The organism is Noviherbaspirillum aerium (assembly GCF_008929045.1).
Classification (GTDB): domain Bacteria; phylum Pseudomonadota; class Gammaproteobacteria; order Burkholderiales; family Burkholderiaceae_D; genus Noviherbaspirillum; species Noviherbaspirillum aerium.
The window spans coordinates 169,148-225,584 of the sequence record NZ_VFAH01000005.1 but is presented as its reverse complement, the minus strand read 5'-3'; the positions used below and the strand labels follow the sequence as shown (position 1 = coordinate 225,584).

Annotated in this window: 55 protein-coding genes and 1 other RNA gene (2 of these 56 cut by a window edge); 9 read left to right on the top strand and 47 right to left on the bottom strand. The window is 63.2% G+C overall.

The genetic code is table 11. From position 1 onward, the window contains the following. The 7 genes from FH061_RS10395 to glpD form a co-directional block, all read right to left on the bottom strand. Nucleotides 1–1,671, bottom strand: partial view of an ABC transporter substrate-binding protein gene (locus tag FH061_RS10395; RefSeq protein WP_151635640.1) — the 5' portion only. 54 nt of this gene lie to the left of the window's left edge; the window shows 1,671 of its 1,725 coding nt (coding positions 1–1,671); its start codon is at nt 1,669–1,671; its stop codon lies off the left edge, out of view. An 81-nt stretch (nt 1,672–1,752) separates the two neighbouring features. Next, a complete protein-coding gene (locus FH061_RS10390) occupies nt 1,753–2,037 on the bottom strand; it encodes a DUF2160 domain-containing protein (protein WP_192804994.1) in 285 nt (94 codons plus the stop codon). 1 nt (nt 2,038) lies between these two features. Beyond that, entirely contained in the window at nt 2,039–2,842 is an 804-nt protein-coding gene (locus FH061_RS10385) for a carbohydrate ABC transporter permease (protein WP_151635837.1), read from the bottom strand. Then, on the bottom strand, nt 2,842–3,711 hold the full coding sequence (locus FH061_RS10380) for a carbohydrate ABC transporter permease (RefSeq protein ID WP_151635638.1): 870 nt from the start codon (nt 3,709–3,711) through the stop codon (nt 2,842–2,844). The genes FH061_RS10385 and FH061_RS10380 overlap by 1 nt, the downstream gene beginning before the upstream one ends. 1 nt (nt 3,712) lies before the next feature. Then, on the bottom strand, nt 3,713–4,828 hold the full coding sequence (locus tag FH061_RS10375; protein ID WP_151635636.1) for an ABC transporter ATP-binding protein: 1,116 nt from the start codon (nt 4,826–4,828) through the stop codon (nt 3,713–3,715). 2 nt (nt 4,829–4,830) lie between these two features. Beyond that, on the bottom strand, nt 4,831–5,937 hold the full coding sequence (locus FH061_RS10370; protein WP_151635634.1) for an ABC transporter ATP-binding protein: 1,107 nt from the start codon (nt 5,935–5,937) through the stop codon (nt 4,831–4,833). Between the two features lie 91 nt (nt 5,938–6,028). Beyond that, nucleotides 6,029–7,573: a glycerol-3-phosphate dehydrogenase gene (gene glpD, locus FH061_RS10365; protein WP_151635632.1), complete on the bottom strand. Its 1,545-nt coding sequence runs from the start codon at nt 7,571–7,573 to the stop codon at nt 6,029–6,031. A 155-nt stretch (nt 7,574–7,728) separates the two neighbouring features. On the opposite strand from glpD, the gene FH061_RS10360 reads away from it, so the two are divergent. After that, nucleotides 7,729–8,490, top strand: a complete 762-nt coding sequence (locus FH061_RS10360; protein ID WP_151635630.1) for a DeoR/GlpR family DNA-binding transcription regulator — start codon at nt 7,729–7,731, stop codon at nt 8,488–8,490. Between the two features lie 110 nt (nt 8,491–8,600). Here FH061_RS10360 and FH061_RS10355 read toward each other — a convergent pair whose 3' ends face one another. The 17 genes from FH061_RS10355 to rnpB form a co-directional block, all read right to left on the bottom strand. Continuing rightward, a complete protein-coding gene (locus FH061_RS10355; protein WP_151635628.1) occupies nt 8,601–9,107 on the bottom strand; it encodes a peroxiredoxin in 507 nt (168 codons plus the stop codon). 221 nt (nt 9,108–9,328) lie between these two features. Then, the gene (gene ftsZ, locus FH061_RS10350) at nt 9,329–10,513 is read right to left on the bottom strand and encodes a cell division protein FtsZ (protein WP_151635626.1); all 1,185 of its coding nucleotides are present in this window, start codon (nt 10,511–10,513) and stop codon (nt 9,329–9,331) included. Between the two features lie 101 nt (nt 10,514–10,614). Next, a complete protein-coding gene (gene ftsA, locus FH061_RS10345; protein ID WP_151635624.1) occupies nt 10,615–11,847 on the bottom strand; it encodes a cell division protein FtsA in 1,233 nt (410 codons plus the stop codon). Between the two features lie 2 nt (nt 11,848–11,849). Further along, nucleotides 11,850–12,623 (bottom strand): cell division protein FtsQ/DivIB, encoded by a 774-nt coding sequence (locus FH061_RS10340; protein ID WP_151635622.1) that lies wholly within the window; start codon nt 12,621–12,623, stop codon nt 11,850–11,852. Nucleotides 12,624–12,640: 17 nt separating this feature from the next. Beyond that, complete coding sequence (locus FH061_RS10335) at nt 12,641–13,612, bottom strand: D-alanine--D-alanine ligase (protein ID WP_151635620.1); 972 nt, start codon at nt 13,610–13,612, stop codon at nt 12,641–12,643. A gap of 82 nt (nt 13,613–13,694) precedes the next feature. Further along, the gene (gene murC, locus FH061_RS10330; protein ID WP_151635618.1) at nt 13,695–15,077 is read right to left on the bottom strand and encodes a UDP-N-acetylmuramate--L-alanine ligase; all 1,383 of its coding nucleotides are present in this window, start codon (nt 15,075–15,077) and stop codon (nt 13,695–13,697) included. Beyond that, entirely contained in the window at nt 15,074–16,168 is a 1,095-nt protein-coding gene (gene murG / locus FH061_RS10325) for an undecaprenyldiphospho-muramoylpentapeptide beta-N-acetylglucosaminyltransferase (protein WP_151635616.1), read from the bottom strand. The genes murC and murG overlap by 4 nt, the downstream gene beginning before the upstream one ends. Further along, entirely contained in the window at nt 16,165–17,373 is a 1,209-nt protein-coding gene (ftsW, locus tag FH061_RS10320; protein ID WP_151635614.1) for a putative lipid II flippase FtsW, read from the bottom strand. Before ftsW ends, murG begins: the two co-directional genes overlap by 4 nt. Next, nucleotides 17,370–18,860: a UDP-N-acetylmuramoyl-L-alanine--D-glutamate ligase gene (murD, locus tag FH061_RS10315; RefSeq protein WP_151635836.1), complete on the bottom strand. Its 1,491-nt coding sequence runs from the start codon at nt 18,858–18,860 to the stop codon at nt 17,370–17,372. Before murD ends, ftsW begins: the two co-directional genes overlap by 4 nt. 23 nt (nt 18,861–18,883) lie before the next feature. After that, complete coding sequence (mraY, locus tag FH061_RS10310; protein WP_151635612.1) at nt 18,884–20,053, bottom strand: phospho-N-acetylmuramoyl-pentapeptide-transferase; 1,170 nt, start codon at nt 20,051–20,053, stop codon at nt 18,884–18,886. A 1-nt stretch (nt 20,054) separates the two neighbouring features. Then, entirely contained in the window at nt 20,055–21,470 is a 1,416-nt protein-coding gene (locus tag FH061_RS10305; RefSeq protein ID WP_151635610.1) for a UDP-N-acetylmuramoyl-tripeptide--D-alanyl-D-alanine ligase, read from the bottom strand. Then, the gene (locus FH061_RS10300; RefSeq protein WP_151635608.1) at nt 21,470–23,020 is read right to left on the bottom strand and encodes a UDP-N-acetylmuramoyl-L-alanyl-D-glutamate--2,6-diaminopimelate ligase; all 1,551 of its coding nucleotides are present in this window, start codon (nt 23,018–23,020) and stop codon (nt 21,470–21,472) included. Before FH061_RS10300 ends, FH061_RS10305 begins: the two co-directional genes overlap by 1 nt. Then, on the bottom strand, nt 23,017–24,774 hold the full coding sequence (locus FH061_RS10295) for a peptidoglycan D,D-transpeptidase FtsI family protein (RefSeq protein WP_151635606.1): 1,758 nt from the start codon (nt 24,772–24,774) through the stop codon (nt 23,017–23,019). The genes FH061_RS10300 and FH061_RS10295 overlap by 4 nt, the downstream gene beginning before the upstream one ends. After that, nucleotides 24,774–25,046, bottom strand: a complete 273-nt coding sequence (gene ftsL, locus FH061_RS10290; protein ID WP_225984587.1) for a cell division protein FtsL — start codon at nt 25,044–25,046, stop codon at nt 24,774–24,776. Before ftsL ends, FH061_RS10295 begins: the two co-directional genes overlap by 1 nt. Next, the gene (gene rsmH / locus FH061_RS10285) at nt 25,043–26,026 is read right to left on the bottom strand and encodes a 16S rRNA (cytosine(1402)-N(4))-methyltransferase RsmH (RefSeq protein WP_151635602.1); all 984 of its coding nucleotides are present in this window, start codon (nt 26,024–26,026) and stop codon (nt 25,043–25,045) included. Before rsmH ends, ftsL begins: the two co-directional genes overlap by 4 nt. Before the next feature lie 8 nt (nt 26,027–26,034). After that, the gene (mraZ, locus tag FH061_RS10280; protein WP_151635600.1) at nt 26,035–26,463 is read right to left on the bottom strand and encodes a division/cell wall cluster transcriptional repressor MraZ; all 429 of its coding nucleotides are present in this window, start codon (nt 26,461–26,463) and stop codon (nt 26,035–26,037) included. A 971-nt stretch (nt 26,464–27,434) separates the two neighbouring features. Further along, an RNA gene (gene rnpB, locus FH061_RS10275) (RNase P RNA component class A) lies at nt 27,435–27,754 on the bottom strand. 203 nt (nt 27,755–27,957) lie between these two features. Here rnpB and FH061_RS10270 point away from each other — a divergent pair. Continuing rightward, entirely contained in the window at nt 27,958–28,764 is an 807-nt protein-coding gene (locus FH061_RS10270) for a hypothetical protein (protein WP_192804993.1), read from the top strand. Between the two features lie 73 nt (nt 28,765–28,837). On the opposite strand, the gene FH061_RS10265 is transcribed toward FH061_RS10270, so the two are convergent. The 10 genes from FH061_RS10265 to FH061_RS10220 all read right to left on the bottom strand — a co-directional run bounded on the left by FH061_RS10265 (nt 28,838) and on the right by FH061_RS10220 (nt 39,759). Beyond that, entirely contained in the window at nt 28,838–29,521 is a 684-nt protein-coding gene (locus FH061_RS10265) for a Crp/Fnr family transcriptional regulator (protein ID WP_192804992.1), read from the bottom strand. 435 nt (nt 29,522–29,956) lie between these two features. Beyond that, complete coding sequence (locus FH061_RS10260; RefSeq protein ID WP_225984586.1) at nt 29,957–30,724, bottom strand: SGNH/GDSL hydrolase family protein; 768 nt, start codon at nt 30,722–30,724, stop codon at nt 29,957–29,959. 82 nt (nt 30,725–30,806) lie between these two features. Continuing rightward, nucleotides 30,807–31,010, bottom strand: a complete 204-nt coding sequence (locus FH061_RS10255) for a hypothetical protein (protein ID WP_151635594.1) — start codon at nt 31,008–31,010, stop codon at nt 30,807–30,809. A gap of 431 nt (nt 31,011–31,441) precedes the next feature. Further along, nucleotides 31,442–32,209 (bottom strand): enoyl-CoA hydratase, encoded by a 768-nt coding sequence (locus FH061_RS10250; RefSeq protein WP_151635592.1) that lies wholly within the window; start codon nt 32,207–32,209, stop codon nt 31,442–31,444. A 175-nt stretch (nt 32,210–32,384) separates the two neighbouring features. After that, nucleotides 32,385–33,581 (bottom strand): acetyl-CoA C-acyltransferase, encoded by a 1,197-nt coding sequence (locus tag FH061_RS10245; protein ID WP_151635590.1) that lies wholly within the window; start codon nt 33,579–33,581, stop codon nt 32,385–32,387. A 16-nt stretch (nt 33,582–33,597) separates the two neighbouring features. Beyond that, entirely contained in the window at nt 33,598–34,014 is a 417-nt protein-coding gene (locus FH061_RS10240) for a PaaI family thioesterase (RefSeq protein ID WP_151635834.1), read from the bottom strand. Between the two features lie 30 nt (nt 34,015–34,044). Continuing rightward, on the bottom strand, nt 34,045–36,432 hold the full coding sequence (locus FH061_RS10235; protein WP_151635588.1) for a 3-hydroxyacyl-CoA dehydrogenase/enoyl-CoA hydratase family protein: 2,388 nt from the start codon (nt 36,430–36,432) through the stop codon (nt 34,045–34,047). A gap of 253 nt (nt 36,433–36,685) precedes the next feature. After that, nucleotides 36,686–38,476: an acyl-CoA dehydrogenase C-terminal domain-containing protein gene (locus FH061_RS10230; RefSeq protein ID WP_151635587.1), complete on the bottom strand. Its 1,791-nt coding sequence runs from the start codon at nt 38,474–38,476 to the stop codon at nt 36,686–36,688. Between the two features lie 36 nt (nt 38,477–38,512). Further along, nucleotides 38,513–39,160, bottom strand: a complete 648-nt coding sequence (locus FH061_RS10225) for a TetR/AcrR family transcriptional regulator (RefSeq protein ID WP_151635833.1) — start codon at nt 39,158–39,160, stop codon at nt 38,513–38,515. A 227-nt stretch (nt 39,161–39,387) separates the two neighbouring features. Further along, nucleotides 39,388–39,759: an RNA-binding S4 domain-containing protein gene (locus tag FH061_RS10220; protein ID WP_151635585.1), complete on the bottom strand. Its 372-nt coding sequence runs from the start codon at nt 39,757–39,759 to the stop codon at nt 39,388–39,390. A gap of 229 nt (nt 39,760–39,988) precedes the next feature. Between FH061_RS10220 and FH061_RS10215 the strand changes: the two genes are divergently transcribed. Both FH061_RS10215 and FH061_RS10210 read left to right on the top strand, forming a co-directional pair. After that, complete coding sequence (locus FH061_RS10215; RefSeq protein ID WP_225984585.1) at nt 39,989–40,570, top strand: sigma-70 family RNA polymerase sigma factor; 582 nt, start codon at nt 39,989–39,991, stop codon at nt 40,568–40,570. Next, entirely contained in the window at nt 40,567–41,298 is a 732-nt protein-coding gene (locus FH061_RS10210) for an anti-sigma factor (protein ID WP_151635582.1), read from the top strand. The genes FH061_RS10215 and FH061_RS10210 overlap by 4 nt, the downstream gene beginning before the upstream one ends. 18 nt (nt 41,299–41,316) lie before the next feature. Here FH061_RS10210 and FH061_RS10205 read toward each other — a convergent pair whose 3' ends face one another. Further along, nucleotides 41,317–42,036 (bottom strand): sulfite exporter TauE/SafE family protein, encoded by a 720-nt coding sequence (locus FH061_RS10205; RefSeq protein WP_151635579.1) that lies wholly within the window; start codon nt 42,034–42,036, stop codon nt 41,317–41,319. Nucleotides 42,037–42,052: 16 nt separating this feature from the next. After that, nucleotides 42,053–43,069 carry a DMT family transporter gene (locus FH061_RS10200; RefSeq protein ID WP_225984584.1) on the bottom strand — a complete coding sequence of 339 codons (1,017 nt, stop codon included), beginning with the start codon at nt 43,067–43,069 and terminating at the stop codon, nt 42,053–42,055. A gap of 94 nt (nt 43,070–43,163) precedes the next feature. Between FH061_RS10200 and FH061_RS10195 the strand changes: the two genes are divergently transcribed. After that, nucleotides 43,164–44,066: a LysR substrate-binding domain-containing protein gene (locus FH061_RS10195; protein ID WP_151635577.1), complete on the top strand. Its 903-nt coding sequence runs from the start codon at nt 43,164–43,166 to the stop codon at nt 44,064–44,066. A 47-nt stretch (nt 44,067–44,113) separates the two neighbouring features. Here FH061_RS10195 and FH061_RS10190 read toward each other — a convergent pair whose 3' ends face one another. The 5 genes from FH061_RS10190 to FH061_RS10170 form a co-directional block, all read right to left on the bottom strand. Then, on the bottom strand, nt 44,114–44,719 hold the full coding sequence (locus FH061_RS10190) for a ferritin family protein (RefSeq protein WP_151635575.1): 606 nt from the start codon (nt 44,717–44,719) through the stop codon (nt 44,114–44,116). A gap of 38 nt (nt 44,720–44,757) precedes the next feature. Further along, complete coding sequence (locus FH061_RS10185; protein WP_151635573.1) at nt 44,758–45,258, bottom strand: pyridoxamine 5'-phosphate oxidase family protein; 501 nt, start codon at nt 45,256–45,258, stop codon at nt 44,758–44,760. An 83-nt stretch (nt 45,259–45,341) separates the two neighbouring features. Next, on the bottom strand, nt 45,342–45,743 hold the full coding sequence (locus FH061_RS10180; RefSeq protein WP_151635571.1) for a YybH family protein: 402 nt from the start codon (nt 45,741–45,743) through the stop codon (nt 45,342–45,344). 37 nt (nt 45,744–45,780) lie between these two features. Beyond that, entirely contained in the window at nt 45,781–46,539 is a 759-nt protein-coding gene (locus tag FH061_RS10175) for an SIR2 family NAD-dependent protein deacylase (protein WP_151635569.1), read from the bottom strand. 86 nt (nt 46,540–46,625) lie between these two features. After that, entirely contained in the window at nt 46,626–47,501 is an 876-nt protein-coding gene (locus tag FH061_RS10170; protein WP_151635567.1) for a DMT family transporter, read from the bottom strand. A 127-nt stretch (nt 47,502–47,628) separates the two neighbouring features. Between FH061_RS10170 and gcvA the strand changes: the two genes are divergently transcribed. The 3 genes from gcvA to FH061_RS10155 all read left to right on the top strand — a co-directional run bounded on the left by gcvA (nt 47,629) and on the right by FH061_RS10155 (nt 49,533). Continuing rightward, nucleotides 47,629–48,552 (top strand): transcriptional regulator GcvA, encoded by a 924-nt coding sequence (gene gcvA, locus FH061_RS10165; RefSeq protein WP_151635565.1) that lies wholly within the window; start codon nt 47,629–47,631, stop codon nt 48,550–48,552. Between the two features lie 271 nt (nt 48,553–48,823). Then, entirely contained in the window at nt 48,824–49,282 is a 459-nt protein-coding gene (locus FH061_RS10160; RefSeq protein WP_151635831.1) for a DUF2778 domain-containing protein, read from the top strand. Then, nucleotides 49,279–49,533 (top strand): hypothetical protein, encoded by a 255-nt coding sequence (locus FH061_RS10155; RefSeq protein ID WP_151635563.1) that lies wholly within the window; start codon nt 49,279–49,281, stop codon nt 49,531–49,533. Before FH061_RS10160 ends, FH061_RS10155 begins: the two co-directional genes overlap by 4 nt. Nucleotides 49,534–49,607: 74 nt before the next feature. Here FH061_RS10155 and FH061_RS10150 read toward each other — a convergent pair whose 3' ends face one another. Further along, nucleotides 49,608–50,003: a rhodanese-like domain-containing protein gene (locus FH061_RS10150; RefSeq protein WP_151635561.1), complete on the bottom strand. Its 396-nt coding sequence runs from the start codon at nt 50,001–50,003 to the stop codon at nt 49,608–49,610. Between the two features lie 111 nt (nt 50,004–50,114). Between FH061_RS10150 and pdxR the strand changes: the two genes are divergently transcribed. Continuing rightward, a complete protein-coding gene (pdxR, locus tag FH061_RS10145; RefSeq protein ID WP_225984583.1) occupies nt 50,115–51,620 on the top strand; it encodes a MocR-like pyridoxine biosynthesis transcription factor PdxR in 1,506 nt (501 codons plus the stop codon). Between the two features lie 9 nt (nt 51,621–51,629). Here the strand turns inward: pdxR and FH061_RS10140 are convergent, their stop codons facing one another. The 5 genes from FH061_RS10140 to FH061_RS10120 form a co-directional block, all read right to left on the bottom strand. Continuing rightward, a complete protein-coding gene (locus FH061_RS10140; protein WP_151635559.1) occupies nt 51,630–52,796 on the bottom strand; it encodes a phospholipase D-like domain-containing protein in 1,167 nt (388 codons plus the stop codon). Between the two features lie 63 nt (nt 52,797–52,859). Beyond that, nucleotides 52,860–53,654: an endonuclease/exonuclease/phosphatase family protein gene (locus tag FH061_RS10135; RefSeq protein WP_151635557.1), complete on the bottom strand. Its 795-nt coding sequence runs from the start codon at nt 53,652–53,654 to the stop codon at nt 52,860–52,862. Between the two features lie 102 nt (nt 53,655–53,756). Beyond that, a complete protein-coding gene (gene nudB, locus FH061_RS10130) occupies nt 53,757–54,263 on the bottom strand; it encodes a dihydroneopterin triphosphate diphosphatase (protein ID WP_151635555.1) in 507 nt (168 codons plus the stop codon). A 162-nt stretch (nt 54,264–54,425) separates the two neighbouring features. Then, nucleotides 54,426–56,231: an aspartate--tRNA ligase gene (gene aspS / locus FH061_RS10125; protein ID WP_151635553.1), complete on the bottom strand. Its 1,806-nt coding sequence runs from the start codon at nt 56,229–56,231 to the stop codon at nt 54,426–54,428. Nucleotides 56,232–56,326: 95 nt separating this feature from the next. Beyond that, nucleotides 56,327–56,437 carry the final stretch of a DUF502 domain-containing protein gene (locus FH061_RS10120; RefSeq protein WP_151635551.1) on the bottom strand. Its footprint extends 525 nt past the window's final position, so the window shows 111 of its 636 coding nt (coding positions 526–636); the start codon falls outside the window, past its right edge — the gene reads right to left on this strand; the stop codon is at nt 56,327–56,329.

Here is a 56,437-nt window from a genome sequence, read left to right as displayed (position 1 = left end):
TTCGCCTTTCGGCTTTTCATTGGCCAGCTTCTTCCACGGCGCGCCGGTGTCGGACAGGTACTTGTTCGGATCGCCTTTCGGATTGAGCTTCGGCGCGCAGTTCTTCATGCCCGCGCGTTCCAGGCGCGACATCACCTGGTCCATTTCATCGGCCAGGGTATCCATCGCGGCCTGCGGCGTCCTCTCGCCGGTGACCGCGGTGGCGACATTCTTCCACCACAGCTGCGCCAGCTTCGGATAATCGGGCACGTTGGTGCCGGTCGGTGTCCATGCTACCCGCGCCGGGCTGCGGTAGAACTCGATCAGGCCGCCGTACTTCGCCGCATTCTTGGTGAAGTATTCATGGCGGATATCGGAGTCGCGCACGAAGGTGACGCCGACGATGGACTTCTTCAGCGACGTGGTCTTGGCATTGACGAACTGCGCATACAGCCATGCGGCCGCCTTGCGGTCGTCCGGCGTCGACTTGAAGAAGGTCCAGGAACCGACGTCCTGGTAGCCGTTCTGCATGCCTTCCTTCCAGTACGGGCCGTGCGGGCCGGGCGCCATGCGCCATTTCGGCGTGCCGTCCTGGTTGATGACGGCGGCGGCCTTGGTCATCGGCGCGGTGAAGGCGGTGTACCAGAAGATCTGCTGCGCGATCTCGCCCTGCCCCGGCACCGGGCCGGCTTCGGAGAAGGTCATGCCGTTGGCCTGCGGCGGCGCGTACTTCTTCATCCAGTCGACATACTTGGTCAGCGCATACACGGCCGCCGGAGAATTGGTGGCGCCGCCGCGCGCGACCGAGGCGCCGACCGGCGTGCACTTGTCGTTGGCGACGCGGATGCCCCATTCGTCGACCGGCTGGCCGTTGGGAATGCCCTTGTCGGCGGTGCCGGCCATCGACAGCCAGGCATCGGTGAAGCGCCAGCCGAGCGACGGATCCTTCTTGCCGTAGTCCATGTGGCCGTAGACCTTCTTGCCGTCGATTTCCTTGACGTCGTTGGTAAAGAAATTGGCAATGTCCTCATAGGCCGACCAGTTGACCGGCACGCCGAGGTCGTAGCCGTACTTGGCCTTGAACTTGTCCTTCAGGTCCTGGCGCTCGAACCAGTCGGCGCGGAACCAGTAGAGATTGGCGAACTGCTGGTCGGGCAGCTGGTAGAGCTTGCCGTCGGGCGCGGTGGTGAAGCTGGTGCCGATGAAATCCTTGAGGTCGAGATTGGGATTGGTGAAGTCCTTGCCCTTGCCGCTCATGTAGTCGGACAGGGGCTCGATCGCGCCATAGCGGTAATGGGTGCCGATCAGGTCGGAATCGGAAATCCAGCCGTCGTAGATGCTCTTGCCCGACTGCATCGAGGTCTGCAGCTTTTCCACGACGTCGCCTTCCTGGATCAGGTCGTGCTTGACGGTGATGCCGGTGATCTCGGTGAAGGCCTTGGCCAGCGTCTTGGATTCGTAGACGTGGGTATCGATGGTTTCCGACACCACGTTGATTTCCTTGACGCCCTTGGCCTTGAGCTTCTCGGCGGCGGCAATGAACCACTTCATCTCTTCGAGCTGCTGCTGCTTGCTCAGCGTGGATGGCTGGAATTCCTGGTCCACCCATTTTTCGGCCGCCTTCATGTCGGCCCAGGATGCGCCCGATGCCAGCATCGCCGCAGCCGCTATTGCTGTCAGTTTCACTCTCATATCTCCACCTCTTTTTATCACCTTCCCGTAGACAGAAAGCACGGAACGGCGGGAAGATTTCCGCCCGTGCCGCGGCGCGAGTCAGCCCCAGCGCATCACAATCAACAACACCATGAATCCGACCGCGGCGCCGATCGCCTGATGCAGCTCGGTCATGCCGGCCCAGATCAGGTTGACGTAGGCCGCGGTCAGCAGGCCGATGAACAGACGGTCGCCGCGCGTCGTGCTGATCGGCAGAAAACCCTTGCGCTCCACCGTCGGCGCGCGCATTTCCCAGATCGTCATGCCGATCAGCATCAGCACGATGAGACTGAAGAAGATGGCCACCGGCGGCGTCCACGCCATCCAGGCAAGCATGTTTTCCATGTCACACCCTCCCCATGGCAAAGCCCTTGGCAATGTAATGCCGCACGAACCAGATCACCAGCGCGCCGGGCACGATGGTCAGCACGCCGGCGGCGGCCAGCACGCCCCAGTCCATGCCGGCGGCCGATACCGTGCGCGTCATGGTGGCGGCGATCGGCTTGGCGTTGACCGAGGTCAGCGTGCGCGCCAGCAGCAGTTCCACCCAGCTGAACATGAAGCAGAAGAAGGCGGTGACGCCGACACCGGACTTGATCATCGGCAGGAAGATGCGGATGAAGAATTTCGGGAAACTGTAGCCGTCGATGTAGGCAGTCTCGTCGATCTCCTTGGGAATGCCCGACATGAAGCCTTCCAGGATCCATACCGCCAGCGGCACGTTGAACACCATGTGCGCCAGCGCCACCGCCAGGTGGGTATCCATCAGGCCGACCGTCGAGTACAGCTGGAAGAACGGCAGCAGGAACACCGCCGGCGGCGTCATGCGGTTGGTCAGCAGCCAGAAGAACAGGTGCTTGTCGCCGAGGAAGGTATAGCGCGAGAACGCATACGCGGCCGGCAGGGCCACCGCCACCGACAGCACCATGTTGATGGCCACATAGATGATGGAATTGATGTAGCCGTCATACCAGGACGGATCGGTGAAGATGGTCTTGAAGTTGTCGAAGGTCAGGTTGCTCGGCCACATCGTCAAGGCGCCGGTGATTTCCTCATTGGTCTTGAGCGACATGTTGAGCATCCAGTAGATCGGCAGCAGCGACAGCAGCAGGTAGACGATCAGGATAGGCGAGGTCAGGCGTTTGCTCATCATTTCTGGTCTCCCGTGCCGACGCGCTGCATCCAGTTGTAGAGCACGAAGCAGAACAGCAGGATGATCAGGAAATAGATCAGCGAAAAGGCCGCGGCCGGTCCGAGGTCGAACTGGCCGACCGCCTTCTGCGTCAGGTATTGCGACAGGAAGGTGGTGGCGTTGCCGGGTCCGCCGCCGGTCAGCACGAAGGGTTCGGTATAGATCATGAAACTGTCCATGAAGCGCAGCAGCACCGCGATCATCAATACGTTGCGCAGCTTGGGCAGCTGGATGAAGCGGAACACCGCCCAGCGCGAGGCGCCGTCGATGCGCGCCGCCTGGTAATAGGCGTCGGGAATCGCGCGCAGGCCCGCATAGCAGAGCAGCACCACCAGCGGCGTCCAGTGCCAGACATCCATCACCAGCACGGTGATCCAGGCATCCAGCGAATCGCCGGTGTAGTTGTAATCCATGCCGAGGCTGTTCAAGCCATAGCCGAGCAGGCCGATGTCACCGCGGCCGAAGATCTGCCAGATGGTGCCGACCACGTTCCAGGGAATGAGCAGCGGCAAGGCGATCAGCACCAGCGACAGCGAAGCCTTCCAGCCCTGCGCCGGCATGGTCAGCGCGATCAGAATGCCGAGCGGGATCTGGATGGCCAGCACCGACAGCGAGAACAGCATCTGCCGGTACAGCGCACCGTGCAGCTCGCTGTCGCGCATCACCATCTTGAACCACTCGGTGCCGACGAACACATGCTGGGTCGGACTGAGGATGTCCTGCACCGAGTAATTGACGATGGTCATCAGCGGCACGATGGCCGAGAAGGCGACGCAGAGAATCACCGGCAGGATCAGGAACCAGGCGCGATTGTTATGGGTTTTCATGTCAGGCCACCCGCTTGTCGTTGACGTAATAGAGTGTGCGCTCCGGCGGCAGGCGCAGGTGCACGGTATCTCCCGCGCGGGCATCGATCTGCCTGAGCTTGGCGGCCAGCACATGGCTGCCGAGCCGGAACTCGGCGAGGTAATGCGTACCGAGGTTGCGCACCGCGGTGGCGGTCGCTGCCACCGTGCCCGTCTGCGGCAGTGCTTCGCACTCGACGAATTCGGGTCGGATGCCAAGCGTGATGCCGCCCTGCGCGCCCTGCAGTGCCGCAGCGGCTGCCGGCGCCAGCGGGATGCCGCCCAGCGGAATGCCGCCCAGCGGAATGCCGCCGCCGTCGAGCTGCGCCATGCCGTCGCGCACCGTGCACGGCAGCAGGTTCATGCCGGGATTGCCGATGAAGTAGCCGACGAAGGTGTGCGCCGGCTGCTCGAACAATTCCTGCGCGCTGCCGGCCTGCACCACTTCCCCCTGGGTCATCACCACCACCTTGTCGGCGAAGGTCAGCGCCTCGACCTGGTCATGGGTGACATAGATCAGCGAGAGCCGGAGTTCATGATGGATTTCCTTGAGCTTGCGGCGCAGCAGCCATTTCAGGTGCGGGTCGATCACGGTCAGCGGTTCGTCGAACAGCACCGCCGCCACGTCAGGCCGCACCAGTCCGCGGCCGAGGGAAATCTTTTGCTTGGCATCGACCGACAGGCCGCTGGCGCGGTGCTTCAGGTCCGGCGTCAGTTCCAGCATCTCGGCCACCTGCTGCACGCGGCGGTTGATGTCGGCGGTTTTCCAGCCGCGGTTGCGCAGCGGAAAAGCGAGATTGTCGAACACCGTCATGGTGTCGTAAATGACCGGAAACTGGAACACCTGGGCGATATTGCGCGCTTCCGGCGGCAGGTCGGTCACATCCTTGCCGTCGAACAGCACCCGTCCGTGCGAGGGCCGCACCAGGCCGGAGATGATGTTGAGCAGCGTGGTCTTGCCGCAGCCCGAGGGGCCGAGCAGCGCATAGGCGCCGCCGTCGTCCCATTGCATGTTCATCGGGCGCAGCGCGTAGTCGGCCGGCCCGGCGGGATTGGGCTTGTAGGCATGGGCCAGGTCCTTGAGTTCGATGCGGGCCATGCCTATGCTCCTGCCGGTGTGGTTGCCTGCCCGGGCGCAAACAGCAGCGTGCCGTCGGAGGCGAACAGGAACAGGTCGCCCGGCCGGCAATACAGGCTGCAGCGCGAACCGAGTTCCAGGTCATGCACGCCGGGCAACTGCGCGACCAGCGCAATGGAGCCGCGATGCACGTGGATATAGGTTTCCGAGCCGCTGATTTCCGACAGCTCGACCTCGGCGTCGATCGCCACATCGTCGGCATGGCGGGCGCGCAGGTGCAGGCTGTGCGCGCGGATGCCGGCGACCAGATGCGGATGCCGGGCCGCCGCCTGCAGTTGCGCGGCGTTCAGGGGTATCGTCACTTCATTGGCGAGCCGCGCCCGGCCATCGGCATCGATGCTTGCCGGTATCAGGTTGATCGGCGGATCGCTGAAGGTGCGCGCCGCCTGGATAGAATTCGGTGCATTGAAGACATCGACCGTCGGGCCGCTCTGCAGCAGCCGGCCTTCATGCAGGACACAGACGTGGCCGCCCAGCTGCAGCGCTTCCAGCGGCTCGGTGGTCGCATAGACGACGGTGGTCCTGCCCTCGGAAAAGAGTTCGCTCAGTTCGCTGCGCAGTTCCTCGCGCAGCTTGTAATCGAGATTGACCAGCGGCTCGTCGAGCAGCAGCAGGCCGGCGTCCTTGATCAGCGCGCGCGCCAGCGCGGTGCGCTGCTGCTGTCCGCCGGAAAGCTCCGCCGGCGAGCGCTGCAGGTAGGGCGTGATGTGCAGGCGTTCGGCCATGGCGGTCACGCGCTTTTTCACCTCGGCTTCGGGCACGCGCTTGATGCGCAGCGGCGAGGCGATGTTGTCGAAGACGGTGAATGACGGATAGTTGACGAACTGCTGGTACACCATGGCCAGGTCGCGGTCGCGCACCGACACGCCGGTGACATCCTTGCCATCGGCCAGCACGCGGCCGCCGCTCGGCCGGTCGAGCCCGGCCATGAGCCGCATTAGCGACGTCTTGCCGGCGCGCGTCGTTCCCAGCAGGACATTGATGGTGCCCGGTACCAGCGCAAGCGACAGCGGATAGATGTGATCTTCCGCGCCCTGCTTCCTGCTGACGTTTTCCAATGCCAAATGCACGCTGTCTGTCTCCTTGAAATTTCCTGCCGCCTGTTATTCCGCATGTACCTGTGCCGGTGCGATCTGTGTTTTCTTCAAGCCGGGTTTCACCTCATGCCGCGGCTCTCCTCGCCTGCATCCATTCATCCAGCCGGGCTTCGGTCCCGGGCGGTACGTGCAGCCCGAGCTTGGATCGGCGCCAGAGGATGTCGCCGGCCGTCGTCGCCCATTCCCTGTGCATCAGGTAATTCACCTCGGCCACGAACAGGCCGGGCGCGATTTCTTCGCCCATGTCGGCCATGCGGGTGCGTCCGCTCAGCAGCGCATCGATGCGCGTGCCGTAGGCGCGGGCATAGCGCGCCACCAGCGACGGCGGCAGCCAGGGATATTTGCGCTGCATGTCCTGCACGAAGCTGTCGAATTCGCTGACCGCGCGGTTGCTCGGCTCGGGGCCGAACAGGTCGCCGCCGGGCAGGCAGGCATGCTCGGTCCAGGCGCCGTTGCGTACCGACGGCGCCGGCATGTTTGCGGCCAGCATGTCGACCGCTTCCTCGGCCAGCTTGCGGAAGGTGGTGATCTTGCCGCCGAAGACGGAAAGCAGGGGCGCGCCGTCGCCATCGAGCTCGAGCCGGTAGTCGCGCGTCACGGCGGAGGCGCTGGCGGCTTCGTCCTCGACCAGCGGACGCACGCCGGAATAGCTCCAGACCACATCGCCCGGCGTGATGGCCTTGCGGAAATAGCGGTTGGCCAGTTCGCACAGGTAGCCGATTTCCTGCTGGTCGATCGCCACCTTGCCGGCATCGCCCTGGTAGTCGATGTCGGTGGTGCCGACCAGCGTGAATTCCTGCTCGTAGGGAATGGTGAAGACGATGCGGCCGTCCGGATGCTGGAAGATGTAGGCATAGGGATGGTCGAACAGGCGGCGCACCACGATATGGCTGCCCTTGATCAGCCGCAGCGACTTGGCCGACGGGCGCTGCGCCGCGTTCTGCAGGAAATGCGCGGTCCAGGGGCCGGCGGCATTGACCAGGCTGCGCGCCCTGACATTGACGGCCGTTCCGTCCGCCCTGCGCAGCCGCGCTACCCAGTGCCGGCCTTCGCGCGCCGCCGATTCGCAGGCGGTGCGGGTAAATATCCTGGCGCCCTTTTCGGCCGCATCGATGGCATTCAATACGACCAGGCGGGCATCGTCGACCCAACCGTCGGAATAGATGAAGCCGCGGGTGAATTCCGGCTTGAGCGGCGTACCCGCGGGATGGTTGCGCAGATCGACGCCCTGCGAGCCGGGAAGCAGTTCGCGCCGGGCCAGGCGGTCGTACAGGAACAGGCCGGCGCGGATCATCCAGCCCGGGCGCTGCCCCTTGTCATGCGGCATCACGAAACGCAGCGGCCACATGATATGCGGCGCCGCGCGCAGCAGCACTTCACGCTCGATCAGCGCCTTGCGCACCAGGTTGAACTCATAGTGTTCCAGGTAGCGCAGGCCGCCGTGGATGAGCTTGGTCGAGGCGGAGGAAGTATGCGCGGCGAGGTCGTCCTTTTCGCAAAGGATGACGGACAGGCCGCGGCCGGCGGCATCGCGCGCGATGCCGGCACCGTTGATGCCGCCGCCGACCACCAGCAGGTCGCACTCCAGAATGTGCTGACTGTTTTCCATCCGTTCTCGCCCTTGAAGTGTATTCTCGGTAAGATGATGCGCGTAAGATACGACATCATCCGAACCAAAATCAACATATTTATTGTTTTTATTTGTTCGTTTCTGTTCGTTTTTGGTATTTTAGAGTGCAACACACGAGAAGTTGGAGAGAAGGAATGACTCTTAATCCACGTCAAAGGCGCTTGCTGGAAGTCGTGCGGCAGCGCGTGACGATGTCAGTGGAGGAACTGGCGCAGGAGCTGGATGTGACGCCGCAGACGGTGCGCCGCGACGTCAAGCAGATGGAGGAAGCCAAGCTGCTGGCGAGGTATCACGGCGGCGTGGGCCTGCCGTCGTCGGTGGAAAACATCGACTACAGCCAGCGCCAGGTGATGAACATCGACGCCAAGCGGCGCATCGCCGAGGCGGTGGCGAAGCAGGTGCCGCCCGGCTGCTCGCTGCTGATCAATATCGGCACCACCACCGAGGAAGTTGCCCGGGCGCTGTCGCACCACCATGGCCTGCACGTGGTGACCAACAACCTGAATGTGGCGGCCATCCTGGCCGACAATCCCGGATGCGAAGTGATCATCGCCGGCGGCGTGGTGCGGGGGCGCGACCGCGGCATCGTCGGCGAAGTCACCATCGACTTCATCCGGCAGTTCAAGGTCGATATCGGCATCATCGGTATTTCCAGCATCGAGACCGATGGCACGCTGCGCGATTTCGACGCCCGCGAAGTCAAGGTGGCGCAGACCATCATCGAGCAGTCGCGCGAGGTGTGGCTGGTCGCCGACCGCGACAAGTTCGGACGGCAGGCGCTGGTGCGGATGGCGCACCTGTCGCAGGTGGACATGCTGTTTACGGATGCCAAGCCGCCGGAAGCGCTGATGAAGGTGCTGAAGGAGGCGCAGGTGAAGGTAGTGGTGGCGCCGTAGTGGTGGCGCCGTAGTTGCAGCACGAACAAATGGAGGGATTGGAAACAATAAGGGCCGGGAATTCCCGGCCCTTATTGTTTCAATGCGGATTTCGCCGCGGCTGATCGGAGTTAGGCAATCTGTCCCAGCAAGGTTTCCGCGTTCGAGACTTCGAACTTGCCCGGCTGCTCCACGTTCAGCTGCTTGACGACGCCGTCCTCGACCAGCATCGAATAGCGCTGCGAGCGCGTGCCCATGCCGAACCTCGGCACATCGGCAACCAGGCCCATCGCCTTGCTGAACGACGCATCGCCGTCGGCCATCATGCGCACGATGCCGGTGGACTTCTGTTCGCGTCCCCATGCGCCCATCACGAAGGGATCGTTGACCGAGATGCACCAGATCTCGTCCACGCCCTTGGCCTTGAGCTGGTCGGCATTGGCGACATAGCCCGGCACATGCTTGGCCGAGCAGGTCGGGGTGAAGGCGCCCGGCAGGCCGAAGATCGCGATCTTCTTGCCTTTTGCGATGTCGCCGACATTGAAGCTGTTCGGTCCGAGCGAGCAGCCTTCCGATTCCACTTCGATGAATTCCGAGAGAGTGCCTTCGGGCAGGCGGTCGCCAACTTTGATAGTCATGATGTGTCCTCTTGTAATGTGTATCGGGTGTTGCGTGCTGTATAGCGTCGCATGGTGATGCGCAGGCGCCGCGCCGGCAAGTCGGTCCGGCAGCGCCAATGAAAACGCCGCGCCGCCCGTTTTCACGAGGGGCGCGGCGTACCAACCGCAGTATGCCCTTTTATTGCCTGTCTTGCATGGCGCGGGACTGGCGAGGCGGGCCGCTTGGGGCCGGGGACGTCTTAGTCGGCCTGCTTGCGCAGGAAGGCCGGGATGTCGTAGGTTTCCATGCCGTTCTTTTCCAGTGCGCGCACGGTGTCGGAAGCCGACTCGCGGCGCCAGACAGCCGGCTTGCTCAGGCCCTGGAAGGAGCCTGCGCCCTGTGCCGCGCCCTGGCCCATCAGGCCGCCCTGCATGATCGGCTCGTTGTGGGTGCCGGTGCGCAGTACCGGTGTCTGCACCAGCTGCACGTTCTTGCGCGCGCGGCCGAGGCCGGTGGCGACCACGGTAACGCGGATGTCGTCGCCCATGGCGTCGTCATAGGCGATACCCTGGGCGATCGATGCGTCGGGAGCGGCGAAGGCGCGCACCGTTGCCATGACTTCCTTGATTTCCTTGCCCTTGAGGCTGCGGCTGGCGGTGACGTTGACCAGCACGCCGCGCGCGCCGGACAGGTCGATGCCGTCGAGCAGCGGCGATGCGACTGCCTGTTCGGCAGCGATGCGCGCGCGGTCGACGCCGGAAGCGGTGGCGGTGCCCATCATCGCCTTGCCCTGCTCGCCCATGATGGTCTTGACGTCGTTGAAGTCGACGTTGATGTGGCCGGGCACGTTGATGATCTCGGCGATACCGGCAACGGCGTTGTTGAGCACGTCGTCGGCATGCTGCAGCCATTCGATCATGCTGTCGTCTTCGTAGATCTCTTCCAGCTTTTCGTTGAGGATGACGATCAGCGAATCGACATGCTGGGTCAGCGCGTCCAGGCCTTCGTCAGCGATTTCCATGCACTTCGCGCCTTCATACGAGAAGGGCTTGGAGACCACGGCGACGGTCAGCGCGCCGAGTTCCTTGGCGACTTCGGCCACGATCGGTGCGGCGCCGGTGCCGGTGCCGCCGCCCATGCCGGCGGCGATGAAGACCATGTGCGCGCCGCGCAGCGCGTCCTGAATGCGCGCGCGGGATTCTTCCGCCAGCTTGCGGCCGACTTCCGGCTTCATGCCTGCGCCCAGGCCGCTTTCGCCGATCTGGATGACGTTGTGTGCCTTCGATTCCGCCAATGCCTGCGCATCGGTGTTGGCCGCAATGAATTCAACGCCGGACACGCCCTTGTTGATCATGTGCTGGACTGCATTGCCGCCTGCGCCACCGACACCGACGACCTTGATCACCGTGCCCAGGTTTGCGTTATCGATCATATCGATTTCCATGATGACTCCCTTAGATGATGATGCAGTTTTCAGTCGTTAGTCACCACGCGGTGTGGCGACTAGCAACTGCAAACTGCAGTTGATGCCGAAAATAATTAACGTTAGAAATTGCCCAAAAACCATTCTTTCATGCGCTGCCATACCGCCTTCACCGAACCGTCCTGGCTGGTGACGATGTGGCCGCGCAGGTACTGCTTCTTCGCTTCCAGCAACAAACCGAGCACGGTCGAATAGCGGGGGCTTCGCACCACGTCCGCCAGTTGACCGCTGTACTCGGGCACTCCAAGCCGCGCCGGCTTGAGGAAAATATCCTCTGCCAGTTCGACCATGCCCGGCATCATCGCCGAGCCGCCGGTCAGGACCAGGCCTGACGACAGAACTTCTTCGTAACCGGACTCGCGCACCACCTGATGCACGAGGGCAAACAATTCTTCGACGCGTGGCTCGATCACGGCGGCGAGCGCCTGGCGCGACAGGCTGCGCGGACCGCGGTCGCCCAGGCCCGGCACTTCCAGCGTCTCGCCCGGATCGGCCAGCACCTGCTTGGCAACGCCGAAACGCAGCTTGATTTCTTCCGCCTCGGCGGTCGGCGTACGCAGCGCCATCGCGATGTCGTTGGTGATCTGGTCGCCGGCGATCGGGATCACGGCGGTGTGGCGGATCGCGCCTTCGGTGAAGATGGCGACGTCGGTGGTGCCGCCGCCGATGTCGATCAGCACCACGCCGAGTTCCTTCTCGTCGGGGGTGAGCACCGCGTCGGCGGACGCCATCGGCTGCAGGATCAGGTCCGACACTTCGAGGCCGCAGCGGCGCACGCACTTGACGATGTTCTGCACCGCCGACACCGCGCCGGTGACGATATGCACCTTCACTTCGAGGCGGATGCCGCTCATGCCGATCGGCTCGCGCACGTCGTCCTGGCTGTCGACGATGAATTCCTGCGGCACGGTGTGCAGCAATTGCTGGTCGGTCGGGATGTTGACCGCCTTCGCGGTCTCGATCACGCGCGCCACGTCGGTGGCGGTCACTTCCTTGTCCTTGATGGCGACCATGCCGCTGGAATTGAAGCTGCGGATATGGCTGCCGGCGATGCCGGTATAGACGTTCTTGATCTTGCAGTCGGCCATCAGCTCGGCTTCTTCCAGCGCGCGCTGGATCGATTCGACCGTCGCCTCGATGTTGACCACCACTCCCTTTTTCAGCCCCTTGGACTCGTGCTGCCCGAGCCCGATGACCTCATGCCTCCCGTTAGGCATTACCTCGGCCACCACCGCCACCACTTTCGAGGTGCCGATATCGAGGCCGACGATCAGGTTTTTTGCGTCTTTTGTCATGTTTATCGCTTTGCTTTTTTACTGTCCGGCGCGAACTTGATCCCCGGCGCCTTCAGCGCCATTCCGTTCGGGTACCGCATATCCACACTTTCAATCTTGTCCTGCAGGCGGCTGACAAGCTGCGGATAAATCCCGATCAGCCGGTCGACCCGATCCTTCAAGGTCGTCTTGCTTTGCTCCCGGCCGAGTTCGACCGTAATGCCGTTGTTCAGCTTCACCGTCCAGGCATAGCGGGTCGACAGCTGCACGCTCTCGGGCACCAGGCTGACCGGCTTGAACCATTCGATCAGCTCGCGGTAGCGCGCAACGATCTCCTTCTCGCTGCCGTCCGGTCCGGCGAACTCCGGCAGCGCGCCGTCTTCTTCCGCCTCGTCCAGGTTGGCGGTGAAGATGTCGCCCTTGACCGATACCAGCTTGCCTTCGTCGCCCCAGGTGGCGAGCGGCAGATGCTCCTCCACCTGCACGATCAGCTTGTTCGGCCATTCGCGGCGGATCGCCGCCTTGCGCACCCACGGCACCGCTTCGAAAGCCTGCCGCACCGCATCGAGATCGGCGGTGAAGAAGTTGCCCTTGATGCGCGGCACGGCGGTGGTGCGCACCGTGGACGCATTAACGTGCCGCAGCTGTGTTTCGCCGACACCTTCCACCTGAATAGTTTTCAGCGTGAACATCGGCCGATGCGCAACCCACCACAAGCCCGAGCCGAGCAGGCTCAGCACCAGCAGCCCGAGCAGGGTGTTGGTGGTTGCATTGAGCATTCGGACGTCGTGCCACATGATTTACGCTCTTTTCCTTATGCCGGTTTCCAGTCTTGCGACGGCTTCAGATCGAGGTCCGCGGAACGCAGGATCTCGACGCACAGATCTTCATAGCTCACGCCCGCCGCCTTGGCCGCCATCGGCACGAGAGAATGGCCGGTCATGCCGGGAGAAGTATTGATCTCCAGCAGGAAGGGTTCGTTGTCGGCGGCGCGCAACATGAAGTCGACGCGCGCCCATCCCGAACTGCCCACCGCATTGAAGGCGCGCACCGCCAGCGACTGGATGCGCTTGGTCAGTTCCTCGTCGAGCGGCGCCGGGCACAGGTACTGCGTGTCGTCGCTGAAGTACTTGTGCTCATAGTCGTAGTTGCCCTGCGGCGCGCGGATCTCGACGATCGGCAGCGCGCGCGCATTGCGGCCCGTGCCGAGCACCGGCACCGTCAGTTCGCGGCCGGTGATGAATTCTTCGGCCAGCACCACTTCGTCATACTTCGCGCACAGGTCGAAACCGCTCTGCATTTCGGAATAGCCGATCACCTTGCTGATGCCGATGGTCGAACCTTCGTGCGGCGCCTTGAGCATCAACGGCAGGCCGAGCTCGTCCGGCACCTTGCGCAGATCTTCATGGGTCGCCTCCTTGGAATCGAGCACGATGAAGCGCGGCGTCGGCAGTCCGTGGCTGAGCCAGATGCGCTTGGTCATCACCTTGTCCATGCCGATGGAAGACGCCATCACGCCCGAGCCGGTGTACGGCAGGCCCAGCTGCTCGAGCACGCCCTGCAGCGTGCCGTCTTCGCCGTAGCGGCCGTGCAGCGCGATGAATACGCGGTCGAACTTTTCCGCCGCCAGTTCCGCGATGCTGCGTTCCGCCGGATCAAAGCCGTGCGCGTCGACGCCCTTGCTGCGCAGGGCTTCCAGGACGCCCCTGCCGGACATCAGCGAAACCTCCCGCTCTGCGGAGCGACCGCCGAACAGAACGCCGACTTTTCCAAATTCACTTGCCATTACCAACTCGCTTAAAAAGATTGTGCTGCCTGTTCCCTTGCCGCCTGTAAGGAAAGCGGCAAGGGACGCCTTCCCTGATCACTCAAACCTGCGCCAGCTTGCCCGGCACGCCGCTGATCGAACCGGCGCCCATCGTGATCACCACATCGCCGTCCCTGGCCATGTTCATGATGGTGGCCGGCATGTCGGCGATGTCTTCCACGAAAATCGGCTCGACCTTGCCGAGCACGCGCAGCGCATGCGCCAGCGCCCGGCCGTCGGCGGCGACGATGGGCTGTTCGCCGGCCGCGTATACTTCGCCCAGCACCAGCGCGTCGGCGCTCGACAGCACCTTCACGAAATCCTCGAACAGGTCGCGCGTGCGGGTATAGCGGTGCGGCTGGAAGGCCAGCACCAGCCGGCGTCCCGGATAGGCGCCGCGCGCCGCCGCCAGCGTGGCCGCGGTTTCCACCGGATGGTGGCCGTAGTCGTCGACCAGCGCGAAGGAGCCGCCGTCGGGCAGCTGGATGTCGCCATAGCGGGTGAAGCGGCGCCCGACGCCGTTGAATTCGCGCAGCGCCTTCTGGGTCGCGGTGTCGGCCACGCCGAGTTCGCGGGCGATCGCGATCGCCGCGCAGGCATTCTGCACGTTGTGCATGCCGGGCTGGTTCAGCTGCACCGCCAGCGGCGCATAGCCTTCCTGCAGCACGGTGAATTCCATCTTGCCGTCGACCGCCCTGGCATCCACCGCGCGCACCTGCGCATCCTGGTGGAAGCCGTAGGTGAGAATCGGCTTGGAGATGAACGGCATGATCTCGCGCACGCTGGCATCGTCGAGGCACAGCATGGCCACGCCGTAGAACGGCAGGCGCTGGGTGAATTCGACGAAAGCCTGCTTGAGCTTGGCGAAGCTGTGATCGTAGGTCTCCATGTGGTCGGCATCGATGTTGGTGATGACTTCGATGCACGGCGACAGGTTGAGGAAGGAGGCATCCGATTCATCGGCTTCGGCGACGATGAAGTCGCCCGCGCCCAGCTTGGCATTGGCGCCGGCGCTGTTGAGGCGGCCGCCGATGACGAAGGTCGGATCGAGCCCGCCTTCGGCCAGCACGCTGGCGACCAGGCTGGTGGTGGTGGTCTTGCCGTGGGTGCCGGCGATCGCGATGCCCTGCTTCAGGCGCATCAGTTCGGCCAGCATGACGGCGCGCGGCACGATGGGAATGTGCTTGGCGCGGGCGGCGAGGACTTCCGGATTGTCGCCCTTGACCGCGGTCGAGGTGACGATGGCGTCGGCGTTCTGGACGTTCTCGGCGGCGTGGCCCTGCGTCACCGTGGCGCCGAGTTCGGCGAGGCGCTTGGTGGCGGCATTGCTGCCGAGGTCGGAGCCGGACACGGTATAGCCGAGGTTGAGCAGCACTTCCGCGATGCCGCTCATGCCCGAACCGCCGATGCCGACGAAATGAATGTTTTTGACTTTGTGCTTCATGCTTTGTTTGCCAATTCTTCCAGTACATTCGCGATGGCTTCATTGGCCTCGCGTCGTCCGATGCGGTAAGCGGCCTGCGCCATGGCCAGGCAGCGCTCGCGCGTCATCGATTGCAGTAGATCCGCCAGTTTCTGGGGCGTCAGTTCGCCTTGCGGCAAATGGATGGCGGCTTGCTGTTTGGCCATCCACTGTGCGTTGTCGCGCTGGTGCGATGTGGTCGATGCGACCAGCGGCACCAGCACGCTGGGTACGCCGGCCGCGGTCAGTTCGGACACGGTGATGGCGCCGGCGCGGCAGATCACCAGGTCGGCTTCCGCATAGCGGCGCGGCATGTCATCGATGAAGTCGACCACTTCCGCCTGCACCTGCGCATTCCCGTAGGCGGTGCGCAGGACTTCAATATGCTGCCTGCCGGACTGGTGCGTGACGACCGGCCGGATTCCTTCGGGAATCAGGGCCAGCGCCGCGGGCAGGCAGTCGTTCAGGGCCTTGGCGCCGAGGCTGCCGCCGACCACCAGCAGCTTGAGCGGGCCGGTGCGGGCCGCATAGCGCTGTTCCGGCACCGGCACGTCGATGATTTCCTGGCGCACCGGATTGCCGGTGACCAGCGCCTTGCCGGCGGCGCTGCCGAAATCGGCCGGGAAGCCGAACAGCACCCGCTGCGCGGCCGGCGCCAGCGTCTTGTTCGACAGCAGCAGCGCGGCATCGGCGTTGACCAGCGCCAGCGGCACGCCGCGCAGCCTAGCCATCATGCCGCCGGGGACGGTCACGTAGCCGCCCATGCCCAGCACCACGCTCGGCTTGCGCCGGCCGATGATGCCGAAGCAGGAAGCGAAGCCGGCCGCCATCTTGAAGGCGCCGCGCATGGTATGCCCGAGGCCCTTGCCGCGCAGGCCGGCGAAGTCGATCGAATCCATCTCGATGTGGTGCCTGGGAACGAGATCTCGTTCCATGCCGTGCATGGTGCCGAGCCAGCTGACTTCCCAGCCGCGCGAACGCATGGTCTGCGCGATGGCGAGGCCGGGGAAGATATGGCCGCCGGTGCCGGCCGCCATGATCATCAGGCGCTTGGTGCGCTGCGCTTGTTTCATATGCGCCCTCCCCGCATCAGTACCCTGTTTTCGTAATCGATGCGCAGCAGGATGGCGAGGCCGACGCAGTTGAGCACCACGCCGGAGCCGCCGTAGCTCATCAGCGGCAGGGTCAGGCCCTTGGTCGGCAGCAGGCCGAGGTTCACGCCCATGTTGATGAAGGTCTGCACGCCGATCCAGATGCCGATGCCCTTGGCGGCGAGACCGGCGAAGGTCAGATCCATGGCGATGGCCTGGCGGCCGATCTCGAAGGAGCGCTTGACGATCCAGTAGAACATGGCGATCACGACCACGACGCCGACGAAGCCGAGCTCTTCCCCGATCACCGCCAGCAGGAAGTCGGTATGCGCTTCCGGAAGATAGTGCAGCTTCTCCACGCTGCCACCGAGGCCGACGCCGAACAATTCCCCGCGGCCGAAGGCGATCAGGGAGTGCGACAGCTGGTATGCCTTGCCGAGCGCGTTTTCCTCGGTCCAGGGATTGAGATAGGCGAAAATGCGCTCGCGCCGCCAGGGCGACAGCACGATCACCATGGTGAAAATGCCGACCAGCGTGGCGCCGATGCCGCCGAACCAGATACCGTTGATGCCGCCCAGGAAAAGGATGCCCATCGCGATGCAGACGATCACGCCGAAGGCGCCGAGGTCGGGCTCGAGCAGCAGCAGCAGGCCGACGAAGCCGATCGCCACCGTCATCGGCAGGAAACCCTTGGTCAGCTTGTGCATGTACTGCTGCTTGCGCACGGTGTAGTCGGCGGCGTACAGCACCACGAACAGCTTCATCATCTCCGATGGCTGCAGGTTGAATATCTTGAGCGACAGCCAGCGGCGCGCGCCGTTGACCCCCTTGCCGATGCCGGGCACCAGCACCAGCACCAGCAGCACCATGGTGGCCACGAAGAGATACGGCGCCAGGCGCTGCCAGGTGGCGATGCGCACGCGGAAGGCCAGCAGGCCCGCGACCAGCGCTACCGAAATGAAGCTCGCCTGGCGCACCAGGAAATGCGTGTTCTTGTAGTTTGCGTATTTCGGCGAATCGGGCAAGGCAATCGACGCCGAGTACACCATTACCATGCCGAACAGCATCAGCAGGATCACGACCCAGACCAGCGGCTGGTCGTATTCCATCATCCGCGACCGATGCACGACGCCGGGCATCGGCGCCTTTTCCGCGGGCGAAGAGAAGGATGGCAGGGCGAATTTCATGCAATCACCTCGCCGCGCGCCAGGCCGATTTCACGGACCGCGCCGATGAACACTTCCGCGCGGTGCGCATAATTGCGGAACATGTCGAGGCTGGCGCAAGCCGGGGACAGCAGCACCGAGTCGCCGCTCCGGGCAAGCTCGGTCGCCTTCTGCACGGCCGCTTCCAGCGTTGCGCAGTCGACGGCTTCGACGCCGGTGTCGGCCATCGCGGCGCGAATCGCGCCGGCATCCTTGCCGATCAGGACCACCGCGCGCACGTATTTCGCGATCGGTTCGGCCAGCGGTGAAAAATCCTGCCCCTTGCCGTCGCCGCCGGCGATCAGCACCAGGCGCTTGCCGGACTGGTTGACGCCGAGCCCGACCAGCGCGGCGACCGTGGCGCCGACATTGGTGCCCTTGCTGTCGTCGTAGTAATCGATGCCGCCGACGGTGCCGATGAGTTCGACCCGGTGCGGCTCGCCCTGGTATTCGCGCAGGCCGTGCAGCAGCGGCGCCAGCGGCAGGCCGATCGCGCGGCACAGGGCCAGCGCGGCGAGTGCATTGACCGCATTGTGCTGGCCGCGGATCTTGAGGGCGTCGGTGGGCATGAGGCGGTTGAGAATGACCGGCACTTCAATGCTGTCCTTCTTGCGGCGGCGCTTTTCGCCCTCTTCGGCGGCGATGGCGGTGGACAGCCATTGCATGCCATTGTCATTGACCAGGCCGAAACAGTCCGGATGATCGGGCTCGTCGCTGCCGAAGCTGATGTTGGCAGCCATCGGCGCGGCCATCTGCATGACACGCGCATCGTCGCGATTGAGCAGGCGAATCGTATTCGCACCGAAGATGCGGGCCTTGTCGGCGGCGTAGGCATCCATGTCGCCATGCCAGTCGAGGTGATCCTGCGTCACGTTCAGCACCGTGGCGACATCGGCCTGCAGGCTGTAGGTGGTATGCAGCTGGAAGCTCGACAGTTCCAGCACCCAGGCCTGCGGCAATGCATTCCTGTCGAGCGCTTCGCGCAGCACATCCAGCGCGGCCGGGCTGATGTTGCCCGCGACCTGGGTTGCCAGGCCGGCGCGGCGGCACAGCAGGCCGGTCAGGCTGGTGACGGTGGTCTTGCCGTTGGTGCCGGTGATGGCGATGACTTTCGGCGCATACCCGCGCTGTTCGCGCAATGCAGCCAAGGCCTGGGCGAAGAGTTCGATTTCGCCCCACAGCGGAATGTTCTTTTCCTGCGCGGCGGGAATGATGTCGGCCAGCTCGCGGTTGGGCGCGAGGCCCGGGCTGACGGCAACGAAATCGATGCCCTCGACCAGGGCCGCATTGAATGGACCGCTGACGAATTCGGCATCCGGCACGGCCGTGCGCAGCGCCGGCAGGCGGTCCGGTTCGGCGCGGGTGTCGGCGACGCGCGGCACGGCGCCGCAGCGCGCCAGCCACAATGCCATCGCCAGCCCGGATTCACCGAGCCCGAGCACGAGAACCTTTTTCCCCTGATAGTTCACGACGTTTTCCACGCAGCCTTCCATTACCGCAGCTTCAGAGTTGACAGACCGAACAGCACCAGCATCATCGTGATGATCCAGAAACGCACCACGACCTTGGTCTCTTTCCATCCCTTTTGTTCGAAGTGGTGATGCAGCGGCGCCATCAGCAGGATGCGGCGCCCGACACCGAACCGCTTCTTCGTATATTTGAAATAGCCCACCTGCAGCATCACCGACAACGTCTCCACCACGAAGATGCCGCCCATGATGAACAGGACGATTTCCTGGCGCACGATGACGGCAACGGTGCCGAGCGCGCCGCCCAGCGCCAGCGCGCCGACATCGCCCATGAACACCTGCGCCGGATGGGCGTTGAACCACAGGAACGCCAACCCTGCTCCAGCCATCGCGCCACAGAAGATTAACAGCTCGGCGGCGCCGGGAATGTGAGGAATAAAGAGGTATTTCGAGTACATTGCGCTGCCTGTGAGGTAGGCAATGAGTCCGAGCGCCGATCCGACCATCACCGTCGGCATGATGGCGAGGCCGTCGAGGCCGTCGGTCAGGTTCACCGCATTGCTGGTGCCGACGATGACGAAGTAGGTCAGCGCGATGAAGCCCCAGACGCCGAGTGGATAGCTGATGGTCTTGAAGAACGGGACGATCAGGTCGGCCTTGGGCGGCAGGTCGAGGTTGAAGCCGGACTGCACCCAGTCCATGAACAGGTTCAGTACCTGGGTGTTGGTCGGCGCCGACACGGAAAACGCGAGATAGATCGCGGCGGTGATGCCGATCAGCGATTGCCAGAAATACTTCTCCTTCGACGACATGCCTTCCGGGTTCTTGTAGACCACCTTGCGGTAGTCGTCGACCCAGCCGATGGCGCCGTAGCCGAGCGTCACCACCAGCACCACCCAGACGAAGCGGTTGCTGAAGTCGGACCAGAGGATGGTGGAGATGCCGATGGCGAGCAGGATCAGCGCGCCGCCCATGGTGGGCGTGCCGGTCTTGATCAGGTGCGTCTGCGGACCGTCGGTGCGCACCGCCTGGCCGACCTTCATGCGGGTCAGCATGCGGATCATGGCGGGACCGGCGATGAGACCGATCACGAGCGCCGTCAGCGTGGCGAACACGGCACGGAAGGTGATGAAGTTGAAGACCCGCAGCGTGTTTAAGTCTTGTTGGAAGTATTGCGCCAGCCAAAGCAGCATGTCAGTGGGTTCCCTGTCCTTGATCCATTTGATTGACGAGATGCTGGATCACGCGCTCCATCTTCATGAAACGCGAGCCCTTCACCAGCGCCGTCGTGCCTGAGGAAACCAATGCCTCGGCCGCCTGGTTGATCGATCCGATATCGTCGAAGTGCCTTGCGCCCGCGCCAAATGCAGCGCTGGCATGCCTGGCCAGTTCGCCGAGCGTAAGCAGATGCTCGATGCCCTGCTCGCGCGCGTAGTTGCCGATCTCGACATGGAACTGCGGGCCTTCGTCGCCCACTTCGCCCATGTCGCCCAGCACCAGCACGCGCGGCCCTGTCGTGCGTGACAGGACTTCAATGGCAGCGCGCACCGAATCCGGGTTGGCGTTGTACGTATCGTCGATCACCAGTGCTCCACTCTTCGCCGTCTTGCGCTGCAGCCGCCCGCTGACCGGGGCAAATGCCTCGAGTCCGCGCTTGATCGCCTCCTCGGACACGCCGATGGCAAGCGTGCAAGCCGTTGCAGCAAGTGCATTGCGGACGTTGTGCACGCCCGCCGCGGAAAGTGTTACCTGGAATTGTTTCCCACAGGCAGTAATGGACAGGTCACTGCCAAAATCGTTCACCTGAAATGTGCAGCTTACATCCGCTTGCACATTGGCCTCTTGACCGTCTTGCACGTCTTGGGGGAGGCCGAATGTCATTGTTCTACGCTGCCCGGCGTAGGCGCGCCACAGCGTGGTGTAAGTATCATCGGCGGGGAACACGGCCACGCCGTCGGCCGGCAGGCCGAGGATCACTGCGCCGTTCTCCCTGGCGACGGCTTCAACGCTTTCCATGAACTCCTGGTGCTCGCGTTGTGCATTGTTGACCAGCGCCACCGTGGGCTGGGAAATGCCGGTGATGGCCGCGATCTCGCCGGGATGATTCATGCCGAGTTCGATCACGGCCGCCTGGTAGGCGGCATCGAGGCGGAATACCGTGAGCGGAACGCCAATGTCGTTGTTGAGATTGCCGCGGGTGGCAAGGATATTGGCCGCGCCGTATGCGGCCGACAATATCGAAGCGATCATTTCCTTGACCGTGGTCTTGCCGTTGCTGCCGGTGACGCCGATGACCGGCAGCGTGAACTGGCGGCGCCAGTGCGCGGCGATTTCACCGAGCGCGATCCGCGTATCCGGCACCAGCAGCGCCGGCACGTTCAGGCCGTCCGGCACGCGCTCCACCACGACGGCCGCAACACCCCTGGCCGTCACGTCATGCAGAAAATCGTGCGCGTCGAAACGCTCGCCGCGCAATGCAACGAACAGATTGCCCGTGCCGGCCTGGCGGCTGTCGGTCGACACGCCGTCGAAGGCGACATTTCCCGCCGCGCCGTTTACCACGGACGCACCAGAAATCCATGGCTGCAATGCAGCCAATGACGATTTCATTACATCATCCCCTTCATTGTTGCCCTTGCAGCCAATGCCAGCGCGGCATGGTCTGCATCCAAAAACGGCAATTTCTTGCCTTTGATTTCCTGATACGACTCGTGGCCCTTCCCTGCCAGCAAAACCACATCGTTCTTCGCCGCATGCCTGCCAGCCCACAGAATGGCGGCGGCGCGGTCTTCGATCACATGCAATGCTTCCTTGGCCAGCCTGGACTGGTCGATGCCCGCCACGATCTGCGAGAGAATGGCCGCAGGTTCTTCGCTGCGCGGATTGTCGCTGGTGACAATGACATGGTCGGCAGCCTGGGCCACCGCGCCCATCTGCGGACGCTTGCCCGGATCGCGGTCGCCGCCGCAGCCGAACACGCACCACAGCTGGCCGCCGCGCTGCTGCGCCACCTGCCGCAGGCTGGCGAGCGTCTTTTCCAATGCATCCGGCGTGTGCGCATAATCGATCACGATCAATGGCGCATCCTGCCCGCCCATCTGTTCCATGCGCCCCGGCACCGGCGTGAGCGCCTCCAGCGCATCGGCCGACGCCTTGAAGGCGATGCCCTTGGCGCGCAGCACGCCGAAAATTCCCAGCGCATTGCTGACATTGAACTGGCCGACCAGCTGGGTCTTGACCTGGGCGCTGCCGGCGTCGCTTTCCAGCCTGAAGGCGGTGCCGCCGTGCTGCATGCGGATGTCGCCGGCGGATATGACGGCAATGCCCTCCTGGCGGCGGCCGGCGACCGTATAGCCGGTGATGGCCACCGTCGGCCTGCTGGCCTGCAGATGCTTCACCAGCCGCAGACCCATGTCATCGTCGAGATTGATCACCGCATGGCGCAGACCGGGCCAGTCGAACAATGCCCGCTTGGCGGCTTCATAGGCGGCCATGTCGCCGTGGTAATCGAGATGGTCGCGGGTGAAATTGGTGAAGAGCGCGACATCGACATGCATGCCGTTCAGCCGGCCCTGGTCAATGCCGATCGACGATGCCTCGATCGCCAGCGCGCGCGCGCCGCGGTCGCGCAGCTGCGCCAGCGCGCGCTGCAGGATCACCGCGTCCGGCGTGGTGTAGCCGGTCGCATTGAAACCGGCATGCTTGCCGCGCTGGAACAGGCCGACGCCCAGCGTGCCGATCACGGCGGTCGGCTGCCCCAGTCCGGACAGGGCCTTGCCGAGCCATTGGGTGCAGGAGGTCTTGCCGTTGGTGCCGGTGACCGCCACGGCGAACATGCCGCCGTCGGGTTGTTCGTAGTAGGCATTGGCGATCGGCCCGGCAAGCTGCTTGAGCTTCGGCACGGCCAGGTGCGGGACGCCCCAGGCATCGTTCCATGCGAATTCTTCGGCTTCATAGACAACCGCGCTCGCGCCGTTGGCCACAGCCTGCTCGATGTACTTGCGGCCGTCCGCCGCATCGCCAGGATAAGCGAAGAAAACATCGCCGGTACGCACGGTGCGCGAGTCGGACGACAATTGCGCAGCCGGCGCTTCGGCATGGAGCCAGGCGAGGATGTCGCCGATGGCCGAACCCGGTGCGGAAGCGGCGGCATTCGTCACAGGCTCTCCTTCACGCCGTCTGCGGGAATGATGATGTCGGTCACAGCGGAGTCCGGCGACACGTTCATGGCGCGCAATGCATTGGCGACCACCGAGGCGAACACCGGCGCCGCAACCTGGCCGCCGTAATGCATGCCGTTGGACGGCTCGTCGACCATGACGGCGACGATGATGCGCGGATTGGATACCGGCGCGAAGCCGACGAAGGACGCCACATACTTGTTGCCGTACTGGCGCCCCACCAGCTTGTGCGCGGTGCCCGTCTTGCCGGCCACGCGATAACCGGGCACCTGTGCCTGCGGCGCGGTGCCGGTCGGGCCGGCGGCCAGTTCGAGCATGGCGCGCACGTCGCGGGCGGTCTTCTCGGAGATGACGCGCTGGCCGATGGGATGATCGCCAGCCTTCTGGAAAGTGATCGGGATCATTTCACCGTCGCGCGCGAAGATCATGTACGAGTGCGCCATCTGGATCAGCGACGTCGAGATGCCGTGGCCGTAGCTCATGGTGGCCTGTTCGATCGGCTTCCACGACTTGTACGGGCGCACGCGGCCGGCGACGGCGCCGGGGAAACCGAGCTTGGGCTGCTGGCCGAAGCCGACGGCGGTGAACATCTCCCACATGGTCTGCGGCTGCATCTGCAGCGCGATCTTGGCGGTGCCGACGTTCGATGATTTTTCCAGCACCTGGGAGACGGTCAGCATGCCGTGCGGATGGGCATCGCCGATGGTGGCCTTGCCGATGGTCAGCTTTCCCGGCGCGGTCTGGATATTGGTGGCCGGCGTGACCAGCTTGTTTTCCAGGCCGAGCGCGATGGTGAACGGCTTCATCGTCGAACCGGGCTCGAAGGTATCGGTGAGCACCCGGTTGCGCAGCTGCGCGCCGGTCAGGCCCGAGCGGTCGTTCGGGTTGTAAGTCGGCAGATTGGCCAGCGCCAGCACTTCACCCGTCTTCACGTCGAGCACGACAATGCCGGCGGCCTTCGCCTTGTGCTTCTCCACCGCTTCCTTCAGATGGGTAAAGGCGATGTGCTGGATCTTGCGGTCGACCGACAGGGGCAGATCCTTGCCGTCGTGCGGCGGACGGGTGGACTGCAGGTCTTCGACCACGCGGCCGAGACGATCCTTGATCACCTTGCGGCTGCCCGTGGTGCCGGCCAGATTCTTTTGATACGCCAGCTCCATGCCTTCCTGACCGACGTCTTCAACATTGGTGAAGCCGACGATATGCGCCATCACCTCGCCGTCGGGATAGTAGCGCTTGTATTCCTTGCGGGTTTCAATGCCGGCGATGCCAAGCTTCAGGATCTTGTCGACGGTATCCTGCTCCACCTGGCGCTTCAGGTAGACGAAGGTGCGGTCGGAATCGAGCTTCTTGCGCAGGTCGGCTTCGCTCATGTCCAGCAGCTTGGCCAGGGCGCGCAGCTTCTCGGCCGGCGCTTCCGAGACATCCTCGGGAATTGCCCAGACGGCCCTCACCGGCAGCGAGGACGCCAGCACCTGGCCGTTGCGGTCAATGATCTTGCCGCGCGTGGCGGGCAGCTCGAGCGTGCGCGCATAGCGGACGGCGCCCTGCTTCTGCAGGAATTCCGTCGACAGGCCCTGCAGCCAGAGCGCGCGCCCGGCCAGCGAGGCAAAGGCGGCAAACAGGACGAACAGGACGACGCGCGAGCGCCAGACCGGCAGCTTGACGGCCAGCACCGGGCTGGCACTGAACTGAACGCCCTTGCCGGCGGCGGTACGGGAAGCGGTGCGCATTACTTCGCTCCCGGAATCAGGTATTGGGTTCGGTTCGGCGTCACCGGCACCATGGCCAGATTGCGGCGCGCATTTTCTTCAATGCGCGCATGCTTGCCGAGCGTGGACTGGTCGAGCTGCAGCTGCGACCATTCGATTTCAAGCTGTCGAGCGGCGGACTGCGAGCGCTCCAGTTCAATGAAGAGACTGCGGTACTTGTATTGCGCGTTGACCACGGACAGGGCGCAGGCGACCAAGGCTATGGTCAGGACGGTGTTGATGCGGCCGCTCACGGAGCGCTCCTGGATAATGCAAGTGCAAGTGGCACCGAGGTACGCTCGGCAACCCGCATGATCGCCGATCTGGCGCGCGGGTTGCCGGCGACTTCGGCGTCCGACGGTTTCATCTTTGCCAGCAGCTTGAGTTGCGGCTGCGGCAGATCCACCGCACGGATCGGCAGGCGACGGTCGGGCTGGGGCGCGTTGGCTTTGGAAGCCATGAAGCGCTTGACGATGCGATCTTCCAGCGAATGAAAGCTGATCACAGCCAATCTCCCGTCCGTAGCCAGTTTTTCCAGTGCGGCGTCGAGTGCTACTTCGAGTTCTTCAAGCTCTTGATTGATGTAAATCCGGATAGCCTGAAATGTGCGAGTGGCCGGATCCTTACCCTTCTCGCGGGTTTTGACGGCGTGTGCCACGATCTCGGCAAGCTGTCGTGTGGTTGAAATTGGGGCGACTGTCCTGCGAGCAGCAATCGCCTTTGCAATCTGAAAAGCAAACCGTTCTTCCCCATAATCTCGTATCACCTTTTCAATCGTCTGTTCAGACTCGGTTGCGAGCCATTCCGCCGCCGACATGCCGCGCGTGGTATCCATGCGCATGTCGAGCGGGCCATCCAGCCGAAAACTGAATCCCCGCGCCGCTTCATCCACCTGCGGCGAAGAAATCCCCAGGTCCATCAAAATGCCGTCCACCTGCTCGATGCCGCGTTCAGCCAAGGCCTCGCGCATCGTTGCGAAACTGTCGTGCACGATCTGAAACCGTGCGTCGGCAATCGCCTTCGCGGTCGCAATCGCCTGCGGATCCTTGTCGAAAGCGATCAATCGGCCTTGCGGGCCGAGACGCTCGAGGATCCGGCGGCTGTGACCGCCGCGGCCGAAGGTGCCATCGACATACACGCCATTGGCGCGGTCGCCGTCGATGTGCAGCGCATCCACCGCTTCTTCCAGCAACACCGTACGGTGCTGCAATTCCGGCACCGAGTTTTCTGTCATATGTGCCGTCAGAAGGAAAAATTACTTAATGCGTCCGGCATGCCGTTCGCGACTGCTTCCGCCTCGTTCTCGGCAAGCTTCTCTGCATCCCAGATCTCGAAATGGCTGCCCATGCCCAGCAGCATGACGTCACGCGTCAGGCCGACGGCACTTCGCAGCTCCGGCGCGATCAGAATGCGGCCGGCGGAATCCATTTCGACATCGGAGGCATTGCCCAGGAAAATACGCTGCCATGCGCGAGCGGACATCGGCCATGCGGCGATCTGTTCGCGATGGGTTTCCCAGACAGGACGGGGAAAAAAGAGCAGACAGCCATGAGGATGCTTGGTCAGCGTGACGCGGCCTTCGCACTGAAGCGACAAGGCGTCGCGATGCTTGGCGGGGATGGTCATCCGCCCTTTTGCATCGAGACTCAGTGCTGAAGCGCCCTGAAACACCCTGATTCACCCTTGTGGTTGTCGTTTTTAGTAATGTCTGTGAAACAAGTTTTCGGGATCGGCACACCACTTTTGACCCACAAAACTACACTTTTTCACACTGCCGCCCACTTTAAAGGGAGCCCAATTTGCGGTCAAGTAATATCAGGAAACAAAAATGTGATTTTTTCTAATGAAGTCAATGACTTAGCGCGTTTCATTGAAGAAACGCATTGAATGAATACCCAAGAAAATGAAGCACTTACGACACACTCTGAAGGTGTTCTCTGAGGAAGTTACATGTGTTTTGATTCTCTGTAGAAACACAATTGGCGCGATAAGTCCTTGCTGTTCCTCATTTTGATTTTCCGGCCGGAAAATTTCGGTGGACGTGAAAACGCAACGTTGACAGCTTGGTCATGCTGGAAAACGACCGCCGAACCCGATGCCCGCCAGCATCTGATCCTTGTCGGGCACAAGGACTGAGAGAAGGGAAATAAACGTCCTGCGCAAGGCGCGCGCGAGCCAACCTGGCAATTAACGTTCGAACAATTGATCGGAACGAGAAGACCGAAAGGCTACCACCTCCTGCAGAGGAGCGACGGCAGGACAAGCCTGGCGGGTCTTTACGGGATGGCACGAGAATGCTTCTGGCCGAGATGGCGGTGAGGCAGGACGGTGGTGGCCAAGTTAGGAAAAAGCCTGCTGGTCGTGAGATGAAGTATCGGAAGCGGGAAAGCAGACCTGGCTGCGCCTTGGTACTTCCTTAGCGGCCGCTATCTGGAGCGCAGGCGGAGCTGCAATCCTCCACTATTCGCAGTGATTCATCCCACGGCCAGCAGGCTCTTTTGAACCTTGCCGGGCGTCGGCAACGGGCTCCACTGTAGCGAAGCACACGGCTGCCGCGTTGAGTTGGCTCAAGTTGCTTGAAATGACCACTGGAAATAAAAATGGTCGAAAAGACCTGCCGCATATCGGCATAAGGGGCTGGAAGTTGAAGCAAGCCGATAGGCCGGATTCTGTTACGGCGCGCAGGTTTGACCCCTTGCGCTATGACAGCCATTCCTCTAGGCCGTGAATTGCTCCACGGCTCAAGCTTTCTACCCGCACGCTCCGCGAGCAGCATCAATGCGTGCCTATTTGAAATTGCTCCAGGTGGAGGTTACCGCGTTTCACCGTAACTTAATACGCTCGTCTCTGTGGCCCTATTCCGCGCCTCACGGCGGACGGTCGTTAGCCGTCACCCTGCTCTGTGGAGTCCGGACCTTCCTCCCGCCATCTCGCGATGACCAGCGGCTGTCTGGCTTGCTTCAGGCGGCATTGTAACGCAGGCGGCCCTGCCGCAACGGAATTGCATGCGCTTGTCCCGGCCGGACCTGCGGAATTGAAGTCCGGCGTCAGAGAATCTTTTCCGGAAAAGCTTGTCCACCGTTGTTGGACAAGGCGCAAGCCCGGCCTGCGTTCGCCCCTACGTTTTTCCCTACTCAACCGGCCCTCATGGCCGTTTACTGGCATATGGCACTCGTTTCGATTTCAGAGGCTGCAAAACTTGTTCGAAGGAACCGTTCCACGATTTACCGCGATATTGAACGCGGCAGGCTGAGCAAGACCGTCACCCCGGACGGCGAAGCCCAGATCGACACTTCGGAATTGCTCCGTACCTATGGCCGCCTGCATCTTCCCGATGATGACGAAGGTGACGCGCAGTCACGCGAGCAGTTGCGCATCGCCCTGCTGGAAGAACGCAACCGTTCGCTGGAACGGGCACTGGCGCTGGAAGCGGAGCTGCGCAAGGTAAAGGACCAGGTGACCAATGAACTGCGGGCACGTATCGCCGACAAGGAAAGCGTCATCAAGGTTCTTGAAAGCAAGGTGCTTTTTCTTGAATACGACCGCCAGGTCGAATCCCTGAACCGCAGGCCGGAACCGGAAACTCCCCAGCCGAGCGCGGTGCCGCCGCCCCCCACTCCCGCTCCCACGCCGGCCCCGGTGCCGGAAAGCGTACAGGCTCCGCCTGCGCCCGATCCGGAACCGGAACCGGATCGGGTGCAAGCGCCGGCCGCGACCCGGCCGCCGCATGTTGCGCCCCCGTCTTTCCAGGAAACAATGGAAGGTCCGCACCTGCCGGAAGACAGGCAGGACTCCAATCGCTCGCGCGTCAAGGTATTCCATACCGAACCGCCGCCACGCGGGATGACGCCGCCGCATGTGCCCAAGATGGAAACCATGCCTCCGGCAGAGCCACCGCCGATCACGCCGCCGAAGCAGCGCTGGTGGAGAATGCTGATCGAGAAAAAGAAAAAGCCGCCCCTGCACAAGTAGGCGGCCTGGCTTGAGCGTCAGTGTGTCATGCGGCCCGCATTCCGGATTGATGCGGCCCGGTCGTGCGGTCCGCTCAGCTGCGGTCCAATCCAAGCAGTTGCGTCAAGCGCTTTCTGACAACCGCATAGCATTCGCAGGCAGCCTGTTCGAGGCCGTTCCTGTTCAGGATGGTCAGATTGCCGCGGGTGTATTTGATCAGGCCGGCCTGCTGAAAGGCCCCTGCCACCAGGCTGACACTGGGACGATGCACGCCGAGCATGTCGGCGAGGAATTCCTGCGTCAGGTGAAAATGGTCGCCCTTGACCCGGTCGTGCGTCAGCAGCACCCAGCGGGAGAACCGCTCTTCGATGGTGTGCAGACGGTTGCAGGCCACGGATTGCGATATCTGGCTCAACAAGGCTTGAAGAAAGCGTTCGGCCAACCGGCGCAAGGCGGTACTCCCATGTATCGCTTCCCTGAAGTCGGCCGCGCGCATGCGCAGGCTATGCCCGGCGACTTGGCAGATCGTTGTATCGATTGCGGTGTCTGCCCCGATCAGCAGTTCGATGCCCGAAAAGCCTTCATTGCCGACCGTGCCAACCTCCACCGCCGTGCCGTTCTGCATGAAGGTCAGAACGGAAAACACGCTGTCGCAGGGAAAATAAACGTATTCGATCGGCACGTCCCGCTTGAACAGCACTTCCTTGAAATCGGTATGCACCAACTGCAACAAGGGTGAAATACGCTGAAATTCGTCCTCTGGAAGAAGCGATAACAAGTGGTTGCTGCAAGGACTAAGAGGCGTAGGTAATGCGGGCATCGGCAATGTCACTATGGGGGCGAAGAATGGCGAGTCAAAAGCTGGGCGACCTCGTCAATGAAGGGCCGGGTTCACTTTCGCATGACGAAGGCTTGCCATGAATTGAAGGGAAGGACCGCTTTCGGTCGGCGAAGACATCATTGGCCTGCTGACTGCGACTTTTAGTTGTGCCCGTGGTTTTAATGCGGCGGATTGTGACAGCTAGGCATGTCGCAGTCTGTTTGCTGCCTGACATATGGCAATGAAAGCCGCAAAAGCAGGAAATTGATGCACATTTGAGGCTGTTTATAGGTACGCTGCCCGACCATGCCTGTCTTGCTGCCTGCCTTGAAGTATCGGGTCGTAGCTTTGGCCGCCGGATCCGGCGCCATGAACCTGCCGAAGCAGCGGGCTTCAGGCAGAAATCGTTGCCCCGTTTTCCGCTGCGCGAGGATCCATCGTCGCCAGGATGGCACGCGCAATCCTGGCGGCGCCGGTGCTCGACGGCTCGATCGGGTTGGCATAGTCTTCCGGCCGGGCGCATACCAGGCGCAATTCAATCACCTTGAGTTTGTGCTCGACGGCCGTACGCAGGATGGCGTCGTTGAACAGGGCGATGGCGCTCGTCGTGACGATACGGTAGCCGGGCTCGGGGAAGTTGCCGTTGTATATGGTGCAGACGGTCAGCGGCAGCTTGCGGGCGAGACAGGCGGCGACTGCCTGCCGGTAAGCCGCCTCGAACTTGCGGATGGCCTCGGCCAGCACCATCATCGCCTCGGCCACCGTCGCCACCCTTGCCTGCAGCAGGTGCTGCTGCATCAAAGCGTTATTGCCGCCGACGCTCAGCACCAGATGCGTGCCGTCCTTGGGAAGGCGTTCGAGCTGGGCGGGAATGCCATCGGTGGTGGCGCCGTCGCGCGCAAGCAGCGTTCCCTTCCACCCTGCTGGAAGTATCTTGCGCAACTGGGCAATGACATCCGGCTTGCCGCCGGTGTAGGCGCCGTTGTCGAAAATCGAATCGCCCAACAGGACGAGATGCGGCGCGCTGGCTGGACTGGTTGGGCTGTTGATGCTATCGACGCTATCGGCGCCGCTGCGGGATGCGGCGTTCACCATGTCAGGCATGGCGAGCGCCGCGAGCGAGTACTGCAGGAAGCGCCGGCGGTCTTTTTCATCGTTCACGAGATTCCTTTCATTGCTCGAATCAGACCTGGCCCAATAACGAAGGATACCGGCAAGCTTCGCTGCCGCGACTGCAAATGATTCAGGCGTACCTCATTACGCCGGAAACGTAGGCGCTTTGTTCCCCTGCCAGCGGAAACGGCAAGTGCTCGAAAGCCGCCTCCAGCACCTGCAGCATGATCTCCGCATTGGTTTCGATATCCTCGGGGCAGCTCCGGCGCGGAAGAATTCCTGCCTCGACTGCCTTCTTGACTGCTGCTTCCAGCATTTCCCGGGTAATTTCCATAATGACCTTTCCACATTGAAGCACTGATGATCCGCAGGCCAGTCCGTGTACCCATCGACCTGATGGGCACCGGCCTAATGGCGCGAATTCATCTGCTGCACGATCGGTGGCGGGAGCAGACCCCTGCTTTCGAAACAGGACTGCCCATGCAACCGAACGTGAACTCTGGACCGAATAGTTGCGCCTTCGGGCGCAGGCCGGAGAGCGACAAACTTATCACTCGGTCATGCCAAGGTCTGTCATGCCTCGGACATAGGATCAAGATGAAGCGAGATGCATGCCGGATGCCTGCATTTAAATGTTAGCGGGAAACAAAGAGGAGAACTTCAGGCGGATTCGGTGCGAAGCGAGGCAAAACAGCCGGCGGCTGCCGGATTGTTCCCGCCGTGCATGCAGGAAGCACGCTAGCACGGCGGAAAAGGATCAGGCTGTCAGGAGAACTTGGTGAAATCAGGGCGGCGCTTTTCAAAGAATGCGGTAAAAGCTTCCTTTGCCTCGCCGGCGCCGAGCATCTCGCCGAAATGCTTGTTCTCTTCCAGCATGCGCTGCTGCACGGCTTCCATCTGGGCGCTCTTCATCAGGCGCTTGGTGGTGCGCAGCGACGATGCCGGCAATGCCACCAGCTTTGCCGCCTGCGCCTGGGCGAAAGACACCAGGTCGGCCAGCGGCAGCACGCGGCTGACCAGGCCGATCTCCAATGCTTCTTCCGCCGTGAATGCCTCGCCGAGCAGCAATTTCTCCGCCGCCCGCTGATAACCGACCAGTTGCGGGAACAGCATGCTGGATGCAAACTCCGGGCACAGGCCGAGCTGGGTGAAGGGCATCGAGAACTTGGCGGTCTCCGACGCATACACGAGGTCGCAATGCATGAGCATCGTGGTGCCGATGCCGATCGCCGAACCGGATACGGCGGCGATCACCGGCTTGGTGGCGGTGCTGAGATGGCGCATGAACTGCGCCACCGGACGGTCGCCGGTCATGGCCGACGAATGCTTGAGAAAGTCGTCGAGGTCGTTGCCGGCGGTGAAGATTTCGGGCTTGCCAATGATCAGGATGGCGCGCACCGCCGAGTCATCCTCGGCATCACTGAGCGCGTCGGCCATGCTCTGGTACATCGCCGAGGTGATGGCGTTTTTCTTGTCGGGCCGGTTGAATTCGATGGTGAGGATGCCGTTGGCCTTGCTGGTCTGGATGTCCATGTCTTCTCCTTTTAAATCCATTGTTATGCAGCATTGACTGCGCACGATTGTGCATGATCATGCCAAGGCGTGCGCCGCAAGAAAAAAACGCCGCATGGCTTGTGGCCATGCGGCGCCGTGCAGGTGCAGGAAATGCGTGCCGGCGCAACCACGATTGCCGCCGGCGCCATGCACGTTAAACGCGTTCGAAGATGCCGGCCGCGCCCATGCCCGCGCCGACGCACATGGTCACCATGCCGTACTTCAGGTTCCTGTTGCGCATCGCATGGATCACGGTCGCCGCGCGGATGGCGCCGGTGGCGCCCAGCGGATGGCCGAGGGCGATTGCGCCGCCGTAGGGGTTGACCTTGGCCGGATCGAGGCCGAGATCCTGGATCACGGCCAGCGCCTGGGCGGCGAAGGCTTCATTGAGTTCGATCCAGTCGAGCTGATCCTGGGTGATGCCGGCCGCGCGGCAGGCGGCGGGGATCGCTTCCTTCGGACCGATGCCCATGATTTCCGGCGGCACGCCGCGCACGGCGAAGGAAGAGAACTTCGCCAGCGGCGTCAGGTTGAACTGCTTGAGGATCTTTTCCGACACCAGGATCAGCGCGCCGGCGCCGTCCGACGTCTGCGAGCTGTTGCCGGCGGTGACCGAACCCTTGGGCGAGAACACCGGCTTGAGCCTGGCCAGCGCTTCGATGCTGGTGTCGGCGCGGGCGCCTTCGTCCTGGCTGACGGTGCGGGTCTTGATGTCGATCTGGCCGGTTTCCAGGTTCGGGAAGCGCTCGACGATTTCCACCGAGGCGATTTCATTGGTGCGCTCGCCCGGCTGCTGGGCGGCCATCGCGCGGCGGTGCGATTCCAGCGCGAACTGGTCCTGCGCCTCGCGCGTGACCTTCCACTGCTGCGCCACCTTTTCCGCGGTCAGGCCCATGCCGTAGGCCAGCCCGATATTCTCGTTCTTGAACACGTTCATGTTGATCGCCGGATGGTGGCCCATCATCGGCACCATCGACATCGACTCGGCGCCGGCGGCGATCATGACGTCGGCCTCGCCGACGCGGATGCGGTCGGCCGCCATGGCCACGGCGGTGATGCCGGAGGCGCAGTAGCGGTTGATGGTGACGCCGCCGACGGTGTTCGGCAGGCCGGCCAGAATCACGGCATTGCGCGCCATGTTCATGCCCTGCTCGGCTTCCGGGAACGAGCAGCCGACGATGGCGTCTTCGATGGTCTTGGGATCAAGGCCGGGCACCTGCGCCAGCGCGGCCTGGATGGCGCGCACCAGCAGATCGTCCGGACGGACGTTCTTGAACATGCCGCGCGGCGCCTTGCCGATCGGGGTACGGGTAGCGGCGACTACGTAGGCTTCTTGCAATTGCTTGGTCATTTGAAATTCTCCTGGTTCATTCAGCCGTCGACGCGGCGGCGAGCCGTGCGATCGTGCCTTGCGCTATCGCGCACAACAGTTCTTTGCCTTCATTGACGACATAAATATCGCAGCGGCAGGCCGCCTGCGATTTGCCCGCATGGACGGCGACGGCGCGGGCGACGAGTTCCTGTCCGATGGCCGGACGCACGTAATTGATCTTGTATTCCGAGGTGACGACACCGGTGCCGAGCGCCGCGCCGCCCGCGAACGTCAGGGCGTTGTCGGCGGCGTAGCTGACCACGCCGCCGTGCAGGAAGCCGTGCTGCTGCTTCAGCGACTCCTGGACCGGCACCCTCAGTTCGGTGCCTTCGGCGTCGAAGCGCGTGAGCACCGCGCCGATCAGGCGGCTGAACGGTTGTGATGCCAGTGCCTGTTGTCCGAGCTGCAGCATGTCCATGGTGTCGCCCCTGGTGGCAGACAGTTAGTTACGTACCGGCTTGCCGGTCTGCATCATGCCCATGATGCGTTCCTGGGTCTTCGGATTGTTGAGCAGTTCCATGAAGGCCTTGCGCTCCAGGTCCAGCAGCCACTGTTCGCTGACGAGGCTGCCCTGCTCGACTTCGCCGCCGCAGACGATCTCGGCGATCATCGCGCCCAGCTTGTAGTCATGCGCGGAGATGAAACCGCCGTCGCGCATGTTGACCAGCTGCGCCATGATGGTGGCCATGCCGGTGCGGCCGGTGACCGGCACCAGTTTCGGCAGCTGCGGACGGTAGCCGGCGTCGAACATCGCACGCGCTTCCACCTTGGCCACATGCAGCAGCTCGTAGGGGTTGAACACGATGACGTCGTTCTGCGACAGATAACCCATCTTCTGCGCCTCGATGGCCGACTTCGACACGTTGGCGGTAGCCGCGTTGGTGAAGTAATTCTTCAGGAACTGCAGGATGTCGTTGCCCTTGGCATCGGCCGCCGCCCGCACCGCCGCTTCCTTCAGGCCACCGCCGGCCGGCACCAGGCCGACGCCGACTTCAACCAGGCCGATGTAGGACTCGATCGAGGCCACGCGCTTGGCGGCATGCATCATCAGTTCGCAGCCGCCGCCGAGGGCGAGGCCCGCGACCGCGGCCACCACCGGCACGTTCGCATACTTGAGCGCCTGGTGCGCCTGCTGCAGCTTGGCGACTTCCGGCTCGATGGCCTTGACGCCGCCCGACATGAACACCGGCAGCATCGACTGCAGGTCGGCGCCGGCGGAGAAGGCGCCGCCATCGGCCGCGTCCGCGCTCCAGATCACCAGGCCCTTGTAATTCTGCTCGGCTTCGGCAATCGCCTTGGCCAGACCGTTGATCACGCCCTGTCCGATCACATGCATCTTGGTCTTGAGCGACAGGATCAGCACATCATCGTTCTGGTGCCAGATGCGCACCGATTCATCCTCGAATACCGTGGTGCCGGCCTTGCCGCCGTCCGGCGCGTTCTCGCCGAGCACCGTGGCGCGGAACGCCTGGCGCTGGTAGACCGGCAGGTCGGAGCGCGGCACGTAGGCATTCTTCGCCGGCGACCAGGAACCTTCCGATGCATGCACGCCCTCGCGGCCGTCGAATACCCACTGCGGCAGCGGCGCATTGCACAGCGCCTTGCCGGCGTCGATGTCTTCCTTGATCCAGTTGGCGACCTGCTGCCAGCCTGCGGCCTGCCAGCCCTCGAACGGGCCGTTCTTCTGGCCGAAGCCCCAGCGCATCGCGAAGTCGACGTCGCGCGCATTGTCGGCGATCGATTCCAGATGCACGGCGATGTAATGGAAAGTATCGCGGAAGATCGCCCACAGGAACTGCGCCTGCGGATTGCTCGACTCGCGCAGCGTCTTCATCTTCTTGGCCGGATCCTTTTCCTTCAGGATGCGCACCACCAGGTCGTCGGCCTTGCCGGTGGACGGCACGTAGTCGCCCTTCTCGCCGTCGTAGCGCAGGATGTCCTTGCCGACCTTCTTGAAGAAGCCGGCGCCGGTCTTCTGGCCGAGCGCGCCGGCGGCGATCAGCTTGGCCAGCAGTTCGGGCGTCTGGTAGACCGGATAGAAGGGATCGTCCTTCAGGTTGTCCTGCATGGTCTTCATCACATGGCCCATGGTGTCGAGGCCGACCACGTCCGCGGTGCGGAAGGTGGCCGACTTGGCGCGGCCGAGCTTGGTGCCGGTGAGGTCGTCGACCACATCGACCGGCAGGCCGAACTTCTGCGCTTCATACATCGTGGCCATCATGCTGAAGATGCCGACACGATTGGCGATGAAGTTGGGCGTATCCTTGGCGCGCACCACGCCCTTGCCGAGGGTGGTGGTCAGGAAGCCTTCGAGCTGGTCGAGGATTTCCGGGCGGGTGGAGACGGTCGGAATCAGTTCGACCAGGTGCATGTAGCGCGGCGGATTGAAGAAGTGCACGCCGCAGAAACGCGATTTCAGGTCGGCATCGAAGCCTTCCGACAACGCGGTGATCGACAGGCCGGAAGTGTTCGAAGCGAAGATGGTGTTGGCGCCGATGAAGGGGGCGACCTTCTTGTAGAGGTCATGCTTCCAGTCCATGCGTTCGGCGATCGCTTCGATGATCAGGTCGCAGCCCTTGAGGACGTCGAGGTTGTCTTCGTAGTTGGCGACCTGGATCAGCGATGCATCATCCTTGTTGCCGAGCGGCGCCGGGCTGAGCTTTTTCAGGTTCTCGATGGCGCGCAGCACGATGCCGTTCTTCGGGCCTTCCTTGGCCGGCAGGTCGAACAGCACGACGGGGACTTTCGCATTCACGCAATGGGCGGCGATCTGCGCACCCATCACGCCGGCGCCGAGGACGGCGACTTTCTTGACGATGAAGTTGGACATGGGATTTCCTTTGAATCTTTGAATTCGTAGCGGATATCCCCTCCCCTTCAAGGGGAGGGTTAGAGCGGGGACGGGTTTGATAGTGCGCTGACTGCGTTGAACCCCATCCCCCATACTCCACCTCGCGGCTTGCAAGCCGCTCGGACTTCGCAGGCGCAACGCATGCGTTGCGAAACCCCTGCTACGTCCCCCTTGAAGGTGGAGGAGCATGACAGCGACTTTGCGGCGGTAAGCGAAACTCCGAAAGACGGACTTAGAACAAGTCTTCTTCCATCGCCATCAGATTCGCCGCGCCCGAACGCGCCTGACGAATCAGCATCGCCGTTTCCGGCTGCAGGCGGCCGAAGTAGAAGCGCGCGGTTGCCAGCTTGGCCTTGTAGAAGCTGTCGCCGGAGTCCTGCTTTTCCAGCGCGATCTTCGCCATCTGCGCGAAGAAGTAGGAGAACACCAGGTGACCGGCCACGCGCAGGTAAGGCACGGCGGCGGCGCCGACCTCGTCCTGGTTCTGGAAGGCCTTCATGCCGATTTCCATGGTCAGCTTGGTGACTTTCTCGCCGAGGTCTGCCAGCGGCGTGACGAATTCCGACATCGCTTCGTTGGTGCCGTTCTCTTCGACGAAGGCCTGCACCTTGGCGCCGAACTTGCGCAGCTTGGCGCCGTTGTCCATCAGGATCTTGCGGCCCAGCAGGTCGAGCGACTGAATGGTGTTGGTGCCTTCGTAGATCATGTTGATGCGGGCGTCGCGCACATACTGCTCCATGCCCCATTCGGAGATGTAGCCGTGGCCGCCGTAGACCTGCATCGCTTCGGAGGTGGCGATCCAGCCGTTGTCGGTCAGGAAGGCCTTGATGATCGGCGTCAGCAGCGCGACTTCGTCGGCGGCTTCCTTGCGCACTTCCTCGTCGGGATGATTCAGTTCGCGGTCGATCTGCAGCGCAACGTAAGAGCAGAAAGCGCGGCCGCCTTCGGCATAGGCGCGCGCGGTCAGCAGCATGCGGCGCACGTCGGGATGCACGATGATCGGATCGGCCGCCTTTTCCGGCGCCTTGACGCCTGACAGGCTGCGCATCTGCACGCGGTCCTTCGCATAGGTGACGGCGTTCTGGTAGGCGACTTCGGTAAGGCCGAGCGACTGCATGCCGACGCCGAGGCGGGCCGCGTTCATCATCACGAACATTGCGTTCAGGCCCTTGTTCGGCTCGCCGATCAGCCAGCCGCGCGCGCCGTCGAGGTTCATCTGGCAGGTGGAGTTGCCGTGGATGCCCATCTTTTCCTCGATCGCGCCGCAGAAGATCGGATTGCGCTCGCCCGGATTGCCGTCGGCATCGGGGATGTACTTCGGCACCAGGAACAGCGAGATGCCCTTGGTGCCCGACGGCGCATCCGGCAGGCGCGCCAGCACCAGGTGGATGATGTTGGCCGACATTTCATGTTCGCCGGCGGAGATGAAGATCTTGCCTCCGCTGATCTTGTAGGAGCCGTCCACCTGAGGCTCGGCCTTGGTGCGCAGGAGGCCCAGGTCGGTGCCGCAATGCGGCTCGGTCAGGCACATGGTGCCGGTCCATTCGCCGGAAACCAGCTTGGGCAGATACAGCGCCTTCAGCTCTGGCGTGCCGTGCGCATGCAGCGCCTCGTAGGCGCCGTGCGACAGGCCGGGATACATGGTCCAGGCCTGGTTGGCCGAGTTCAGCATCTCGTAGAAGGAATTGTTGATCACGAGCGGCAGGCCCTGGCCGCCGAACTCGGGGTCGCAGGACAGCGCCGGCCAGCCGGCTTCGACATACTGCTGATAGGCTTCCTTGAAACCGGTGGGCGTCTGCACCACATGGGTTTCCTTGTCGAGGCGGCAGCCTTCGCGGTCGCCGGAATGGTTCAGCGGGAAAACCACCTGGGAGGAAAACTTGCCGCCCTCTTCCAGTAGCTGGTTGATGATGTCCTTGTCGATCTCTGCGTGCTTCGGCAGTTGCTTGAACTCATCTTCCACTTTCAGCAGCTCATGCAGCACGAACTGCATGTCGCGCAAGGGAGCGACGTATTGACCCATGGTGTTTTCTCCTGACGTCTGAACGGATTAGGCTGTCTACTTGACAGCGGATTTGGGATTCGGTTTTGCAGCCGCGTCCTGTTCGGAAACGGACTGCGGATTCTGGTAACTCCTGACCAGTCGTTCAAACCCGACTTCGGCGCGGTTCACGCTGCCGGGCAACTTCAGGAAACGCGCATCGTGATGCAGGGCAAGGATGAGGCCGTACGTCTCGAAGACCAGCTGGTCGGGATCGGTATCGGCCGACAGATGCCCCATCTCGATGGTTTGCACGACGCAGCGGCGCAGGGCGTTTTTCCATGCGCGAACCATGCCGGCCAACTCTTCGCGGATCGCACCGGGGCGGTCGTCATATTCGACGGCGCCGCTGATGTAGATGCAGCCGGATGCGATCTCGACCGACACGCGCTTGACCCAGCGGGCGAACATCGCCTGCAGGCGGGGCAAGCCGCGCGGTTCTTTCATGCTGGGATAGAACACTTCCTGTTCGAAGTGGTGGTGATACAGCTTCACGACTTCAATCTGCAAATCCTCACGCGACCCGAAATGCGCAAACACGCCCGACTTGCTCATGTTCATCTTGTCGGCAAGCAAACCGATGGTCAGGCCTTCCAGTCCATCGCGGCTGGCGAGGTCGAGTGCCACATCGAGAATCGCGGCACGGGTCAGCTCGCCCTTGCGCATCAGTTTGGTTGTCGAGTCGGTCATGTTGGTTGCCACAGTGGTGCCCTATCAAAAATTTCAAAATTCAGCACGGCGTAATCGGCATATAACCTGAAGCGAACGCTCGTACTATTATCTACCGTAGTATAAATGTCAAACAGGAACTTAGAGGGAGAATTCTAGTCATGCGGTGCAGCAAAAGCCGCTGCGCAGCACGTGCGCAGCCGGTTTCCGCATGCGACAGCGGATCAGAATTTGTCGATCAGGCGCCTGTCGCGCTTGGTCGGCCGGCCCTTGATCGCCTCTCCCGGTTCGCGGAAAAAGCGTCGCTGTTCCGCTTTCTTATCCCGTTCGGCAATGCTGCGTTCGGTTTCCTCGTACAGGGTCTGGGCAATGGCGGCGGAGCCGCGCTTGTCGGCAAGGTCTTTCACCACGACTTCCCATTCGGTCGAGCCATTGTCGATGTCGAGCGTGTCGCCGGGCTTGACGCTGCGCGCCGGCTTGATGCGGTCCCCGTTCAGGCGTACCTTGCCGCCGTCGACGGCGTCGGTCGCCATCGAGCGGGTTTTGAAGAAGCGGGCGGCCCAGAGCCATTTATCGATGCGGACGGATTCTGACATTATCTAGATGTATATGCAGGTAACAAGCCTGCATTTTATAGCGTGAACGTGCTTTTTCCATTTGCACCGCAATATGTAAAGGCACAAACAAGTCTTTTGTTGCCGGAATGGCCTGTCCATGCCTGCGCTCCGGGACTTTCTTGGAGCCGTATCGCGATGCAAGAGTTGCGCATACTATAATCAGCGCTTATTGCCGCAAGGCTTCATTCTTCCTCGGACGGGCCGGACATTGTCAAACGACAACCTCAATGCGCAGCTCAGGATCCATCTCGCCGCCGTGGCGCGGCGCGACGCCGCCGCCTTCCGCGCCCTCTATGACGCCACTTCCGCGAAACTGTTTGGCTTTGCCTTGCGTATATTGGTAAAGAAGGAACTGGCTGAGGAGGTTTTGCAGGAAAGTTTCGTCAATATCTGGAACAACGCCGGGACCTATCAGGAAAGCCTCGCTGCGCCGATGACATGGATGACCACCATCGTGCGCAACAAGGCATTCGACATGCTGCGCCGCCTCGATGACACCGTTGAAATCGATGCCGATACTTTCGACAAGGATGTGATGGAAGCACTGGAAAGCACCGCGCCAACGCCGTTCGATGCGCTGCAGATGAGCGGCGATGCCAAGGCATTGGCGCATTGCCTGTCGCGCCTTGAGGGACTGCATCGGCAGGCGATCGCGCTGGCCTTCTACCACGACCTGTCGCACAGCGAAGTCGCCGAGCAGATGACGCTGCCGATCGGCACCGTCAAGACCTGGATCCGCCGCGGCCTCGAACGGCTGCGCAACTGTCTGTCCAGGCTGGAGGGCGCATGAATCTGCGGCATCTTCAAACCAACGCGCAGTTGCGCGAGAAACTGGTTGCGGAATATGTGCTCGGCACGCTGCGCGGCGGCGCGCGCCGCCGTTTCGAAAGCTGGCTGGCCAATGACGCGAGCTTGCGGCAGGCGGTGGCGCAATGGCAGGACCGGCTGCATCCGATGGCCGAATTCGCTCCGGCCGCCCAGCCTTCGCCCGCCGTCTGGGCGGCGATCGAAAAGCAGCTCGACCTGCGCAGCGTGCGGGTCAACCAGGCGCGCAAGTCCTTCTGGCTCGGCTTGCGCGAAGACCTCGGTTTCTGGCGCGGGCTCGGCATGGCTTCGACGGCGCTGGCCACCATCCTTGCCACCGTACTGCTGACCAGGGCGCCGGACTTCGCCGCGCCGGCGGCCAACTATGTCGCTACCCTGGCGGATGAAAAAGCGCAGACTGTCATGGTGATCACCGGCGACGCGCGCCGGCGGCAGATGACGGTGAAGGTGGTCACCCAGCAGCAGGTAGGGGCCGACAAGAGCCTGGAATTGTGGGCCGTGCCGAAGGAAGGCGCGCCGCGCTCGCTCGGCCTGGTCGCCGCGAACGGCACGGTGACGCTGCCGCTGCCGGAAAACGCGACGCCGGAAACGGTGCCGGTACTGGCCATCAGCCTGGAGCCCAAGGGCGGCTCGCCCAATCCGAATGCGCCGAGCGGACCGGTGATCTACAAGGGCTCCTGGCTGCGCATCTGACCCGCAGCCCGAGCGCGGTCAGCGCAGCGCCAGGTGCGCGCCGAGCAGGAGCAGCCCGACGAAGAAGAGCAGCCGGAATGTCTCCGCCCGCACCCGGCTGCGCACCCACTGGCCGATGAACATGCCGCCCAGCGCGGGAATGAGGGAAGCCAGCGAGGCGCCGGCCAGCGACAGTTGGAAATTCCCCTGCGCCATCAACACGGCGGCCAAGCCTATCGTCGATACGGTAAACGACAGGCCGAGCGCCTGCACCAGTTCTTCCTTTTCCAGGTTCAGAGCCTGCAGGTAAGGCACCGCCGGCACCACGAACACGCCGGTCGCGGTGGCGATGAGACCGGTAACGATGCCCACCAGCGGCGACAGCCAGCGTTCCTGCGCCGGCGATACCGAAAGGCGTTTCTTGCTCAGGCCGTAGAGCGCATAGGCCACCAGCGCAATGCCCAGCATCCTGCCCGCCTGCCCGCCGGCATCCGCCCCCAGGATGAGCGCCGCCGCCCAGGTACCGGCGCAAAAGCCCAGCAGCATCGGCCACAGGCGCCGCGTCAATGCCAGAAAGCCCGGCCCGGCCAGCAATTGCCAGACGTTCGTCACCAGCGAAGGCACCACCAGCAGGGCGACCGCCTGCACCGGCGCCATGAACAGGCCGAGCAGCCCGACCGCCACCGTCGGCAGTCCGAGGCCGATCACGCCCTTGACGAATCCTGCAAGCAGGAAGACCAGCGCGACGGCAAGGCTCATGATGCGGTTCTCCGATTCATGACGGGCGCGCCTGGGGCGTTGAAGGCACCGGAGGCGTCAAAGGCGCGGCAGGAGCGGCTGGCATGGGCGATGCGGCCGCCGGCCGGGCCGGGCCTGCCGGTTTCAGGCGGGTGACGCCCAGCATCACCAGGCCAAGGCCCGCAAGCTGCAGCAAGGATAGCGATTCATCCAGCATGATCCAGGCAGCGAGCACGGTCAGCACCGGGCCGAGCGTGCCGACGGCGGCGGCCTGCGGCGCGCCAAGGCGCTGGATGGCGAGCGCCAGCCAGTAGATCGGCAAGGCGGTCGACAGCACCGCCATCAGCAGCGACCAGCCATAGATGTCGGCCGGCAGCTGCGGCAATTCCCCGGGATGACCGAACAGCAGGAAGTGCCCGAGCACCAGCGCGCAGGAGGCGCTGCCGGCCAGGCCGGCAAGCCGCATCGAGCCCATGCGCTTGACCATGTCGCCGGTGCCGAGGTAGTAGAGCGCGTAGGTAACGGCGCTGGCGAACACCCAGGCCGCCCCCTTGAGCACATCGATGCCCTGCCCGGCCTGCCGCAGGTCGTGACCGAAGGCGATGGCCAGCCCGGCATAGCACACCGCCATCGCCAGCCAGGTGCGCGCGGACGGCGCCTTGCGCGTGCGGCAGGCGTCTAGCAGCAGCACCATCGTCGGATACAGGTAAAGAATCATGCGCTCCAGTCCGGCGCTGATATAGGTCAGGCCATGGAAGTCGAACAGGCTGGACAGATAATAGCCGAGCAGGGCCAGCATCCAGATGCGTCCGGCATCGCCGCGCGACAGCGGCCGGCTGTCCGGGGTACGGCTCTTCCAGATCAGCCACAGGAACAGGGGCAGGGCGAACGCCATGCGCAGCGCGAGCAGCGTGAGCGGTTCAATCGGATGCGACTGGTACGCCAGCTTGACGAAGATGGCCTTCAGGGAAAAACCGGCGGCGGCAAGGAAGGCGTAAAGCCGGCCATCCCGGGTCCAGGCGGTTGCGGCATGTGGCAGGGTTTTGAACATCATCCATCCGGTTGCAAGCAAGAGGCTTATTCTGCCGCGAAGACACGGCTGCTAAAATGCGTATTTTCTGTAGCAACCCTTCGTCGATGGAGAAGGCATGCACTTCGATCTGACGGATCTGCGCTTGTTGATGGCTATTGCCGATACCGGAAGCCTGAGCCGCGCGGCCGCCGCTTTCCCGCTCGCCCTGTCCGCGGCCAGCAATCGATTGCGCCTGCTGGAACAGCGCATCGGGCTGCCGCTGTTTTTGCGCCACGCCGACGGCATGACGCCGACGCCCGCCGGGCGGATCGCGCTCGATCATGCACGCCGGGTCGTCGGCGAATCGCAGCAGCTTGATGATGCGCTCAAGACCCTGGCCGGCCAGCGCCGCGTTCATGTCAGAGTCGCGGCCAATACGGTTGCCAGCAGTACCTTCCTGCCGCCGGCGCTCGGCCCCTTCCTGAACGATTTCCCTGAAGTCGACCTGCAGATCGAGGAAAAGCCGAGCGCGCAGGTTCTGCACGCCTTGCTCGCGGATGAAGTCGATCTGGGTGTATTGGATGGAAATATTTCCCTGACCGGCATCATGACGCTGCCCTTTCGCCATGACCGGCTGGTCCTGTTCGTGCCCGGCGGCCATGCGCTGGCGGATCGCGGTCATTGCCTGCTGCGCGAGGCGCTCGGTTATCCGTTTGTGGGCATGCCGAGGGAGCGGGCCCTGCAGGCTTTCGTGGAAGAGAGGGCGACCCTGCTCGGCAGGCCGCTGACCATGCGCGTGCGCACTCCCAGCTTTTTCGCGCTGGCGCAGCTGGTGGCGCAGGGCGTGGGACTTGCCGTTTTGCCGGAAGCGGTGGCGCGGCGGCATCAGGCTGATGCCGCGACCGCGATCATCGCCCTTGACGATCCCTGGGCGACGCGCGAACTCCGGCTCGGCGTGCGCGATCTCGATCAGCTGTCGGCGCAGGCAAGGCAGCTGGTGGCCTATCTGAGCGAACCGGGCGGCGCGCCGCCGCAATAGGCGTTATCGTGACAGGCGCCCGGGCAGGCGACTACGGACTACAGGGCTCAATGCAGCGACGACGAGGGATTCATGTCGCTCACGTCATCGATCAGCGCACCGTCCGAGACGGCCTTGCCGATGGTCGCTTCCTCATACCAGTTCTGCACCTGCATGAGATGGGCGCGCTCCTCGTCGAGCGCCACGCTGAACTCGCTGATCAGCGCCATCTGCCCATGGTCTTCGGCCAGTGCGATCAGCAGCTCCCACCCGGCATTGTCGGTCATCTCGGCCACCAGCAGCGCATGCAGCGATTGCGCGATGGTGGAGTCCGGATCATCCAGCACCTGCTTCAGGCCCTGCGATTCGATGCCGACCAGCTGCGCCGACGGCGTCTGCGCTCCCGGCTCGGCGCCCGCGCCGGCAATGGCCGCGGCCAGCATGTCGGCATGGCGCGCCTCATCCTGGCGTATCTTCTGCAAGTCGGCGAGGGTCATGCTGGTGGAGCTGTCCTGCGAAGCCTCGAACTTCGCAATCAGCGCATCGTAGAACTGGACGCCGCTGCGCTCGAACGCCAGCCGCTCGCCCAACTTGTCGAGCAGGAGCTGCGGCTGGCTGTTGCCGGTGATGGCGCCGGATGCCCGGCGCCTGCTTCTTTCGGATGGCTGTTTCATGCTGTCCTCGTTTGCATTCGTCGGCAGGCGCCCTGCCCTTACATGACGACCTTGCGGTTGTCGCCGAGCGCATCGGTGTTGCCGGTCATGATGCCCTTGGCAAGGCCGTACATGCGCTTGACCGCGCTGCCCGGCGCCATCCAGTACTCGGCTTCGGTGATCGCCACCTTCAGCAGCACGAGATTGGGATCGTCCAGCCCGTTGGGAAACCAGGGCTTGATCCACGGCGTCCAGAGCGAACGCATCTTTTCCTTGTCGCGCACCACTTCAACGACGCCGGAGACCGACAGGTAGTCCTGCTTGTCGGGACGCGCATAGCTCAGGTTGACCTGGCGGTGATGATGCGCCTCGTCAACCTTGGGCGAATCGAGCGCGGTGAAAAACCAGAGGTTGCCGGCGGCGTCCATCTGCATGGTCGACATCGGCCGGCTGCGCAGGGTGCCGTCCTCTTCCTCGGTGGTCATCATCGCGAACTTGATTTCCACCACCAGCTGCGCGACTTCCTGCAATTCTTCATGAACCTGCTGTTGCACATTCATAAGCTTCTCCTCTGCAAAACCAGCGATGGCTTGAACAGTAGGAAGAACCCCGATGGCGCATTTAAGTTCCTGCCTTCATGTCTTCAGTTCGTGGCAGGCTGGGAAGTCAGCATGTTGGCGTCGCGCACGATAACCCAGGCGTCGTCGGCCTCCTTGCGCAGTACCGTCAGGATGGGTCCGGATCGCCGCATCGGCAGGCCGTTGCGGCGCGGCGTCACGGTGACGCAAAGCTGCGTCCAGCAATAGGCAAGCTTGTCATGGATATGCAGCTCCCTGATCTCGCCTTCGGATTCGATGCGGTAATGTTGCATGCCTTCACGGAAGGCGGCCAGAAAGCTTTCCTTGCCGCGCATCGGCGGCTGCCCCGGTGTCAGGAACACCACGTCGTCGGCAATCAGCGTTGCCAGGCGATCCGGATCGCCGTCCTCGGAAGCGCTCTGCCACTCCGAGAAAAGATCGCGTATGGACTGTTCGTCGGTGGGCATGACTGTCTCCTTTCAAGGAACCTGCAGGCGGCTGTCGCTATGCGCGCGGCCAGGCGGCGGCAAGCAGTTCGGGCATCACCTCGCCGGCTTTGCCGCGCAGGATGTATTGTGCAATCTCATCATGGCTGGTGGCTTCGGGATTGATCTGGATCACGGTACGGCCGCAGGAGCGCGCATAGCGCGGCAGGCTGGCTGCTGGTTCGACGAGGCTGGAAGTGCCGATGCAGAAAAAGACGTCGGCATCGTCGAGCACATCGGAGGCGCGGTTCCAGGCGGCGGACGGCAGGGATTCGCCGAACCAGACCACGCCCGGCCGCAGCAGGCCGCCGCAATGGCCACAGCGCGGCGGCGTTTCGCCCTGCACCGGGGCGGCTGCGGCAAGGGCAGCGTCCTCGGCGGGCTGCCCGCAGTCGAAACAGCGAGTTTCGAGAATACTGCCGTGCAATTCAATGACATTGCCGCTGCCCGCGCGCTGATGCAGGCCATCGACATTCTGGGTGATTACCGTGACCTTCGGCACCAGGCTCTCGAGCCGCGCCACCGCCAGATGGCCAGGATTGGGCCGGGCTTGCCGCACGAAGTCGCGGCGCCATGCATACCAGTTCCATACCGTGGCCGGGTCGCGCAGGAAGGCATCGGGCGTGGCCAGATCTTCCGGCCGGTATTTCGCCCATAAACCGGTGTGTGCCTCGCGGAATGTGGGAATGCCGCTTTCGGCGGACATGCCAGCACCGGAAAAGATGGCGATATGCCGCGCGGCACGCAGCTTGTCCAGCAGGACGAAGTCGAAGAGCATGTTGATGGGAGGGGCTGTGCGGGAAGACGCGCCCAGTATAACCGCTCTGAAACTGCCAGCGGCTTCCCGCCGGCAGGCTTTCCGGCTCAGCCCGCCGCCGGCTGCCCCGCCTCGACGCGGGTGCGCATGGCAAGCAGGATGACGGCGAACAGCACCATCGCCCCGCCCAGCAGCTGCCCCGCGCTGACCGATTCCGACAGCAGCGCCACGCCGAGGCAGAGCGTGATCACCGGTTCCAGCGTCGAAATGATCGAGGCCTGCGATGGCCCGACGTGCCGGATGCCGATCAGGAAGGTCGAGACGGCAACCGCCGTCAGCGCGGCGATGGCGGCAATCGCCATCCAGGCCGTCGGCGTGGGCGGCAAGGACGCGCCGCTGGCCAGCGCGAAGCCGCCGTTGCCCAGGCAGGCCACGCTCATGATGACCAGCGTGCCGGCCAAGGGATCGACGCCCTGCGTGATGCGTCCGCCCAGCAGGATATAGACCGCGTAGATGCCGGCGGCCGCAAGGCCGAGAATGATGCCGAGCGGCTGCCCCTGCAGATCGCCGCCCAGCATGACCGCCATGCCGGACACCGCCGTGAACAGCAGCAGCATCGTGCGGCGGTCAAGCTTCTCGCTGCCGAGAGCGACCGCCAGCATGGTCACCAGCACCGGATAGGTGTACAGGAGCAAGCCGACCAGGCCGCTGCTGGCATGCATCAGGGCAGTGAAGTAAGCCTGCGACTGGCCGGTATAAAGCAGCCCCATCAGGCCGAAGGCCACCAGCGTGCGTCCGCGCGGCAATGCGGCGCGGCGCAGCCAGACCAGCGGCGCCAGCAGTGCCACCGCGATGGCGAAACGCAAGGTCAGCAGCATGCTCGGACTGACGCCGGCGTCATAGGCGAGCCGGGCGAAGAGCGCCATGCTGCCGAAACCGAGGGCGGACAGGAGGACGAGAGCGATGGCGGTATTGCGGGACATGGGCGCGGGCTTTCAGGGCGAATGGTTTTGGGGGTGATCTTCATGGACGTTGCTGCAGTCTAGTGGCTTGCCTCCCATGCCACAAACCAATATTCTTGCTGGTCTGCCCCAAAAATTTTGAGCCATCATGCAATATCGCCTACCTCCCCTGCCAGCCGTGCGCGCCTTTGAGGCGGCAGCCCGGCATGGCGGCTTCCAGGCGGCTGGCGAGGAACTTCACGTGTCCGCCGGCGCCATTGCGCACCAGGTCAAGCAGCTGGAAGCCTGGCTGGGCATTTCCCTGTTTCAGCGCCTGCCGCGCGGCGTCGTGCTGACCAGTGCCGGGCGGCAGTATGCGCAGGCGCTGCGTCCGCTGCTCAACGGCTTGGCCGAGGCGTCGGAAGCGGCGCGGCGCCAGGGCGACGAGCGCGTGGTCACCGTGACCTCCGTCCCTTCGCTGGTGTCGCGCTGGCTGCTGCCGAGGCTGGGCCGCCTGCGCGAGCGGCATCCCGAGATCGACATGCGGATGCTGGCATCGCTGCATCCGGTCGATTTCCTGAATGAAGGCGTGGATGTGGCGATACGGCTCGGCACCGGCCCCTATCCCGGCCTCAAGGCCGACGTGCTGATGGAAGAATGGTTTTCCGCCGTCTGCAGCCCGGCATTCAAGGCGGCGGCGCCGGATGTGAAGGAACCGGCGGACCTGCTCCGCCATCCGCTGCTGCATGATGAACTGGAGCCGCGCATACCGGATGAGATTTTGTGGCCGGGCTGGCTGCAGCATTTCGGCGTGCGCTACGCCGGCAGCAACCGCCCCAGCTTCTCGCACACCTACTTGACGCTGGAAGCGGCGGCCAACGGTCAGGGCGTGGCCCTCGCGGCCGAGCCCTTCATCGCGGAAGACCTGCGCAGCGGCCGGCTGGTGCGCCTGCTGCCGCACAGGATGCGCGGGCCCTACCGCTTCCATCTGCTGCGGCCGCCGGAAGCGGAAGCGCGGCCGGCGGTGAAGGCGTTCTGCGACTGGGTGATGGCGGAAGCGGATAGCGGAGAGGCCGCAGGCAATGTGCCGTAGCAGGTAAAGAATTGACACTTTAGCAACTATCCTTCTAACATGCGCTTTCTATCCTGGCATTCATGAACTTTACATTCATCAATGGCATTAACGCTGGAGCGGATTTCGGACAGGTGTGCGAAAGAACCGGCTTGTTTTGGAATGCATGGCAAAACGGGCGAAGGAGCGTGGGCAGGTCATGCAAGCGACAAGCAATGCTGCCATGTGCCCACAAGACAGGTCGCGGTGACCGTACACTCATCCGCATCCGCTCTGTATTGAAGGAGGAATGATGTTTCAATGCAGCTTCGAGCTAAACAATCACCCGATGAGTGCTTTTTGTATCGGTGCCATATCGTATCCGGCATTTTCCGGATTAGGACATAACGCTAATCGACGCGCCGTGGCATGCGTAAGAGGGAGCGGCCCTATTCCGCCGGGAACTTACTATATTTTCGACCGGCAGTCCGGCGGGCTGCTCGGCCCCATAAGGGATATGTTAAATGGGAGAAATGACTGGTTTGCGCTCTATGCAGCGGATCACCACATTGATGACGAAACATTCTGCAACGAGGTCAGGCGATGCAATTTCAGACTTCATCCCAAAGGAGTCACTGGGCGCAGCGAAGGTTGCGTGGTCGTCGACAGGGAATCCGATTTTATGCAGCTCCGGGCAATTCTCACCAGCGCAAAACCGGTGAGCGTGCCTGGTACCAAGTTGAAAGCCTATGGCCGGCTGGTGATCAGATGAAGCTGCTGCAGCGCATGGCCGTCCTGCTCCCTGTCTTACTGTGTGCCGGTCTGCTCACACGCTGGTGGCTTTCAACCAGCATGTCGGAATCCATCTGGACCTGGATCAATGGCCGGGTTGAAAGCGGACAGAATCCAGGCCTTGCTTCCGACATTGAACTGGCGGTTACGCTTGTTTGCGCACTGGTTGCCTCGACAACCGGCGCACTGCTTATCCGCCCGCTGCTCGCCTGCCTTCGCAAGAGAGCATAGCCTTCCGGAATCGCCCACATCGGCTTTCGCGGCGGACCATCCGGGGCTCCGCCGCCCTAACAATTCCCTACCCGTCAGCATCCGCACATCATCTCGCTATTGCCTTGCGAGCCCTGCGACCCCGATGTCGGATGGCCGTCGCGCTTCCACCAGTCGAGGCCGCCCATCAGTTCCTTCACCCTGAAGCCCAGGCGCGTCATGTTCAGCGCGCCCTTGGTCGAGCCATTGCAGCCGATGCCGTCGCAGTAGCTCACCACCAGCGCATCGCGGTCGAGACCCCGGGTGGTTTCCTCGGACATGGTCCGGTGCGGCAGGTTGATCGCGCCGGGAATATGCTCCCGCGCATACAGCTCGGGCGCGCGGGTATCGATGACGATCAGCCTGTCGCCGGCCTTCAGCGCCACGCTGAGATCCCAGGAGTCGATCTCGTAGGCGAGCTTGTCGAGGTAGTGCTGGAGCTGTTGCTGCATCGGGCTTTCCTTCCCTGTCGTTGATGTTGAATCCATGCCATCATCCTACCTGCGATTGGTTTGCACGGGCAGACCATTTCCGAACATGACAACAGACCACTTGGACCTTCCATGCCAGCATCCGGCCGCAAGCTGAGCGGCGTATTGCTCACGCTGCTCGAGCAGAACCACGACAGGCAGCCGAGCCTCTCCGGCCGGCTCTACCGCGCCATCCGCAGCGCCATCATGGACGGCACGCTGCAGGCGGGCGACCGCCTGCCTTCGACCCGCGCGCTGGCGTCGGATCTTTCCCTCTCCCGCAGCACGGCCGAAGCCGCCTATGCCCAGCTGGAGGAGGAAGGCTATCTGCAGCGACGCACCGGCAGCGGCAGTTTCGTCAGCAGCGCCAGCGCCCGCCCGGTTTCCGGCCCCGGTTCCCCGCGCGGGAAAGCCGCCCTGCCCCAGGCTGCGCCGCAGATGCTGCTGTCGGGGCGCGGACAGCGGATTGCCGACATGGGCGGCTGTGTCGATGCGCTGGAAGTGCGCGCCTTTTCCGCCGGCATGCCGGCACTGGACTCCTTTCCCGCCGCAACTTGGCAGCGTCTGCTGGCACGGCACGCGCGGCATGCGCCGCAGCGCTGGATGATGTACGGCGATCGCCAGGGCCTGCCGCAGCTGCGCGAAGCCATTGCGCAATACTTGTCGCTGTCGCGCGGCGTCGATTGCGACGCGCAGCAGGTGCTGGTGCTGACCAGCTCGCAGCAGGCACTGACGCTGGTGGCGATGATGATGCTCGATGACGGCGACCAGGTCTGGCTGGAAGACCCCGGCTACCGGGGAGCGCAGACGGCATTTTCAGGCGCCGGCGCGACGGCGGTCCCGGTGCCGGTCGATGGCGAGGGCATGCGGGTTGATGAAGCCTTGCGCCTGGCACCGCAAGCGCGTCTGGCCTATGTCACGCCATCGCACCAGTATCCGCTGGGCATGGCGCTCAGCCTGCCCCGGCGGCTGCAGCTGATCGAATGGGCGCGGCGCGAGCAGGCCTGGATCGTGGAAGACGATTACGACAGCGAATTCCATTATGACAGCCGGCCGATCGCCGCCATTCATGGCCTCGACCACCACCAGCGCGTGCTGTACGTCGGCACCTTTTCCAAGGTGCTCTTTCCCGGCATCAGGATCGCCTACCTGGTGGTGCCGAAGCCGCTGGTGCCGGCCTTCGTCGCCGGACGCAGCCAGATCGACGGCCATACCTCGCCGCTGACGCAGGCGGTGCTCGCCGACTTCATGCAGGACGGACATTTCATGGCGCATGTGCGGCGCATGCGCGAACTGTACCGGGCGCGGCGCGACATCTTTCTCGATGAACTGGAACGTCATCTCGGCGGCCGCCTGCTTCCCGGTTCGGCTGCCGGCGGACTGCAGATGAGCTGCCTGCTGCCGGACCAGCGCAACACCGACCGGAACCTGTCCGGCATCGCGGCCGACGCCGGCATCGATCTGCCGCCGCTGTCGCGGCTGTATCTGGGCCCGCATGCCCGGCAAGGCTTCGTGATGGGATTCAGCGCGCTCGCACCCGCCGAGATACGCGGTGCGATGAAGCGGCTGGCCGCCGCATGGCGGGCTTCGAAACGCTGAACCGTCTTCTTACTCGGTATAGCGGCCGAGGGTGATGATGCGCAGGATGCTCTTGTACAGGAAATAGGCTGCGCCGTACCAGGCCCGCTGATGCCATGGAATATTGGCGAAGTCTTCCGGCCGTATCGTCACGCTCTCTTCCACCGCATTCTCGATATGGCCGCGCAAGGTACGGGCGAAGTCATGCTGGCGCACGACGACATTGGCCTCCTGGTTGACGAAGAGGCTCAGCCCGTCCCAGTTGCTGGAACCGACCGTCGCCCATTCGTCATCGATGACGGCAACCTTGCCGTGCAACTGGGTTTTCCGGTATTCGACCACGCGCACGCCGCTCTTGAGCAGCTTGGGATAGAAGGAATGGGCCACCGCATCCTGGATGCGGAACTGGCCGACGCCGAGCAGCAGCGTAACCTTGACGCCTCGCCTGGCGGCGGCGGCGAGGCCGTCGCGCAGCTTGCGGCCCGGCGCGAAATAGGGATTGGCCAGCCAGGCGCTGTGGCGCGCGTTGCCCAGGGCCTTGAGATAGGTGCGCTGGATGGTGCGCCGGTTGCGCAGGTTGTCGCGCAGCACCAGCGCCGCCATCGCGGCATGATCGATGGCGGTGGATGACTTGGCCTGCCTCTCGCGAAAACGCTCCCAGCGGTAGCGCAGGTTCACGCCGCCCAGCAGCAGCCACTGCGACTGGATGTCGAAGTGAATGGCATCCACCAGCGGCCCATAGATGCGCACCGCGAAGTCCCAGCGCGGCGCCGGCAGCGGTGTCTCGAAGCCATCGTCGGACAACAGATCGTCATTGATGTTGAGTCCGCCGAGAAACGCGGTTTCCCGGTCGACCACGCAGATCTTGCGGTGCGTACGCGCGACGCCGCGATGAAACCAGCTGTTGAAGATGCGATGATGCACGCCGCCCTCGCGCAGTATCCTGCGCAGTTCAACCGACTGCCGGTGGCCGGTGCCCAGCCAGTCGGTGATGACATTGACCGTGACGCCCCGCGCAGCCGCGGCCAGCAGCGCATCCGTGACGCGCCTGCCGGTGGCATCGAGCGTGAAGATGTAGGTTTCCAGATAGATTTCGGAATGCGCGTGTTCGATTGCGGAGATCAGCGCGGGGAAAAACTCGATGCCGCGATGCAGAAGCGCGACATGGTTATGTGCAATGAATTCGATGGGACGCATGGCGAGGACCGGAATCCGACAGCGGCATTGCGTGGAATTTTACCGCGCATGCCGCACGCTGCCTTATTTCAATGCGAGCGATGCGACGATGGGCGCATGATCCGACAGCTTGGCCCACATCGGTCCGTGCAGGACTTGCGCGTTTTCAATATGCAGACCGCGCACATAGATGCGGTCGAGGCGCAGCCAGGGCAAGGCGGCGGGAAAGGTGCGCGCCGGCTTGACCTTGGGTCCGCGCCCGCTCAGGCTGCGCAGATAGAGGCCGAAGCCGCGCGACGGCAGGTTCTCGTCGAAGACCTCGGTGACGCCGAGGCGGTTGCGCAGAGAGTCGCTGAGCTGGTTGGTCCAGTCGTTGAAGTCGCCGGCGATGATCAGCGGCGCGTCCGGCGGCGATGAGGTGCTGACGGCTTCGATCAGCGCATCGGTCTGGCGCTTGCGGCTGCGTGAGAACAGGCCGAGATGAATCACGTAGCAATGCAGCTCGGTCTGCGGCAGTTGCACCACGCAATGCAGGATGCCGCGCGATTCATAGGCGTGGTCGGAGACATCCTGGTTGGTGGAGGACAACACCGGAAAGCGGCTGAGCAGTGCATTGCCGTGATGGCCATGGTCGTACACCGCGTTCATGCCATACACCGCCTGGTGGGAGTCGCCGGCAAGAAAGTGATGCTGTTCCTGCTCGGGCCATAACGAGGCATGGCGCATGGCGAACTTGTCATGCCGTCCCTGCACTTCCTGCAGGAACAGAATGTCGGCTTCCATCGAAACGAGTGCCTGCTTGAGGGCATGCACTCGCGGCATGCTGCGCAGGGAGCTGACGCCCTTGTGAATGTTGTATGTCGCTATCCGGAGTTTCATGTATGCATTCTGCGTGTTAGGTGACAATGCCGGTCCGCCCTTTTGCCGCTTCCGCCCTGCCTTCGGGAACGGAAACGGCAAGCCGGCAGGCGGCGGGTCGCATCAGGCTGCTCCTTGCTGGCGAACGTACTTGGGCAGTTGCAGGATGGCTTCCGCATTCGACGGAGAAAAGCACTTGTCCGCCGCTTCCTGATAGGGAAGCCATTGCAGGTTGATGTGTTCGCGCGGCGCCAGGACAATCGGGATGGCGCGCGGAACGAGCAAGCCGAATACATGTTCGGTATTGCGGGTCACGCCCGGCGCGTAACGATGCCGCCAGACAGGATAGATCTCGTAGACGTTCGACAGTTGCCAATTGTTCAGATTGCTGATGGACACGCGGTTGGATTCCCCCTGCTCCGCCGAAGTTTCATCAACGATGCGGATACCTGTCTCCTCGAAAACCTCGCGCATGGCGGTGTCCTGCAAGGGCTCGTCTTCCGTATCCTTGGAGCCGGTTACCGATTGCCAGTAGCCGGGCTTGTCGGCGCGTTCGATCAGCAGGACGTCAAGCTCGGGGCTGTGGATGACCACCAGCACGGATTCGGGAATTTTGTAGGGCTTGTGCATGCGTGGACGCAAACTGCGCGGAGTGGCGACAAGGAAATGATAACCGAAGCGGCGTTCATGCTTCCCAAACCCCGCTGGCGGCGGAAGCACGCCGCGACGGAAATAAAAAAGGCGCAGTTGCCTGCGCCTTTTCCTTGCTGGCCAATCGCGGATCGACGCCTGTCAGGCCTTCACGGCAGGTTCCACGTTGCGCAGGCGGATGTGCAGTTCGCGCAATTGCTTCTCGTCGACTTCCGACGGCGCATGCGTCAGCAGGCACTGCGCGCGCTGGGTCTTCGGGAAGGCGATCACGTCGCGGATCGACTCGGCGCCGGTCATCATGGTGACGATGCGGTCGAGGCCGAAAGCCAGGCCGCCGTGCGGCGGCGCGCCGTACTGCAGCGCGTCGAGCAGGAAGCCGAACTTGAGCTGCGCTTCCTCGGCGTCGATCTTGAGCGCGCGGAACACCTTGCTCTGCACGTCGGCGCGGTGGATACGGACCGAACCGCCGCCCAGTTCCCAGCCGTTGAGCACCATGTCGTAAGCCTTGGCCAGCGCCTTGCCCGGATTCGTTTCCAGCAGGTCTTCATGGCCGTCCTTGGGCGCGGTGAACGGATGGTGCGCGGCGACATAGCGCTGGCCTTCCTCGTCGTACTCGAACATCGGGAAGTCGATCACCCACAGCGGCTTCCATGTCTCTTCGAACAGGCCGTTCTTCTTGCCGAAATCGCTGTGGCCGATCTTCACGCGCAATGCGCCGATGGCATCGTTGACCACCTTCGCCTTGTCGGCGCCGAAGAAGATCAGGTCGCCGTCCTGGGCACCGGTCTGCTCGACGATCTGCGCAAGCGCGGCATCGTGGATGTTCTTGACGATCGGCGACTGCAGGCCATCGCGGCCCTTGGCCTTTTCATTGACCTTGATGTAGGCCAGGCCCTTGGCGCCGTAGATGGCGACGAACTGGGTGTAGGCATCGATCTCGGAGCGCGGCATCGCGCCGCCGCCCGGCACGCGCAGGCCGACCACGCGGCCGCCTTCCATGTTGGCGGCGCCGGAGAACACCTTAAATTCGACGTCCTTCATCACCGCGGTCAGATCGGTGAACTGCAGCTTGACGCGCATGTCCGGCTTGTCGGAACCGTAGAGGCCCATCGCTTCCGAATACTGCATGACCGGGAACGGGTTCGGCAGCTCGATGTCGAGCACGTTCTTGAACACGCCGCGGATCATGCCTTCGAACATGTCGCGGATTTCCTGTTCATTCATGAACGAGGTTTCGCAGTCGATCTGGGTGAATTCCGGCTGGCGGTCGGCGCGCAGGTCTTCGTCGCGGAAGCACTTGGTGATCTGGTAGTAGCGGTCGAAGTTGGCGACCATCAGCAGCTGCTTGAACAGCTGCGGCGACTGCGGCAGCGCGAAGAAGTTGCCCGCATTCACGCGCGACGGCACCAGGTAGTCGCGCGCGCCTTCCGGCGTGGACTTGGTCAGCATCGGCGTTTCGATATCGATGAAGCCGTTGGCGTCGAGGAACTTGCGCACTTCCATCGTAACCTTGTAGCGCAGGCGCAGGTTGTTCTGCATCTGCGGGCGGCGCAGGTCGAGCACGCGGTGCGTCAGGCGGGTGGTCTCGGACAGGTTGTCGTCGTCGAGCTGGAACGGCGGCGTGACCGAGGCGTTCAGCACTTCCAGGTTGTGCGCCAGCACTTCGATCTTGCCCGACTTCAGGTTGGCGTTGGTGGTGCCTTCCGGACGGTTGCGCACGAGGCCGGTGATGCGCACGCAAAACTCGTTGCGCACCGCCTCGGCGGTCTTGAATACGTCGGCGCGATCCGGATCGCAGACAACCTGCACCAGGCCCTCGCGGTCGCGCAGGTCGATGAAGATCACGCCGCCGTGGTCGCGCCGGCGATGCACCCAGCCGCACAGGCTGACGGTTTGGCCGAGAAGCTCCTCGGTGACGAGGCCGCAATAATGGGTTCGCATAGACATATCAGTTTCCAGTTCAAATTCTTTGGGATGATCCCGGTGCCGCCCTCATGAGCTGCCGCGATCGGGATCCCGGGAAAAACGCTTGGGTTCGGCTATCAGATTTGCGGTGGAACCGCCTTCAGGTTTCTGGAGGCGGCGACCACGTATTCGGGCGACACCACACCCATCGAGACTATGTACTTCAGTGCCTCATCGACGGTCATGTC

Excerpts from the sequence above, each read along its gene's own strand:
- FH061_RS10380 (WP_151635638.1), bottom strand. The coding sequence starts at position 3,711 with ATGAAAACCCATAACAATCGCGCCTGGTTCCTGATCCTGCCGGTGATT.
- gcvA (WP_151635565.1), top strand. The coding sequence starts at position 47,629 with ATGCAATATCGCCTACCTCCCCTGCCAGCCGTGCGCGCCTTTGAGGCG.
- FH061_RS10200 (WP_225984584.1), bottom strand. The coding sequence starts at position 43,069 with ATGATGTTCAAAACCCTGCCACATGCCGCAACCGCCTGGACCCGGGAT.
- ftsZ (WP_151635626.1), bottom strand. The coding sequence starts at position 10,513 with ATGGAAATCGATATGATCGATAACGCAAACCTGGGCACGGTGATCAAG.
- ftsW (WP_151635614.1), bottom strand. The coding sequence starts at position 17,373 with ATGAAATTCGCCCTGCCATCCTTCTCTTCGCCCGCGGAAAAGGCGCCG.
- FH061_RS10140 (WP_151635559.1), bottom strand. The coding sequence starts at position 52,796 with ATGCGTCCCATCGAATTCATTGCACATAACCATGTCGCGCTTCTGCAT.
- rsmH (WP_151635602.1), bottom strand. The coding sequence starts at position 26,026 with ATGACAGAAAACTCGGTGCCGGAATTGCAGCACCGTACGGTGTTGCTG.
- FH061_RS10305 (WP_151635610.1), bottom strand. The coding sequence starts at position 21,470 with ATGAAATCGTCATTGGCTGCATTGCAGCCATGGATTTCTGGTGCGTCC.
- nudB (WP_151635555.1), bottom strand. The coding sequence starts at position 54,263 with ATGCACAAGCCCTACAAAATTCCCGAATCCGTGCTGGTGGTCATCCAC.
- FH061_RS10150 (WP_151635561.1), bottom strand. The coding sequence starts at position 50,003 with ATGCAGCAACAGCTCCAGCACTACCTCGACAAGCTCGCCTACGAGATC.
- FH061_RS10390 (WP_192804994.1), bottom strand. The coding sequence starts at position 2,037 with ATGGAAAACATGCTTGCCTGGATGGCGTGGACGCCGCCGGTGGCCATC.
- FH061_RS10170 (WP_151635567.1), bottom strand. The coding sequence starts at position 47,501 with ATGTCCCGCAATACCGCCATCGCTCTCGTCCTCCTGTCCGCCCTCGGT.
- FH061_RS10385 (WP_151635837.1), bottom strand. The coding sequence starts at position 2,842 with ATGAGCAAACGCCTGACCTCGCCTATCCTGATCGTCTACCTGCTGCTG.
- ftsA (WP_151635624.1), bottom strand. The coding sequence starts at position 11,847 with ATGACAAAAGACGCAAAAAACCTGATCGTCGGCCTCGATATCGGCACC.
- murG (WP_151635616.1), bottom strand. The coding sequence starts at position 16,168 with ATGAAACAAGCGCAGCGCACCAAGCGCCTGATGATCATGGCGGCCGGC.
- FH061_RS10160 (WP_151635831.1), top strand. The coding sequence starts at position 48,824 with ATGTTTCAATGCAGCTTCGAGCTAAACAATCACCCGATGAGTGCTTTT.
- FH061_RS10225 (WP_151635833.1), bottom strand. The coding sequence starts at position 39,160 with ATGCGCAAGGGCGAGCTGACCCGTGCCGCGATTCTCGATGTGGCACTC.
- FH061_RS10245 (WP_151635590.1), bottom strand. The coding sequence starts at position 33,581 with ATGACCAAGCAATTGCAAGAAGCCTACGTAGTCGCCGCTACCCGTACC.
- FH061_RS10295 (WP_151635606.1), bottom strand. The coding sequence starts at position 24,774 with ATGCGCACCGCTTCCCGTACCGCCGCCGGCAAGGGCGTTCAGTTCAGT.
- FH061_RS10240 (WP_151635834.1), bottom strand. The coding sequence starts at position 34,014 with ATGCTGCAGCTCGGACAACAGGCACTGGCATCACAACCGTTCAGCCGC.
- FH061_RS10220 (WP_151635585.1), bottom strand. The coding sequence starts at position 39,759 with ATGTCAGAATCCGTCCGCATCGATAAATGGCTCTGGGCCGCCCGCTTC.
- FH061_RS10375 (WP_151635636.1), bottom strand. The coding sequence starts at position 4,828 with ATGGCCCGCATCGAACTCAAGGACCTGGCCCATGCCTACAAGCCCAAT.
- pdxR (WP_225984583.1), top strand. The coding sequence starts at position 50,115 with ATGCCAGCATCCGGCCGCAAGCTGAGCGGCGTATTGCTCACGCTGCTC.
- FH061_RS10250 (WP_151635592.1), bottom strand. The coding sequence starts at position 32,209 with ATGGACATCCAGACCAGCAAGGCCAACGGCATCCTCACCATCGAATTC.
- FH061_RS10235 (WP_151635588.1), bottom strand. The coding sequence starts at position 36,432 with ATGTCCAACTTCATCGTCAAGAAAGTCGCCGTCCTCGGCGCCGGCGTG.
- FH061_RS10360 (WP_151635630.1), top strand. The coding sequence starts at position 7,729 with ATGACTCTTAATCCACGTCAAAGGCGCTTGCTGGAAGTCGTGCGGCAG.
- FH061_RS10135 (WP_151635557.1), bottom strand. The coding sequence starts at position 53,654 with ATGAAACTCCGGATAGCGACATACAACATTCACAAGGGCGTCAGCTCC.
- mraY (WP_151635612.1), bottom strand. The coding sequence starts at position 20,053 with ATGCTGCTTTGGCTGGCGCAATACTTCCAACAAGACTTAAACACGCTG.
- FH061_RS10355 (WP_151635628.1), bottom strand. The coding sequence starts at position 9,107 with ATGACTATCAAAGTTGGCGACCGCCTGCCCGAAGGCACTCTCTCGGAA.
- FH061_RS10205 (WP_151635579.1), bottom strand. The coding sequence starts at position 42,036 with ATGAGCCTTGCCGTCGCGCTGGTCTTCCTGCTTGCAGGATTCGTCAAG.
- FH061_RS10190 (WP_151635575.1), bottom strand. The coding sequence starts at position 44,719 with ATGAAACAGCCATCCGAAAGAAGCAGGCGCCGGGCATCCGGCGCCATC.
- FH061_RS10180 (WP_151635571.1), bottom strand. The coding sequence starts at position 45,743 with ATGCCCACCGACGAACAGTCCATACGCGATCTTTTCTCGGAGTGGCAG.
- FH061_RS10210 (WP_151635582.1), top strand. The coding sequence starts at position 40,567 with ATGAATCTGCGGCATCTTCAAACCAACGCGCAGTTGCGCGAGAAACTG.
- aspS (WP_151635553.1), bottom strand. The coding sequence starts at position 56,231 with ATGTCTATGCGAACCCATTATTGCGGCCTCGTCACCGAGGAGCTTCTC.
- FH061_RS10270 (WP_192804993.1), top strand. The coding sequence starts at position 27,958 with ATGGCACTCGTTTCGATTTCAGAGGCTGCAAAACTTGTTCGAAGGAAC.
- FH061_RS10155 (WP_151635563.1), top strand. The coding sequence starts at position 49,279 with ATGAAGCTGCTGCAGCGCATGGCCGTCCTGCTCCCTGTCTTACTGTGT.
- glpD (WP_151635632.1), bottom strand. The coding sequence starts at position 7,573 with ATGGAAAACAGTCAGCACATTCTGGAGTGCGACCTGCTGGTGGTCGGC.
- FH061_RS10195 (WP_151635577.1), top strand. The coding sequence starts at position 43,164 with ATGCACTTCGATCTGACGGATCTGCGCTTGTTGATGGCTATTGCCGAT.
- FH061_RS10255 (WP_151635594.1), bottom strand. The coding sequence starts at position 31,010 with ATGGAAATTACCCGGGAAATGCTGGAAGCAGCAGTCAAGAAGGCAGTC.
- FH061_RS10335 (WP_151635620.1), bottom strand. The coding sequence starts at position 13,612 with ATGGCAAGTGAATTTGGAAAAGTCGGCGTTCTGTTCGGCGGTCGCTCC.
- FH061_RS10185 (WP_151635573.1), bottom strand. The coding sequence starts at position 45,258 with ATGAATGTGCAACAGCAGGTTCATGAAGAATTGCAGGAAGTCGCGCAG.
- FH061_RS10340 (WP_151635622.1), bottom strand. The coding sequence starts at position 12,623 with ATGTGGCACGACGTCCGAATGCTCAATGCAACCACCAACACCCTGCTC.
- murC (WP_151635618.1), bottom strand. The coding sequence starts at position 15,077 with ATGAAGCACAAAGTCAAAAACATTCATTTCGTCGGCATCGGCGGTTCG.
- FH061_RS10230 (WP_151635587.1), bottom strand. The coding sequence starts at position 38,476 with ATGGGTCAATACGTCGCTCCCTTGCGCGACATGCAGTTCGTGCTGCAT.
- FH061_RS10175 (WP_151635569.1), bottom strand. The coding sequence starts at position 46,539 with ATGCTCTTCGACTTCGTCCTGCTGGACAAGCTGCGTGCCGCGCGGCAT.